Genomic DNA, 56,621 nt, shown 5'->3' with positions numbered 1-56,621 from the left:
TCAGCCGCGCCCACCGTGTCGTGGACCAGCTGGAAGCCGGTACGCTGTGGATCAACACCTACAATCTCTGCCCGGTGGAAATGCCCTTCGGCGGCTCCAAGCAATCCGGCTTCGGCCGCGAGAATTCGTTGGCCGCGCTGGAGCATTATTCGGAGTTGAAGACTGTTTATGTCGGCATGGGCAAGTGTGAAGCGCCGTATTGAACGGAGTTTAGTCCTTGCCAAGCCCCAACCGCCAAGAACGCCGGATACGCTGATGCTCAAAGAATTCCGACAACGGCAGATCCGAACTTTTCCTTTTTTGGGGATGCAGTGCCAAATGCTCAGCGATTGCAAGTTTGTTCATTTCGTCGACCGAGTCATCGTCAACGAGCGAGACGATAGCGACCTTGGCCGCGTGACGGCCCCGTCGATTGGATTGCGCTTTGAAAAGAGGAATGGCTTTGCGCTTGGACTTGTTGTTTTCGCCATAACCATCGCGGCAGTCGCGTTCGAGCGAATGCTTTTTATCTTCCGGCGGAGACCGTGTCTCCCGCGCTTTCTGATTACCCATGACATCATCTCCGGTCGACATCGGCACAAGTGGCAGTTGCTGGAATAACAAATGATTGATCAAGCAGATTTCGTCAACATCGGCTCCAACTCGGCTTCAAATGCCGATAGCCAATTTTTGCGCCCAAAGCCGTATAATCCGTCACACGACAATATCGTCGAGATCGACCTTGAGCGCGGTGGCGATGCGTTTCAGCACGTCGACGGAGCCGGTCTTCTTGCCGCTTTCGATTTCCGACAGATAGGGCTGGGAAATGCCGGCGGCCGCGGCAAGGTCAGAAACGGAGAGGTTGCGGTAAGTGCGGAAGGTGCGGATGCGGCTGTCGGTTTCCCACAATTCGTAGACGAGTTCAGATGGCCAGGTTTCTTCGCCCGCCCGGACACGGGCCATCACTCGCTCGGCCTTGATCGTATCGATCAGGTCTTCGTAGTCATCCTCGGGGATAAGAACATAGGTCTCGCCGTCGATGACCGTCTTGCGCAGTTCGCCCATGGTTCACTCCTTGTAGATACCGCCGCGCGGCCCGACTTCGACGACAATGACCAACATCGTTTGCTCATCGAGGATTACCCGGTCATCACCGACGCGAATTCTGAGCAGTGGGCTGCCCTTCAGCTTTTTCACATCGACACGCTCGCCCCGCGCGAAGGCATCGACTTTCAGCCGTATAGCATCCCGGCGCTTGGGCTGCATCCGGTCCATCACTTTGGTGGCAGCCTTGGTGTACTCCACTCTCTTCATGTTGCGAGTATAGCAAATAGCTATAGTTTTTCAACCTATCGGACCTGACACCATGCAAAATGCAGATTTCGTCATCATCGGTTCCGGCTCGGCAGGCTCGGCCATGGCTTACCGTCTGTCGGAGGATGGCAAGCACACGGTCATCGTGCTGGAATTCGGCGGCTCCGACATCGGCCCTTTCGTGCAGATGCCGGCGGCGCTGGCCTTTCCCATGAATATGGATCGCTATAACTGGGGCTACTTGTCGGAACCCGAGCCGCATCTCAACAATCGCCGGATGATTGCGCCACGCGGCAAGGTGGTGGGCGGGTCTTCGTCCATCAATGGCATGGTCTACGTGCGCGGCCATGCCGAGGATTTCAACCGTTGGGATGAGCTGGGCGCCACCGGCTGGGCCTATGCCGACGTGCTGCCCTATTTCAAGCGCATGGAACATTCCCACGGCGGCGAGGATGGCTGGCGTGGCACCGATGGCCCGCTGCATGTGCGGCGTGGAGAGGTGAAGAACCCGCTCTACAAGGCGTTTATCGACGCGGGGCGGCAGGCGGGTTTTCCGGTCACCGAGGACTATAACGGCCGCCAACAGGAAGGCTTCGGCCTGATGGAGCAGACGAGCTGGGCCGGCCGCCGCTGGTCTGCTGCCAATGCTTACCTCAAGCCCGCGCTGAAGCGTGAAAACTGCCGTCTGATCCGCTGCTATGCCAGGCGCGTGGTGTTCGAGGGGTTGAAGGCCGTCGGCGTTGAAGTGGAGATCGGCGGCAAGATCGAGGTGATCCGCGCCAACCGCGAAGTCATCGTCGCAGCCTCGACCTTCAACTCACCGAAAATCCTGATGCTGTCAGGCGTAGGCCCAGCGGCGCATCTGCGCGACATGGGCATCGACGTCGTGGCGGATCGGCCAGGCGTGGGCCAGAACATGCAGGACCATCTCGAATATTACCATCAGTTCAAATCGAAACTGCCGATCACCCTGCATTCCCGGAACAACTGGTTCTGGAAGGGCGTGGTGGGGGCGCAATGGCTATTCTTCAAGACGGGGCTTGGCACGTCCAACCAGTTCGAGGCGGCCGCCTTCATTCGCTCGGCACCGGGCGTAAAATGGCCTGACATCCAGTATCACTTCCTGCCGATTGCGGTGTCTTACGATGGCAAATCGGCAGCGGAGGGCCATGGGTTTCAGGCGCATGTCGGCTACAACATGTCGAAATCGCGCGGCTCCGTGACCCTACGCTCGCCTGACGTGAAAGACGCGCCGGTGCTGCGCTTCAACTATATGAGCGACCCTGAGGACTGGGTGAAATTCCGCCATGCGGTGAGGATCACCCGCGAGATTTTCGCTCAACCCGCCTTCACGCCTTACATGGGCGGCGAGATCGCGCCGGGACCGAAGGCGCAAACGGACGACGAAATCGACTCCTTCCTGCGCGAGCATCTGGAGGGGGCCTATCACCCCTGCGGCACCTGCAAAATGGGCCGCGCCGATGATCCGATGGCGGTTGTCGATCCCGCGACCAAAGTGATCGGCGTCGAAGGCCTGCGCGTGGCGGATAGCTCGATCTTCCCGCATGTGACCTATGGCAATCTCAACGGTCCCTCGATCATGACCGGCGAGAAGGCGTCAGACCATATTCTCGGCAAGCAGCCCCTGCCCCGCAGCAATCAGGAGCCTTGGATCAATCCGGATTGGCAGTTGAGTGATCGGTGAGCATCAAAGGCGATAGGGAAATACGGATGCCAGGTTGATCAGCCTGGATGCCCTTGGCATCGCGGGCGACCAGCAGTTGGTCATGTGCCATTGCCCTGGCCCAGATGATGGCATCGGGGAGTTTCAGCGGTTATGCGCGGCGCAGATCGCGCTGGTAGGCCACGCCATCACGCTCGTCGGTCCACAGACCGAAAGCGCGCTCCAGATCAGACCGTTTGCGCTCCTGCAACAACAGCGCAATACCCGTTAGGATAAGCACCGCCCGTAAAGTTTTTTCTGCCTTGGCGATACGGTCGAGTTCCAAGGCTACCGCGTCATCAAGATTTACCAGCGTTCGCATCACGCACCGACCCAATCACTTTCTATGCAATGTAGCGGATCAGTCGGATCAGAAAAAGTGGGCCTAACCCTACCGCCTCATCAACCGCCGTACACCGCCGCTGATCAGGAGTGCGGTGTCGACCACCGCGGGCAAGGCTTCGCTTTTGCGGCTGACGGCGAGATAGCGGGGTTGCCAGTCCGGGTCGAATTTGGCCTTGAAGGCGTGGACACCCTTGAAATTGTAGAGCCGTTCGCCGTTTTCATAGATGAGACGGCCGAGGCGGTGCCAAAGCGGGGCACTCTCCCGGCTGGAGAGGCCCGACAGGGGCGCCATGCCGAGATCGAGGCGGCTATAACCTTCGGCTTTCAGATGCAGCATGATTTTGACGAACAGCAGGTCCATCATACCGCGATGGGTGCCGGGCAGATGCCGCATCAGGTCGATGAAGGCCTCCTCACGGTCGTCAGTGGTCAGAATATTGGCAAAGGCCACGATGCGGCCATGCAGCCGGATCACCGCGACCGGATGCGCGGCAACATAGCTGCGCTGGAAAGTGCCGAGCGAAAAGCCCTTCTCGCCAGCCTGATGATGGGCAAGCCAGACATCGGAGACATAGCCCAGTTCATCGATCACATCAGGCACGGCCTCGGGTGCGATCACCGAAAATTCCAGCCCGTCGCGTTCGGCACGGTTGATCGAGCGGCGCAGTTTTAGCCAGTCGCCACCTTTGAGATCGAAGCGGGTGAGGTCAACGATTGCCTGATCACCGAGTTTGAACAGCCGCAGGCCGGCATCTGCCGCCACAGGCAGAAAGTCTGCAGAGACCTGGTAGAAAGCGACACGGCAGCCGGAGGCCTTCGCCTGTCGCAGCAAGGCCATGACCAGTCCCGGCCAGGCGGAACGCGGGCCGACCGGATCGAACAACACGATGAAGCGGCGGCCGCGGCGTGCATACATCAGGAAGGCATCGCCGGCCTGGGAAAACAGGATTTGCTTGTCACCGAGCGCCACAAGACCGGCAGCGGCGTGCGAGTGGGCATAGACTATTTGGCTGGCCTGCTGCAACGCGCAGGGTGTCGGCCCGGGACGCTGGGGTCGGATCTGGCGCTGCATCGCCCGTCCTGCCGCCATGGCTCCCAGCAATGACAGGCTCGCCAGACTGGCGCCGCCAAGACCGGTATGGAGCTTGTAGACAAGGCCGAGTTCCGCCAGCGGCTCAAACAGGAATTCGACAGAGATCAGCGAGAGGGCTGCAAGCCCCAGTCCCGCCGCCAGGCGCATCAGCTTCACGGATGCCGTCCCTGAGGCGCCAGCATCTCTGGGCAAGGGCACCACATCGCGCGCGACATCGAGGCCGGTCACTATCGCATCCGTCATCCGCCCTGCGTCTCCCAGCCGAATATTAGAGGTTTTTCACAGACCACTGCTTATGGCAGTGGCCGGTAAAAATGTTGTGAAGTCGGATCGTGAACAAGAAGTAAGCGACGAAAGCAAGGGCGCTGCCATCAGCCGCTCCTTCGTGCCGCATTTCGGATTCCTCGCGTGGCCCATATGCGACAGGCCTTGAATTTTCGCCCCTCTGCATTGGTATCTGCGGCATTATCCCGTAGACCCAAAGCTTCACCACCTGCCGGGAGATTGATCATGCCGCGTTCCACGCCCTCGAAAATGCTTCGGCGCTCAAAAGCGCTGGGCGGTTCCTGGCGGATGTGGAAGATGCGGCTGGTGTTCTGGGCCGGTGCCGGTGCCATCGGCGTGGTCAGCGTCGGCTTTGCCTGGCTGGCTGACCGGGCGCAGGCGCTGTTTCATGCCCTCACCCATGCCGGCAGCTGGAATTTCCTGATCCCACTACTGCTGACGCCTGCTGGTTTCGCCCTTTGCGCACTTCTGGCGGCGCGGGTGTTTCCGGCCTCGCAAGGTTCCGGCATTCCGCAGGCGATCGCCGCGCGTCATGTCGACAGTCCCGCCGGACGGTCTCGGCTGCTGTCGATGCGGATCGCGGTCGGCAAGATCCTGCTGACGGTCATCGGTCTGTTTTGCGGCGGTTCGATCGGCCGCGAAGGACCGACGGTCCAGGTCGGCGCCTCGATCATGCTGTTTTGCGCGCGGCTTGGCGGGATGGCGCGCGCCGATGGGCTGATCCTGGCGGGCTCGGCTGCCGGCATCGCCGCCGCCTTCAACACACCGCTGGCCGGGATCGTGTTTGCCATCGAGGAGATGAGCAAGACCTATCATTCCCGCGTCAACAGCCTCGTGCTGATCGCCGTCATCGTATCCGGTCTGGCAGCGCTCGGCATGGTCGGCAGCTATACCTATTTCGGCACCGCCAATCCTGTTCTGTCGGGCATGAAGGACTGGTTGCTGGTCGGCGTCTGCGGCATTGGCGGCGGCGCTTTCGGGGCGCTGTTCAGCGCCGGCGCCCTCTCTCTCGCGCGCCGCATTCGCCGCTGGACGCAAGTGTCGGCCAAGCCGTTGCTGCGTGCGGTCGTGCTGGCCGCTCTTTGCGGCCTCGGCGTGGCCCTGATCGGTATCAGCACCCACGGCGCCACCTACGGCACCGGCTATGAACAGGCGCGCGGCGCGGTCGAGGGGCAGGCCCTGCCGCTATTCTACTTCGTGGAAAAGCTGGCCGCATCGTTCCTGACGATGATCTCGGGCATTCCCGGCGGCATCTTTGCACCATCGCTGTCGGTCGGCGCCGGCCTTGGCAGCACCGCCGCCAGCCTGACCGGTTCCAGCATCGCGCTTGGCGCCATCCTCGGCATGGCCGGCTATTTCGCTGGCGTCGTGCAGGCCCCGATGACCGCCTTCGTCATCATCATGGAAATGACCGCCAGCCATGACAGCGCCATTGCCATCATGGCCACCGCCATGCTCGGCTATGCCACCTCGCGGCTCCTGGCCCGCGAGCCGCTTTATCACGGCCTATCGCGGCCCTTCCTGGCCGAAGCGATCCGCGCCGGCCGGGCCGCCGACCGCGAACAGGGGTGATAGGGCAGCCGGCGTTCTGCCTGCCCTCAACCCGCCTATTGCAAGAGCTGCGACAGGGATTGCACGCTGGTATTGACGATCGACAGAGAATTGACGTTCAGCTGCTCGCGGGTCTGCAGCGCTTTCAGCCGGCTGGATTCCAGGTCCATGTCGGCATCGACCATATTGCCGACGCCCTTGCTGAGCGAGCCCTGCAGGTCCTTGGAAAATTCGTATTGCATGTCGACCCGGTTTCCCATCGCACCGAGCGTGCTGGCCACGCCGTTCATACGCTCCGCCATGGCATCGACAACCTTGATCATGTCGTCGATATCGGCATTCGTCGACGATGAATCGAGCCGGATCACGTCATAGTTGGTAGACGCCTTCGCGCCGTTGAACATTACCCAGGTCTTGGCTGTGCCGAGGTCCTTGGCAAAGCCCGACCCAGTCAGAATACCACCCTCCCCGTCGACATCGTCAATCAGGTAATTGACCTCGGATGTCCCCGGCTTGCCACCGATATGGTAATCGATGGTGTTGACGCTCACCATGCCGGAACGGTCGCGCACGAAGGAGCCGACGAGATTGCGGTCGTCACGGTCGCTGGTCTCGGAGCGCAACAGCCAGTTTTCCTGGGAGAAAGTCGAGGACTCGGCAATCGAGCGAAACTGATCGCGGATTTCGTTGAGCTCCGTATTGATCTTGTCGCGCGAAACGCCGCTCTCGCGCGCCATCACAAGCCGCGCCTTGACCTGCATCATCAGATCCGTGGATGTGGTCATGCCACTCGAAGCCGTGTCGAGCACGCCAGCGGCCATGGAGAGCGAATCCTGTACCGCAGACAGCGACCGGTTGTCGGAGCGCATGGTCGTGGCGATCGACCAGTAGGCGGCGTCGTCTGCCGCGGTTGCCACCCGGTAACCCGAGGTGACCCGGCCCAAGCTGCTGTTACGGCTGGCCTCGGTATGGCGCAGGCTCTGAAGAGCCGTAAGAGCAGCAACATTAGTATTCTTACTCGTCATACACTTACTCACATGCTGAACATACACTGCATTCTTGCCTGTTCCGACAGGCAGTCGGCTTATGCCTTCCGTCAGCCAACGGATCACGGCACCGGGTCGCAAGCGGCACAGCACTCCCAACCCGGTAAAATCATCTGTCTCAGGCCCTTCATGGACGTGAGATCGGCGATAGACACAGCGTGGCCTCAGCCCCGCGCGACAATGACGCCCGCGATGCTTCAACCCATTAGATATATTGGATAATGTCTCGAACCCAGCCCAGCCTCGAGACCTTATACCGTCACTGCGCACGCCTGAGTCTCGGAGCCAAAGGCACGACAAAGGGTAGCCCTGGCGCGGTGGCGGCACCTGGCTGCTTTGTTCGATCCTGACAACGGTCCCCAGACGATCCGGAGCGGCTCCACAGCCCCCCAAATCCGCCTTTCGGCGCATGAGCAATTTATAGGGCCGTTAAGGTTAAGTCGCACCCAAGGAAGATGGTGAACGGAACATGAAATAGACATTTCCGGGATTAACTATAGCGACTCCTCGTCTGCCCGAAGATCATTTGCCCGGTCCTGCAATAAGAGCCCAAGTGGCATCCTTGACTTTTGCAGGTACCCGCGCTTAGTAATCGGCAACGGTAATGGATTCTGCCGGGCATTAAGCCGAACCGCTTCCCCGATGAAGCTGATGACTCCTACTCAACGCACACCACGCGAAGGAGTAGAGTCGTGCCAAGAATTCAGTTCCGATTTTTCCTGATAGCAGGCGAGTCAGCGGGAGTGTCCAAGTGATGGCGCGCTCGGCATTTTCAGGTCTTCACGTCATCCAGATCCGCAGCCTGACAAAGTGGATTTTGGTCACCGTGCCCATGGCTGCCACGGTCGGATCTTTCGTCGCCCTTTTCCTGTGGAGCCTCGATAAGGCAACGGCGCTGCGCTTTGATTTTCCCTGGCTGATCTACACCATGCCGGTCGCCGGCTTTGCGATGGTCTGGGCTTATCAGCGCTTTGGTAAATCGGCTGAAGGCGGCAACAATCTGATTGTCGATCAGATCCACGAGCCGGGCGGCGGTGTGCCGTTGCGCATGGCGCCGTTCATTGTCGTCACCACGGTACTGACCCATCTCGTCGGTGGCTCCGCGGGGCGCGAAGGCACGGCGGTGCAACTCGGCGGCAGTCTCGCCAGCGCCTTCGGGCGGCTGTTCAGATTGACAGCAGGTGACGTGCGCATTCTGCTGATGGCCGGGATTGCCGCAGGTTTTGGCGCCGTGTTCGGCACGCCGATTGCCGGCGCCGTCTTTGCGCTCGAAGTGCTCACCATCGGCCGGATGCAATACGAAGCGCTGCTCCCTGCCCTGCTCGCCGCCATCGTTGCCGACTGGACCTGCCATGCCTGGGGCGCAAGCCATGTCCATTACGTCATCGCCTATCTGCACGGGATCGATGAGGCCGGCGGTTTTCACCTCGATCTCGTCCTGCTGCTAAAGGTGGTGGTGGCGGGCGCAGTGTTCGGGTTGGCCGCCCACGCCTTTGCCGAGCTGTCGCATCTGGCATCCGCGACCTACAAGAAGGTGCTGCCGTATGCGCCGCTGCGCCCGGTTCTCGCCAGCGCCATCCTGCTCGGCCTCGTATACCTGCTTGGCACTCGCGACTATCTCGGCCTTGGTGTCTGGTCGCCCAATCCTGGCGACATCACCATTCTCAGCTTCTTCCGGCCCGATCATGTCGACTATGTCAGCTGGGCCTGGAAGGCGCTGTTTACCATCGTCACACTCAGCGCCGGCTTCAAGGGTGGCGAAGTCACGCCACTGTTTTACATCGGTGCCGGGCTTGGCGGCGCGCTGGCGGGTATTCTCGGCGCTCCCGTTGATCTGTTTGCCGGGTTGGGTTTCGTCGCGGTCTTTGCCGGGGCGACCAATACGCCGCTGGCCTGCATGATCATGGGGCTCGAACTGTTCGGCGCAACGCACGCGGTCTATCTCGCCACTGCCTGCTTCGTCGCCTATCTCTGCAGCGGCCATTCCAGCATCTATATCTCGCAGCGGCTCGGCGTGCCGAAGACGGCGGCCGCTAGGCATATTCCGGCCGGAGTATCGGTTCGCCATATGCGGGACCTTTCCCGCCAGAACCCTGGCACACAGGGCGGCAGCGTCCAGCTCCAGCCGCCGTCCCCATCCGCTGATCAAAACAGGAGGCCCATCACCGTGACCCAGCACAGCCTTCACGCCAAGGACATCGGCATGGTGCGGATCTATATGAAGCCTCGCGAGAAAATGGCGGGCAAAGGCGGCTGGTTCGGCACCAAGCCGCTCTACCGAGAACTTGTGCTGCAGGCCAAGGCCGCCGGTGTCATCAATGCCGTCGCCCACCATACCCATTTCGGCTATTCCAATAGTGGCAAGCTGCAGGACGAGGGCTTCGAAATTCCCAATCCCGACCTGACCATGTGCGTGGAAATGATCGCCGAGCGTGACGTTCTCGAAAGCTTCTGCCGCACCCATGGTGCGCTCCTCAAAAACAAGGTGATTGTTTACAAACACCTGGAACAGTGGGCCTTGGACCATGGGGATTTGGTCAACGAGGATGTCACGGCGCAGGACGCGTTGACGGACAGGGCATCCTGAAGGAGACGAACATGATCTATCTGGTGGTTTTTCTCGGCGCCGGGCTTGGCGGCGTGTTGCGCCAGGCCGTCAATGTCGGGGCGGCGCGCCTGCTCGGCTTCGGCTTCCCCTGGGGCACGCTTACCGTCAACATCGCAGGCTCGATTGCCATGGGTCTGCTCGCCGAGTTCTTCGTGGTGCGCTCCGGCCTGCCGCAAGAACTGCGGTTGTTTCTGACGACAGGCATCCTCGGCGGCTTCACCACGTTTTCAACCTTTACCCTGGACGCCGTCACCCTCTGGGACCGCGGCCAATGGGGCCTCGCCGTGGGCTATGTCAGTCTTTCGCTGATTCTGTCTTTGGTAGGCCTCGTCGCCGGGATTACCTTGATCAGGCTGATCGGTCAGGGACAGGCCGGGTAAGCGCTTCACACTCCGGGTGGAGGCGCGTGTTCCGGCAAAACGACCGGCTTGATCTCCATGATCAGCTTTTTCACGATCTCGCGCTTGACCTGTGTGCGCTTACCGCTGGCATCGATCAATTGCTTCAAATACTCGGAAAACAATGGGGCACGTTGCAGTACCATGGGATGGTTGCTGGAAGCCGCCATGAACACGTCGATGGAAGGCACCAGCGCAAGCTTTGCCATATGCAGGTGGTCCATCCAGAAGTAGCTGTAGCTCGGGTTGAGGTGTTCCGAAACCGAAAACAGTGCCGCCGCAAATCCGGTGCGGTACGAGTTATCATAGACGGCCTGCAGATCCAGCAGATAGTTTGGCGTCGACTGGACGTTGATCCAGGACGAAATATTCAAGCTTTTCTTGACGTCCGCATCCGAGAAGGCCTGCGGCGAACAGGCCAGCACATCATAATGCGGATTGAGCGCACCAACGGCAAGCGCTGCGTAACCGCCCGAGGACTGGCCGAAAGCCAGACAGTGGCGACTGCCGATCTGATGGTGCAGGAAAGTGGCAATGCCCTTGATATCCGGCAGCAATTCAGAGCCGCCATACCACCAGCTCTTGGTATCCTGGAAGTAAAACACCCGTGCATCGAGCCCGCGCGCCACCGACAGCATCGAAAACCGCTCTAGATTGCCGCCGAAAATCACCAGATCGGACTTGGAGCGGCCATTGGCCTCGAACACCACGCAGCCGAGCTGTTCGGATAGATTGTTCAAATCGCCGATAATATGGCGCAGCTCCTCAAGACTGAGGTCTGAAAGCGGGGTCGAGCAATGTTTGAAAGCTATTCCGTGCGTCACTAAATCCTGAAATTCTACCGGCACCGGAACAAACCTTCACATTCTATAGTCAGTGGCCATTGGTAATGGATCCCACCATGCTTGGCAAACCGGCCAAGCCTTTATCAACGTTAATTGAAGGCAAGGTGGATCCAAGCGCATCGATGAACATCGCGCCCGACCTGCTTGCTGAACAAAATAGACTTTTTGAAGAAAAACTGTGGCTGGGGCGCCTGGATTCGAACCAGGGATGGCGGTACCAAAAACCACTGCCTTACCGCTTGGCTACGCCCCAACACGACCATGCAGAGCCGGTGATCCAGCCCATTGGTCTTGCCGGTCATTAGCAAAAGCCGCGAGCCGCTGCAATCGCTGATTTGATATTTTTCGTGGATCGATAAACGTGTCTCGGAAAGGTTCCACAATCCTGGGGAGTAAAATTCGTTAAAATTTTCGGAACGATCCCCGGCTCCAGCTGTTGTCCCGCCGAGACCAACGAACAGGAAAGGACTGAGACTGATGACCAAGATCAATGACGCTAAGATCCTTATTCTGGCCACAGATGGCTATGAACGCTCTGAACTGCGGGTTCCGCTCGAGCAACTCAAGGCAAAGGGTGCCGATGTTTCGATCGCATCCCTGAAGAAGCAGCCGATCAAGAGCTGGGCCGAGAAGAACTGGGGCGACACTGTCGATGTCGACCTTACCGTGGAAGAAGCCTCGGCTAGCAACTATGATGCGCTGGTCATTCCAGGCGGTCAGATCAACCCTGATATCCTGCGTGCCGATGCGAAGGCTGTGCAACTGGTGCGCGATTTCGTCGCGTCCGGCAAGGTGGTCGCCGCCGTTTGCCACGGTCCGTGGCTGCTGGTCGAAGCCGATGCGCTGCGCGGCCGTCAGGCAACCTCCTATGCCTCAATTCGCACCGACGTGAAGAATGCAGGCGCCCGCTGGGTAGACCAGACCGTGGTCGCCGATCAGGGCATTATCACCTCGCGCAATCCCGGTGATCTCGATGCCTTCGTGGCCAAGATCGTCGAGGAAGTCGAAGAAGGTCGCCACGACCGCCAGGCTGCATAACGCCGTTTCCACGTCTGATGATCTCAACACCCTTTCCTCGCGAAAGGGTGTTTTCTTTTGTGCAGCGGCGGCTTTACCCGCTCCCGGTTTTGCCTATCATGCAGGCATTGTTATAGGAGTCATCATGCCCGGATATTCCGCCCGCCCGCCCGCCATTGCCACCGTGCTGATCGATGATGCCGTGGTGCGCGTGACTCGCTGGGACTTTGAGCCGGGAGCTGCGACCGGCCACCACGTGCACGGGCTCGGCTATGTCGTTATCCCCATGACCGATTGCCATTTCCTGATCGAAGACAGCGCCGGCGAGCGCCGCGTGACCAGCCGCACGGGCGAGGCCTATCGGCGTGATGCCGGTGTCGAGCACAACGTCATCAATGGCGGCAGCGAACCGATGAGCTTCATCGAAATCGAATACAAATGACCGCTTGCCGGACTTGAAGCGCCTACTCGACTCCCCCATGGCGCCCTGCCATCATCCCGAGATCTTCCCGCATGAGCGAAAACCTGTCTGTCAGTGCCGATTATCAGGCCGAATACGGCCGTCGCGTGCCCATCCTGCCCGGCGTCGAACGCATCACCGCCAACAATGCCTCCGTCATGACCTACAAGGGCACTAACAGCTATATTGTCGGCGAGCGCTCGGTCTGCGTGATAGATCCCGGTCCTGACAACGAGGCGCATTTCCACGCGCTGCAACTGGCGCTGCGTGGCCGCGAGCTCACCCATATCGTGCTCACCCATACCCACCGGGATCATTCGGGCCTGGCGCTCCGGCTGAAAGCGCTGACCGGGGCGCTGCTGGTGGCCGAAGGTCCTCACCGATTGGCGCGGGCGCTGCATCCGGGCGAAGCGGCGGCCTTTGGCGAAAGCAGCGACATCGACCTGCTGCCGGATGTCACGCTTGCCGATGGCGAGCTGCTTGAAGGCAACGGCTGGGCGCTGGAAACGGTGCTGACGCCGGGCCATGCCGCCAACCACGCGGCCTTTGCCCTGAAGGGGCCAGCTGCCGGCGACGGCGTGCTGTTTTCCGGAGATCACGTGATGGGCTGGGCTTCAACGGTAATTGCCCCGCCCGATGGCTCGATGCGCGATTACATGGCCTCGCTCGACCGGTTGCTCGCGCGGGTCGACCGCGTCTATCTGCCTGGCCATGGCGGCCCGGTTCTGTCACCGCTTGCGCATGTGGCGGTCCTGAAGCAGCACCGGTTGAACCGCGAGCAAGCGATCCTTGCCAGGGTGCAGGCCGGGGACCGAACCCTGGACGACCTCCTGGCCGCAATCTACCGCGATATCAGCCCGGATCTTTACAAGGCGGCAGCGCTGTCCCTGCTTGCGCATCTGGAAGATCTGGCAGAGCGTGGCGCGGTCAGAACCGATGGCCCGGTGCTGGCAGGTTCGCGGTTTCATCCCGGTTGAAGTAACCGCGTTACCGGCTGGCGATGCCAAGCAATTCACCGTCCAGCGCTGTCAGATAGGCATTTGCGATGGAAGCGGATACGCCGAGGTCGTGCGGCGTGTCCCGGCTGGCCACACGGATATCGACCAGAACAGTCTCTTCCTCTTCCCGCAGCCGGATCAGGATATCCCAGGGAAAACCAAGGATCCCATTACGGGCGGTGGCCTGAATGCGGATGATCCCCGGCGGCTCGTTGTCGGGACGCAGATCTTCCGGTTGCGGCTCCGGACGCGGCATAGGCACGGGGACAGGCGGCATGGCAGGCCCAACGGCAGGCCCTTGCGCCAGCCCGCCGGTTGCTGTCCCCGCCGCTGCAGGCGGCTGAAAATCCGGCCGGGCATAGGCGGCACCGCGCGTGCTGGTGACGGTAAACCGCTGATCTGCGGCCACCTTGCGCACGGCCTGATAAACACGGTCAAGGGCGCCGTCATAGCGGCGCACTGTCAATGTCGGGTAGGCGCCGGCCTGCAGATCGGCCTGCGTCGCGGCGTCAATGCCCGGGCGCGCCAGCCAGCTTCGCCGATGCGGCGGCGGCACGATCCAGGCGGGCGGATCACTGGGATCGCTGACGATTTCAAAAAGCGGCGGCAGCGAACGGTAACGTTCTGCGCCGAGCATCAGGACCGCAAGCGGCAGGATGGCGAGCACCAGCGCCCGGCTGGAAGCAAGGCCTCCCTTGGCGCCGATCTGCCAGAGCCGCCACAGACCCCAAAGGGAAAACAGGACAGACAAGGCCGCAAGCGCCCCTGAGACCAGCACGGCGAGCACGAAACTGGGCAGTTGCAAGGGACCGAACCGGGCGCCGAGCCACGCGCCGACCAGGAGCAGGAAGGCCAGCATGGACAATCGCCAGGCCCAGCGGGCGGCTGATGACACAGGGCGGATGAAGCGGATGGTCATGCGGACGCGCCGTCTCCAAAGTGATAGCCCGCCGTTGGTTCCAGACCCGACACCTGATCGGTTCCCATATGACCGACCCTTGAGAAGACGGCTTTGCCGGCAGGCAAAATTATGTGCCAGGACACGATGAGGCTGTGGCGCAAAGCGCGTGTCTTCACCATGCACCTGGGCATGTCTGCCTTCCATAGCTGATTACGTCGTCGCCCGGTATCGTCAGTGCAAAAAAATCCACGGAAGCAAAAACCAGTCGCGGCTATATTTCGTAAACTATGGTGAAAAAAGCAATTTCAAGTTGTCTTCTCCGTCTGCCTTTATTAGCATGAGAAAACTCTTAAGGAAGATAGTTTTCAACTATAGCGATAGGAAGGCAGAGTAAGACGGCATAGTTTTCTGTAGAAGTGGCTGCCGACCTTGGCAGCGGGAGCCAATGACCGGGGGAAGAGTGGGGAAGAAGAGCAGGACGGCAGGCAATCGCCTGACACTGAATGAAGTTGCGGAGAAGGTCGGCGTCAGTCCGATTACCATTTCCCGGGCGCTCAACAAGCCCGAAAAAGTGTCTCCGGGCTTGCGTGAAACCATCTTAAAAATTGTCGAGGAACTGGGCTACGTGCCCGATTACGCCGCGCGCGCGCTGGCCAGCCGCTCCGGCAACACGATCGGGGTTTTGTCTTCGCTGCTGGGCAGCAACATCTTTCCAAGGGTCATGAAGGGTATCGAGGATCGCGCATGGGGCTCTGGCCTGCGTATACAGTATGTCAACACCCGCTACGATCCTGCCGAGGAAGTGCATCAGCTCAAGCAGTTTTTCGGGCAAAAGCCATCCGGCATCATCATCGGCGGCGTGCAGATCGACCCGCGTGTGACCGACCTTCTGAAGGATGCACCCTGCCCCGTCGTGCAGCTACTCGATATCAGCTATCCGCCGGTCGACATGGCTGTGGGTATCAATAATCGAGCCGCAACCGAGGCGGCGCTGCGCCATCTGCTCGACGTAGGTTATCGGCGTATCGGTTTTTGCGCCAGCCGCTCGGACATTCCGGTACAGATGCGGCTGGAGGCCTATCGCAGGTTCATGACTGCGGAGGGGCTCTATAACCCTGCTCTCGAAGTCAGCGTCGACAGCACCGATACGATCGGCTCTGGCGGCAATACACTCGATCAGCTGTTTGCTGCAGACCCCGAGATCGACGCAATCCTCTGCGACCACGACGACCTGTCGCTCGGCCTGCTTTTCGAGTGTCAGCGGCGCGGTATTGCCGTGCCCGATCGGCTCGGGTTGTGCAGTTTTACCGATCTCGACTACTGCGCCCATACGGTACCGCCGCTGACCACGGTGCGCACGCCGCTCTATCAACTCGGCTACCGCGCCGTCGACATGATCATCCGCGGTCAGGACAAACGACGCCAGGAGCAGACGATCGATCTCGGCTTCGAACTGATCGCCCGCGGCTCCACCCGCCGCAGCGTCCAGATGGAGGTGTCCGACACTTGCCTTGGCGCCAAAACCCTGTAGAGAAGTCCCAGAACGCGACTGCCGTTATCTATAGAACGGGGTCGGGCGGCCGATTGACGTCACGCTGCTGCCACGAGATCACGTGGCCGTTCTTTAAGATGTCCTGAGGTTTCAGAATGTCTTGCAGGACCGAACCGCGCAGGCTTCGACGACTGAAATTTTCCTGCGCGGCATCATTTTTCGAACAAACGTGCGATCAGGGAATTCGGGAAACGGTTTTCGAGAAATCGAGATTGTTAGGCACCAACCAGTTCAACTCTCGCCGATTTGCGCCCGCCGGCTCTTTCGTCAGAGAAACGTCGCTATCAACGATCGAAACGCTGAAATCGGCGGCCCAGACGCTGCCTGAGCCTTTCAGGAAGAAGCCGAAGAAGAGCTCTCGGCTACCCTCGCCGGGCACGTCGATCACGATGCTGCGCCTCGTCCAGTCATTGTCGCCGAACAGCCATCCATTGGCATGATGCTGCAGATTGTCGAATGCCAGGACATGTCCAGGCGATTGATCGACGCGGACCCAAATGGTTGCGCCAAGCGAGACGGCCTGCGTGGCAAGATCCGCACTCACCCTCAGCCGTTTTCCGGCAAAGGGAACTGCCGACACAGTTTGCATGAGTGTCGCAAACACCCGCTGCGGCGTTCGATATCGACTGGATGCAGTTCTGGTGTAATGGATCAGGGCAGCATGACGACCGCAGCCAAACGGATTGACATCGCCACCGTAATCGAATTCTTCTGGATATTCCGCGAGAAAATACCAGGATTGAAGCTCCTGCAAACGGCGCTCGTCCGCCGCTTCCTGCCGCTTCAGACGGGCAGACAGAATATTCCAATCGGCCATCCCAAACTGTCTTGCGATCAGATCGAGGCTCTCGCCATGGGAGATAGTAAGATTCTTTTCGCGCAAAGAGTTTTCGAGGATTTTCGCCATGCGCTTGGCATCACGGTAGCTATGCATTGAGTTTTCCCTGTGATGGGTCAATCCCAAAAGCCAGTGCCCACATTGCTGACGGATCGACCCTTCGCAAGGACATTGATCGCCTCTGGATGCTTTCACCATTCCCTAGACGGCGTGAGCGGCAGGCAGCATCAGCCTTGCCGGAAAGATGATGGCTCGGTCGCGCCCTGTCAAGCTTTTCGAGCGAGCGGAGGCCTACCCATAGCGGCGCTTGCGGGGGATTGACGCCGCCCGCACCCGGTCTGTAGTACCACGCCTTGCTGGACTCAGAGGAAATAAGTCCATATAGTATTACCAGGTATCACCGGGTAATAAGAGGCTCCGCATTGGCGACATCTCTCAAGATCGATGATGGGCTGAAAGCGCGCGTCCAGCAGCTTGCCAACCAGCAGCGGCGGTCGTCGCACTGGATCATGCTGGAAGCCGTCAGGCAATATGTGGAACGCGAAGAGGCGCGCGAGAGTTTCAAGCAGGAAGCCATGGCATCCTGGGCAGAGCACCAGGAAACCGGTCGGCACCTGAGCGGCGCTGAAGTGCGTGGCTGGCTGAACGGCTGGGGAACGGATAACGAAACGGCAGCGCCCGAGTGCCACGAGTAATCGTCACCCGACCCGCTCTGGAAGGCATGGAGCGCTGCAGGCGTTTCCTCGCGACCAAGACACCGGACGCGGCGAAACGCGCCGGTCAAGCCATCGAACGACACTTTCTGCTCTTGGAACAGACACCCGATATCGGCCGCCCGCTTACTGATATGCCTGACATGCGGGTGTTGATTATCCCCTTTGGCGAAAGCGGCTATGTCGCATTATTTCGCTACGAACCTGCCGAGGATACGGTCTATGTTTTGGCATTCAAGCATCAGAGGGAAACGAAATTTTGATACTCAGACCAGTTCGAAACGAGAGGCTGTTAATTGCAACATAAATTTCAGAAATAATTTCTCAAAATACCAAAATCAACACGATGACTTTATATTATTAAACATCGCAGATATTCTTTAATAAAATTAAACAATTCATGTCTACTTACGGATAATTACGTTCCCTGTAATTTATTATTTTTTTTCATTTCCCGGAGACCCTACAATCACAACAGAGCGGTAACCAACACCAGGGCCGGTTTGTCTCACAACCAGTCCAACACCTGGACCTGATTGGACAACTCTGGTTCCAATAGCGCTTTGGCCAGCTTCGACATGAACGACTGATTCAGCTCCCACTGAGGGGACAGTACCATTACTGTGGGAATCGACCATCATGCCGACGCCTCCGCCCGAGTTATTGATATCAGTCCCGACAATTATCCCGTTGGATTTTGTCGGTCTGTCATCGCTCTGATCCATTTTGTGTGCTCCTGTTGAATCTTTTAGTATTGTTCTCGGCTTGATGTCATCTTCCAGATTGGAAAGCTGGGACACTAATGTCGCAACAAAAATCGCGACCGAAACCGCATAAGCAGAAACCTGAAACAGCGTGGGTTGCAACCTATCGGGTAAAAGGGCCGTCCCTATAATGACGACACCCAAAGCAACACCAGACATCGATATAGACGTGGGCATTGACTTCACCGCATATGGCAGCAAAAACGAAACGAGAGCAGTTCCTATACCGAAAAGGACGCTCTTATCCACGTCAACCTCCAAAGCAGCTTCATATTTTATATAGTTGGGATATATAAATGCCGCTTACAAGGTTTTCATTTTCTTTTCTGCAAATTTATCGACAAATTACGCGAACTAAACAAGGTCGAGCAAAGGTCGTTAAAGTTATCGTCTCTTGACTTCTAGATACCATCGAAACCGGGCAAACAAAAAGCCGCTACACGTTCCCCAACGCGCGGCGGCTTCGATGCATTTAGTTCATCAACCGATGAAATTTACCCCTCGATCCCATCCAGCAGATCCCTTGCCTGCCCCGTGGTCACGCGGCGCAGTTCGACTTCGTCGCGACGGGCGGCCATGAGTTCGGTGGCCATGATCTGGTCTGCGAGATCGGCGGGCAGCGACAGCAGCACGCGGGCTTCGCCCTTGTTGAGGTCATCGACATCGGCGCGCTTGGCAGTGATCATGCCGCCGGCCACCGTATTGTTGGTGTCGGGGTCGATCAGGATGAAGGCGCCGGTGGAGCGGTTCTGTTCATAGGGGTCGAAAACCGCCTTTTCGTCGAAGGCGAGCTGCACCTTGCCGATGGCGTTCATGGCCAGCGCATCGGCCGGGTTCCACTTGCCGTTCTTCAGGTCGAGCGCCAGCACCGGCTTGACCTGGACGCGCTGGCGGCGCGAACCGCTTTTCAGCCAATAGCGCTTGTTGGGCTGGATGCCGTCGGGCTGCAGTGCCACAAGCTGCGCGTCGAAAGCAAGACCAACCTGCGGCTCGGCGTCGAGCGAGACGATCATGTCGCCGCGCGACACATCCACCTGGCGGTCGAGCACCAGCGTGATAGCGTCGCCGGCAACAGCGGCATTGCGCACCAGATCGAAGGTGACGATCTGCTTGACATTGGCCACCGCGCCAGACGGCAGGATGGCGACGCTGTCGCCCGGCTTGACTGCGCCACCGGCAACCGTGCCCTGATAGCCGCGGAAGCTTTCGCCAGGGCGCGAGACGCGCTGCACCGGCAGGCGGAAACCTGTCGATTGGGCCGAGCGCGAGGTGGCGCGTTCCAGCGTTTCCACCAGCGTCGGGCCATCGTACCACGGCATGGCGTCCTTACCGGAATAGACGACGTTTTCGCCCTTCAGCGCCGACATCGGAATGGCAGTGACCTGGCGCACGCCAAGCGTCAGGGCGATTTCCTTGAAGGCATGGACGATGGCGTCGAAACCAGCCTTGTCATAGCCGGTAAGGTCGATCTTGTTGATCGCCAGCACGAACTGCTTGATGCCCATCAGCGACGCGATGGTGGCGTGGCGGCGGGTCTGTTCGAGAATGCCGGCGCGGGCATCGACCAGCAGCACGGCGAGATCAGCGGTCGAAGCGCCGGTTGCCATGTTGCGGGTATATTGCTCATGGCCGGGGGTGTCGGCGACGATGAAGGAGCGCTTGTCGGTGGCGAAATAGCGATAGGCGACATCGATGGTGATGCCCTGTTCGCGCTCGGCCTGCAGACCGTCGAGCAGCAGGGCGAAGTCCGGCAGGCCGAGGTCGTTCTGCTTGCCGCTGTCGCGGCGCAGCGTCGCGGCCTGATCTTCCTTCACGGCCTTGGTGTCCCAGAGCAGCCGACCGATCAGCGTCGACTTGCCGTCATCGACGGAGCCGCAGGTGATCAGCCGCAGCGGGCGAGAATCGCGGCCGGTATAGGCAGCTTCGGACTGGGGAACAGCGTTTGCCAAGGAGAGCCCTTCTGATGTCTGTGCGGAAGGCGCGTTTGCGGCGAGTGCGGTGGCGCTAGCGGTCATATCAGAAATATCCTTCGCGTTTTTTCTTTTCCATCGAGCCGGACTGGTCGCGGTCGATGGCGCGGCCCTGACGTTCGGAGACGGTGGCGATTTCAAGCTCGGCGATCACTTCGTCGAGCGTACGGGCTTCAGACCGCAGCGCACCGGTCAGCGGGAAGCAGCCGAGCGTGCGGAAGCGGATCGAGCCATGCTGGATCTTTTCGCCGGGCAACAGTTCCAGACGTTCGTCCTCGGCCAGGATCATCATGCCGTCACGTTCGATAAAGGGCCGGTTTTCGGCGAAATAGAGCGGCACCAGCGGAATGTTTTCCGCCTGGATGTAGCGCCAGATATCGACCTCGGTCCAGTTGGACAGTGGGAAGGCGCGCACGCTTTCGCCCCGCTTAATCATGCCGTTATAGACGTTCCACAGTTCCGGACGCTGGTTGCGCGGGTCCCATTTATGGTCGGGCGTGCGGAAGGAATAGATCCGCTCCTTGGCGCGCGAGGCTTCTTCGTCGCGCCGCGCACCGCCGAAGGCCGCGTCATACTTGCCAGCATCCAGCGCCTGGCGCAGGGCTTCGGTCTTCATGATATCGGTGTAGAGCGCCGAGCCGTGGGTGAAAGGCGTGACATTTTCAGCCTTGCCGCGCGGATTGGTATGAACGACCAGATCGAGATCGAAACGGCGAGCCATTTCATCACGAAAGGCGATCATTTCCCGGAATTTCCAGCCGGTATCGATATGCAGCAGCGGAAACGGCACCCGGCCCGGATAGAACGCCTTGCGCGCCAGATGCAGCAGCACGGACGAATCCTTGCCGATCGAATAGAGCATCACAGGGTTTTCGAATTCACCAGCCACTTCGCGGAAGATGTGGATCGCCTCGTTTTCCAGCGCCTTCAAATGCGGGTCGAGCGGCGCGCGCGTAACCGTCTCCTTGGAATGCGGGTCGAACTCGGACTGGTGCAGATGCATGATCTGGTTCCCGGATTGGGGCGCTGTCGGCTGAGTCTGTGCAGACATGAATTTCTTATCCTACTGGCCGAAGATGGTTTCTGGCTAGCCTTGCGCGGCAGATTGCAGCAAGGCGCAGACGGCGGCGGTTTAAAGAGAACTTGAATTGAGTGACGGGATGGCGGCTTCGGGCACATGCAAGCCGCATTCGCGCTTCTCGTCGTTTTCCCACCACCAGCGGCCGGCGCGTTCCGGCTCGCCGGGCTTGATGGCGCGGGTGCAGGGCTCGCAGCCGATGGAGGGATAACCGCGCGCATGCAGCGGATTGACCGGCACCGCTTCGCGCTCGACATAGGCGTCGATGGCATCCAGCGACCAATCGGCCAGCGGGTTGATCTTGATCAGATTGCGCTCGGCGTCATATTCGGCGAAGGGCGTGGCGGCCCGGTTGCCTGACTGGCTGCGGCGCAAACCGGTGACCCAGACCGAAGCGCCTTCCAGCGCCTTGGCCAGAGGCACCAGCTTGCGCACATGACAGCAAGCGTGGCGGGCTTCAACGCTCTCGTAAAAGCCATTAAGGCCGTATTTGGCGGCGTAAGCGTCGATATCGTCCTGCGCCGGGCGGTAGCGCTTGATGGCAATGCCGAAACGCTCTTCGGTTTCGGCGATCAGGTCCACCGTTTCCTTGAACAGGCGGCCAGTTTCCAGCGTCGCCACCTCAATGGAGAGGCCGGCAAGGCCGATGGCCGCCGTGATGACCTGATCCTCGATGCCGAGGCTGGTGGTGAAAACGGCGCGGCCGCCGAGTTCTTCAACCAGACGAAGGCGGGCCGTGAGATCGAGATCGACGAAGGCCGCATCAAGCGAGGCAGCAGCTTCAATATGGGGGAGCGATGTCATGAACTCTTTCCTATCAGTTGACGGCAGTATCGGGGTTTTTGCCGCCAAAGGACAGAAATCGCCTTTTAAGGCTCCATGGATGATGAGCAAAATTCACTAAAAGCCGGGGGGAATACGCAATTCCTGCCGGGCTTCGCCAGCGGTAGGCAAAGTGAACAGTCGATGCCAATGTAAAGAGACATCGAGGAGCACATATCAGACGGATTAAATCTATAATAATTGTAGATTTACTTGTCAAACTCCGTTCGCGCGATTTTTGTCGGTCCCGGCAGCCCCTTGCACCAACGAAAAGGCCGCACCCTTTCGGGCACGACCTTCTTTATAATATGCGCACCATAGAGGTGTGCACCATCGACCGGCTTAGTTGCCGCCGAGGAATTCCTCGCACCAGGTCTTGCCGCCTTCGACGGGCCTGTCGGAGATCGGCTTGATCGAGCGGATCACGTAATCGGAGGAGACGGTGATGCGGACTTCGCAGCGCAGGTATTCGGTGCGGCCGGCCTTGGAAACCTTGCCGCGCTTGCCATCGGGACCCTGGGCATAGGTCGGAGCGACCGTGCGGGTGCGGAAGCCGCCGCGCCAGCTATAGACAGTGCCGCCACCGGCCTGCTCGTCGTTGAAGGGCGGGCCGTATTTGGCAAAGAATGCACCGGCGGGCTGGTTGACCCAGCGCTCTTCCACCAGGTTCTTCTTCTCCATCGGCACGATGCCGGATGCCGTTGTACATCCAGCCAGCGCCAAGGCGAGAGAAGCCGTCAGCATGATCCGAAATTTCATATCCTATCCCTCAGTCATCCGCTTGCAGGGATTGCCGCACCGCGCGCCAGAAACCCTGCGTGTTTGAGAGCGGCCAGCCCCGGCAGAGCCCCTGCCAAGCACCCTGTTGCCACCTTATGTTCCGCCTTTATCGCCAAAACTTTCCATTGGAAATCACCAAGTTGCAGGATAACGCCAACTTGTCTCAAAACGGTGCTGGCTGCGGCTTTCCAGCCACTGTCGCGAGGCTGTCATTTTTTTAAGAACCCCCGCTTGTCTATCCCGAAAGCTTGGTCTATACGGGCGCCACTGGTCACGGAGTGTAGCGCAGTCTGGTAGCGCACCACGTTCGGGACGTGGGGGTCGGAGGTTCGAATCCTCTCACTCCGACCAGTTTGAAAAGGCCCGCAACAGCGGGCTTTTTTCGTTTTTGGCGCCGGCTTAAAAGGGCTGGTGCCGAACCTACACACTCGCACCTTATATCGCAGCGGCGGCAATTATTCCTGCCCTCTGGATTTCCCCCTCCCATCAGCGCATACTCCCATCATATCCGCCACGCTGTCGCGGCGGATCTCGTCTTTGACCGGTGTGGGGCCGGGGGCGAGAATGGATATGAAGTTAGCGATATTTAAAAATTAAACGGTCATGATGGCCGGGTAGGCTTCAGGGCGGCCCGGTTACAGGGTGGTCTTTGCCTACTGCATAATTCCTTAAGCCGGGTCGGATTTAAGGAGAAAATTATGCAGCAGATTTAAGGTGTTACAGCGTGCTTTGCGCGGTTTATAAAACGCGCGGCGCTGTAATGACATTTTGAAAACCGATTGATCAGGAAGCGTGGATGATCCGGAAACAGGGTGCGCCCAGCGGCGCGGATGAATTGCGGGCGGCGCTGGCGCGTAGCCGGGCTGGATTTTTGTCGATCGCGCTGTTCAGCTTCTTCGTCAACCTGCTTGTGCTGACCGGGCCCTTGTTCATGCTGCAGGTCTATGACCGGGTGCTGGCGGCGCGCTCGGAGGCGACACTGCTGGTGCTGTTCCTGCTGGTCGTGCTGCTTTATGCGATCATGGGCATTCTCGATCACGTCCGCTCGCGCATTGCCGCGCGCATCGGGGCGCGGTTCCAGAGCGAATTCGATCTCAGGGTGTTTCGCGCCCTGCTCGACCGCTCGGCGCTGGCATCGCGGGGCGTGGCCGGGCCGCGCGGCATGCGCGATCTCGACGCGCTGCAGAAGATGCTTGCCTCGCCGGCAGTGTTTGCCGTGTTCGACATTCCCTGGACGCCTGTGTTTCTGTTCGTGATCTTCGTCTTCCATCCCTGGATGGGTTATCTGGCGCTGGCCGGCGGGCTGGTGCTGATCGGGCTGACGCTGATGAACCAGCTCGGCACCAAGCGCTATCAGGCCAAGGCAACCGAGGCCGGCCGGGTGAGCGACGAGATGACCCTGGCACTCGCCCGCGACGCCGAGACCGTGCAGGCGCTGGGCATGCGCCGCAGTGCGGCCTCGCGCTGGCAGGCGGCGCGGTTCCAATCGCTATCGGCCAGCATCGCCTATTCCGATGCCAATGGGTTTTATACCGCCGCCTCGAAAACCTTCCGCATCTTTCTCCAATCGGCGATCCTTGCGCTCGGCGCCTGGCTGGTGCTGCGCGGCGAGATCAAGGCCGGTGCGATGATTGCAGGCTCGATCCTGATCGGTCGGGCGCTCGCGCCGATCGAAACCGCGATTGCCCAATGGGGCCTGATGCAGCGCGCGATGGAGGGTTGGCGCAATCTCGGCGCCCTGCTCGATCAGGTGCCTGATGCCGACACCCGCACCGCCCTGCCCCGGCCACGCGCGCTTTTGCAGGTGCAGCAGGTGACATCCGTCCCGCCTGGCGAAACGGTGGCGACGCTCAGGATGATGAGTTTCGAGCTCGCCCCCGGCCAGGCGCTGGGTGTGATCGGCGAAAGCGGTTCCGGCAAATCGACGCTGGCGCGGCTCCTGACCGGGGTCTGGCCACCGATGGCCGGGAAAATCCGGCTGGATGGGGCAACGCTCGACCAATATGGCACGGATGATCTCTCCGAGCATGTCGGCTATCTGCCGCAGGATGTGGTGCTGTTTGAGGGCACCATTGCCGAAAACATCGCCCGGCTGACCGCCGATCCCGACCCGGAGAAGGTGATTGCCGCCGCACGCAAGGCCGCCGCCCACGAGATGATCCTGAAACTGCCGAACGGTTACGACACCCGCCTGCCGGCCAGCGGTCAGCGGCTGTCCGGCGGGCAGAAGCAGCGGATTGGCCTGGCACGGGCGCTCTATGGCGATCCGGTGCTGCTGGTGCTGGACGAGCCGAATTCCAATCTCGACGCCGAGGGCTCGACAGCGCTCAACAGTGCGATCCGTAACCTGAAGGCTGCCGGTGGTGCCGCCGTGATCATGGCGCATCGCCCGGCGGCCATCGAAGAATGCGACCTGGTGCTGATCATGGACAACGGTGCGCGTGTGGCCTTCGGCCCGCGTGACGAAGTGCTGCGCGCGCATTTGCGCAATGCCGCTCAGGTGGTGGGCGCCGCTCAAGGGGGCCAGCAGGGTCCTGCTAAACCGGGCGTGACGCTGACCGGCTTTGGCCCCGGCGCGCCTCGTAAGCAATAGGAGAGCGACGATGAGCCTTGTCTCCCAACCCGTATCTTCCTCGACACCGGCAGCCCTTGCGCGCCCGCCACACCTGCCACCGAGCCAGATCTGGCAGAGCCGTGGCCATATGCTTGTCGGTTTCGGCGCGCTATCGGTGCTCGTGCTCGGGCTTGGTGCCTGGAGCACGCTCACCACGATCAAGGGTGCCGTGGTCGGCAGCGGCACGGTCGAGGTGGAAACCAACCGCCAGGTGGTGCAGCATCAGGCCGGCGGCATCGTTCAGGAATTGCTGGTCAAAGAAGGCGATGTGGTGCAGCCCGGCCAGGTGCTGCTGCGCATGGACGAAAAACTCGACCAGTCGGAACTGGCGATCATCGAGAACCAGCTGTTTTCTCTGCTCGGCAATGCCGGCCGGCTGCTGGCCGAGCAGAATGGCAAGAGCGAGATCGATTTTGATCCTGAACTCACCGAGCGGGCCAAGACCGATCCGCATGTGCGCGCCATCATGGAAGGCCAGCGCAATCTGTTGCAGGCACGCCAGGAAAACCGCGACAAGCAGGTCGGGCAATTGCAGGAGCGCAAACACCAGACGGCCCAGCAGATCGAGGGGCTGAATGCCAAGCTTGCGGCGCTGACCCAGCAGCGGCAACTTATCGGCGAGGAACTGGCCGTGCAGCAAAAGCTGCTGAAGGACGGCCTGACCCAGACCAGCAAGGTGATGACCCTCCAGCGCTCCGCGGTCGAGGCCGATGGCGAGATCGCCACCACACAATCGAGCATTGCCGAGGCCCGCGCCAAGATCGCCGAAATCGAGATCGCCATCCTCAATGTGAGCGGCCAGCTGCGCGAACAGGCGATCACCGATCTGCGCAATGCCGAGGCGCAGATTGCAGAACTGCGTCAGAAGCGGGTGTCCTCGCTGGAAACGCTCGGTCGCACCGAAGTGACGGCGCCGACCGGCGGTGTGGTCTTCGGGCTGACCGTGCACGCGCTGCGCACCGTGGTGAAGGCAGCCGAGCCGATCCTCTATATCATCCCGCAGGATGTCGGCCTGGTCATCACCACCAACCTGCCGCCCAATGAAATCGATCAGGTGCATGTCGGCCAGCCGGCCGATCTGGTGTTTGCCGCCTTCGACCGACGCCAGACGCCCGATATTCACGGGACGGTCATAGAAGTGTCGGCTGACGTCTTCAACGATGAGAAGACCGGCAACAGCTTCTACAAGGCAAAGATCCGGCCCGATAAGGACGAGATCGCCAAGCTGGGCGATATCAAGGTCCTGCCGGGCATGCCCGTCGAAACCTTCATCCAGACCGCCGAACGCTCGCCCTTTGCCTATCTCACCAAGCCGCTCGCCGGCTATTTCGCCAAGGCGTTTCGCGAGCGGTAACGGCTAGGGAAGATCTTGCGCCGGTTTGCGATCATTTGAGGGTTGCGAAAATGGGCCGGGATTATCGGACAGCAAAGCCGAAAGGATACGCGAAGCGAGCATCGCCGTGATGATTTCACCGCGATGCTATGGCCCACCCCTCCCTGGCAACGTCTTCGGGATCAACCGAAGGCGCTGCGCAGGAAGGTCTTCGCGGGGGCGGGAGACATCAGAGTGTCGGCTGCAGTGACCTCATCGAGATAGGCGAGGACCTCGGCATAAGAAGAGGTCGGCGGCAGGTCGGGAGCGGCCAGCAGGGTAGCCATCGACGGCTGGAACAGAACGCCGTGGGTGGCGGCGCGGATCATGGTGATGTCGTTCAGGGCATCGCCGATCGCGAAGGTGGCGGCCTCGCCGGTATCGACCGCGTCGAAGCAGAGGTGCTTGCCGGCAAGACCGTTCCAGAATTCGAAGCCGGTGATGATATCGCGCTCGTCGGTCTTGAAGCGGTGGCAGAAGACCTCGTCCGCACCGATCTTCTCCAGGAAATGCCGGTTCATCGGCAGGAACGAGTCCGACACCAGCACGACGCGGCCGCGTTCTTTCAGCGCCGCGATAAAGTCGACCGCACCATGAAACAGGTCGAGCGTGGCGATGGTGTCGCAGATCTGGGTGAGCGTAATGCCCTTACGGGCAAGATGGCCGATGCGCTCGTCGAGCAACTGGCGATAATCGGGGATTTCCCGCGTGGTCGCCTGCAACTCGGGAACGCCGAAGACGTCAGCCAGATGCGGCCACATTTCCGGCGCCAGCACGCCTTCCAGATCGACGAAGGAAAAGATGGATGCGGTCATTATGCGCCACTCCCCAATGTGCCCGCGGTGAACAGGACGGCGCCCAATGAGGCGAGCACGACCCCAATCAGGATATTGAACAGGCGCTGACGGCGCAGCACGACCGTTCGAATGGCCGGGTTGGACAGGAATGTCGAGACGGCAGCAAACCACAGAAGGTGTGACAGGGAGATGAAAAGCCCCCATGCAAGCTGATGAGACAGCGGCGTGTCCTTGCCGATAAACTGCGTGTAGAGGCTGATGACGAAGATCGAGGTCTTCGGGTTGAGGCCATTGGTAAGAATGCCCGTCATCATCTCGCGGCCGACCGAGCGGTCGTTCGGCACCAGGCTGCCTTCGATATCGCGCACCTTGCTGAGGGCGGTGGAAATCCCAGCATAGACGAGGTAGGCGGCACCGATGATCTTGATGACGTCGAGGATGTTGGGAAAGATGTGCTGGACAATGGCGATCCCGAACATCGCGTAGATCACATGAAACCAGCAGGCAATGGCGATGCCGGCGGAAGCCGCCAGGCCCGAGCGGCGGCCATAGAGGAAGCTGTTGCGCGATACCATGGCAAAATCCGCGCCCGGGCTGAGCACGGCGAGCCAGGTGATCGAGGCGATGAGAAGCGTTTGTTCCATCAAGGCAGGGGTTCCATCAAAGCGTTTGGGCCATCATGCAGGCAAGCGGGGGCGAGCATCGGCCGCGCAAGGCGCGCGGCTGTTGCGGAATGTGAGGTTCAGGCCGCACTTAACTTGCGGCAGTCGGTTATTTGTGACGGAAGGTGATGACCAGCACGTCACGCAGGCCCCGATCCTCGGGGTCGACAGGCAGGATCGGCGTCACCCCGTGGGCGACACGCTCGTCATTGACCAGGGCGGCATCGAAGGGATCGGCGAGCGTGAACTCAGCCAGCGTGCGGCCATCACGGTCGAGGATCGAGGTTTGTCCGCCTTCGATATTGTGGCGCTTGACCAGCACCATCAGCACATAGTCGACACCATCGCGATGCACGCCCTCAGGCGTGGGCTTGCCGCCGGTCTGGACGGCTTCGATGCGGAACTGGTGCATTTCGATATGCCAGGTCGAAAACGGCGACAGCGACCCAAACGTGTTCGAGGCAAAATCCAAAATGGCCTTCATCACGGGATTGTCGTGGGTCGCGGGCAAGACCGGCTCGAAATGGCGCTCAATGCCGCCGTTCAAGTGGTTGTAATGGGTCGTCTGGTAATGCGGCTGGTGCTTTTCCAGGTGGACAGGCCCGCCCTGGGGCGCGCCCGTCAGCGTTGCGTGCCGGCGCAGGCGATATTTGCCGCCGTCGGCCATATATGTATCCGGCTTGAGATCGTCCCAGGATGCCTGGAAATCGGCAATGTCCTGGCTGCTAAAATGGCTTTGGTCGATAACGTCGAGGAAAGTCTTGCCGTCGAGAAACAAGAAATCGAAGTCATGCAACTGGCGGCAGACATCGATAGTGGTCGTGGTGGCCGGATCGCTGTGCTTTAAAACTGAAATATTGCCTTGCATTGAAAATTGCTCCGATTTTCCCGGCGGATCCCGCCGGTTAGAAATATCAATCATATGTTGTGTTTCGTGAAAATCGATATATTTTCGACCAAATCCGTGAGGAAAATTCACATATCATGGTCGAAGGTTTCGATTACAAAACGAAGATGTCCCGGCTACCGCAATTGGGGTCTCTCAAGGCCTTTGCGGCGGCGGCGCGCCACGAGAGTTTTGTGCTTGCGGCGCAGGAATTGCACGTTACCCACGGCGCGATAAGCAAGCAGATCAAAAACCTTGAAGAAAATCTCGGCGAATCTTTGTTTTCCCGGCGTAACCGAGCCGTTTTCCTCACCGATCGCGGTCGTCAGCTTGCCGAGCGGCTGGCGCTGGTCTTCGAGGACCTGGATCAGGTCCTTTCCGATTTCCGCAGCAGGACGCAAGCACAACCCTTGATCGTATCCTGCGAACCGACGCTCTGCCTGAAATTTTTGATCCACAATCTGAGTGACCTCAAGAATTGCACGGGTCTCGACGTCAAGGTTCTGGCCGCCGGCGGCAAGGTCGACTTTCGCCGCGATCATGTGGATCTCGCGGTGCGGCGCAATGATTTCGCTATCGATCCTCGTCTATACGTGCGCGATCTGGCGCCCGAAGCCATGGTGATGGTTTCGACGCCGGAGGTGGCCGCAGTGCTGAGGCAGGCCGGCCAGGATGACGCGCGCGATGCGAAACGTCGGGCCGCAGCCATTCCGGCCCTGCACACGCGCTCGCGGCCGGATGCCTGGCTGACCTGGCGCAAGGGGCAGGTTCAAAACCAGGCCCAGCATCTGACCCAGCCCCTGCCCTACCACTTTGGCTCCGATATATTCTACGAACATTTCTACCTGGCGATCGAAGCAGCGACAGCCGGCCAGGGCGTGGCGCTTGCTTCCATCCACATGGTGGCCTCGGATCTCGCCGCCGGACGGCTGGTGACACTGAGCCCGGTCCAGCAGGACGGAACGCAGTATCTGGCGGTCTCCAATAGCGATTTTGCCAGCGATCCCCGCCGGACACTGTTTGCCGACTGGCTGTCGCGGCGCATGCAGGCGCATCTTAGCGCGGCGCCAGAGCCGCCCGCCATGCAGACCGCAGGCGCTCGTCCGCGGTTTTATCCATAATCGCCGGTTCTACTTGCCGATCTTCGGCGTCTTCAGCCCTTCGAAAACCGAAGGTGCGTTGGGATCGGGCTTCGGCTCTTCCTGCAGGAAGTCAGGCACTTCAGTGCCATCGCTCTGCATAGACCCATAGGCGCCCTTGTCCTGAAGGGCGGGGTCTTGAAGGGCGGGGTCTTGAAGGGCCGGCGATGTACCGTCAGGCAGCGGCGCCGTGCCCGGATCCTCGCCATCGACCGAAAGGTCCGGCTGGCCGAGATTGATCTGCGGCTGGGTCCTGATCGGCAGCGGCACATAAAGCGAGACCGTGACAATGACGGCAATTACCAGCAGCCAACTGCCGAGAATGCGCGAGGGAATGGCAAGCCACGCTCCCTTGAAACAGCGCAACAGGAAGGCCGGCGCCAGAACGATCCACAACGCCGACAGCACCGAGGCGACGGCGAAGGACGGAATGCCGACGCCGAAATCGTCGAGCCCTACAAACAGCGAAAAGGAAAAGCCGAGCACGGCGGCGGCCACCGGAAGCGCCCGGTCGCGCCAACGGTCGGGCAGCCAGAGGCTGGCACCTGTCAGCGCCACCGCGATGGGAGCGATCAGGTACAGAACCTGACCGAGCGCGCTGTCGCGGATCGTAACGAAGATCGGATCGAAGAATAGCAACATGACCGAGACGACGGCAAAGAACACGCCGACCGTCAGTGCGAATTGCCGGCGTGTCTTCATCATGGCGCAAGCGACCGCCATGCCCAGCATGGCAAGAACCAAGTCATAGACGGAGAAGGTGAAGAGCGCGCCAAGCTCGGTGAAGCCATATTCATGCGGCAGGCTCTGGGAGACCGCCAGCAGAAACAGGCCGAAGCCGGCCAGCAGCGCGCTGGCGCGAAACCGGTCAGTCTTGGTGACCGCTCTCAGCCGCTCCCGGCGCGTCTCGGTCGCAACCTCGGCCGGCCTGCGCTTTGCCGGCGCGGTGCCCGCACCAGGTACGACTTTGCCGGCAGCGTCTTCAGGTCTGGAGACGTCCTGGCCCTTGCGGCGGCGCTTGCGGGACGGAGTTGCCGTCGATTGGGTCCGGCGGGGGTCGCTCATCGGCATTGGCCTCTCGAGCAGGTCCGCTGAAGCGCCAAGCGCCCCTGTGGACCCGCGTCAAAAATAGAGCATTTCCAGGGAAAGTGGGAACGGATTTCCCGTCCGAAAATGCGCAACACAGAAGGCTAGAGCGGCCGATCGACCTGGTGATCGCGACGCGCTACAAGCGTTTCTGATCCCGGCCTATCTCACAATCTGGGCGATTTGTCACCCGCAGGACAGCGAAAGCCGCCGCCCTGTTGTCTTCAGTGCCTTTTCGGCTGCGGCCCCATCACTGGGTCAGCCGCACCGTACTGCCGATGATGTTCTTGGAAATCGCGCTGTAGACGTCCTTGATGTTGGTGGTCGAGGCGCTGAAATAATATTTGGCGCCACTCGAGCAGGTCTGCAGGTTCTGGACATCGGCTTCCGAGCTATAGGAAATCGCGTAGATATCGATGCCGTTGGATTTCATCGAGCCGCAGGTGGTCAGCAGCGCATCCGTGGCGATGTCGTTGCAGTCCTTGGTGCGCGTCTTGTTGCAGATCCAGTCGAGCTTATCGTCATTTGCCGGTCCGAATTTGACGTTCATCTCGCCATCGGTCATGAAGACAACGACCTTCTTGACCTTTTCGGAATAGTCGGCCGGCGCCACGCCGCCAAGCACCCCGCGCCATTTCGGCGACAGCGTATACCAGCCGGCGACCATGCCTGCATCGAGGCGGGTCGAGCCTTCAGACGTCATGTTGGTGATGGCGCTCTGCAAGGTGGAGAAATTCGAGGTGAGCGGCACGATCGGCGGCGGGCAGAAGCTGGTCGATGAGCCGGAGTTGGAATCCTGCGCCACGAAGGCTTCGGTGGTCGGCGGCGCGTCATTCAGGCCATTGGTGCCGATGGCGCCGTTGTCCTTCATTTCCACGTCGGCGCGCGGCTCGACGCAGCCCATCCAGTAATAGTTCTTGGAGTTATAGGCGAGCGGCGTGACGTTATCGACCCAGTTTGTGAAACTGTAGCTTGACGACGAGTAATAGGACTTCGGATCGGTCCAGCGGCTTGGCACGGCGCCATTGCCGCCATAGGCTTTCAGCCAGTCCTTGTGGGTCAGGCCGATGTTGAAGCGGCTGGAAAACGGCACGATGGCGATCTTGGTGCGCTTGGCGACATCGGCATTGTTGGCAAAGGCGGTCAGGAAGGTCTTCACCGCCGTCTGCATCGGCGCGAAGCGGCCCTCTTCGATCATCGAGCTGGAGACGTCGAGCACAAGCGAGACTTCCAGATTGATATCGCCCGGCAGAGCTGCGCAGGAGGTGACGGCAACATCGACCGTCTTATAGCCAGCCAATTGCATGAAACTCGTCGGCACGCCCTCGCCGACGGTAACGCAGATTTCCTTGCCGTCGGCAGACAGCGTCGGGCCGCTCAGCCGCCGCAGCACGTTGGCGCTGTCGATATTCTGCATGTCGGTCTGCTTGGATGCGTCTGCGGCAAGATAGCTGTCTATGCCCGACTCCAGCGCCGACGTGCCCGACGACGTGGAATAGGTCGAGGCCGCCGCCAGGATCGCCGCATCGGCAATGGACTGGATATCGTTGCGGTGATCACGGGCATTGCTGTAATCAATGGCTGCGCCGATCGCCAGCAAGAGCGGCATGAGCAAGATGGCCGACATGATGGCAAAATTGCCTTGGCGATCATCGACAAAGGTCGACAGCAGAGCTTTCAGACGCATAATAACCAACCCTTTGCTGAAACGTTTCGGCCTCACGCCGCCGCTTCAATCCTGTTGGTTTGAACACTTACCAAATTGTTAGTAACAGCCCGCAAACGAAATTGATAAAATTCAAAATATCGAGCATATCTGTATCGAACTGAGCAACTTGCGCAGTATATTTTGTTGATCTACTTCAACCATGACTGATGAGCAGTCCCCGCCAATGCTTTAGCCGAGATTTGTGCGTCGCTGCTTGATCGTCGCCTGGGCTGCCGACAGACGGGCAATCGGCACGCGGAAGGGCGAGCAGGAGACGTAATCCAGCCCGACATCCTCGCAGAAATGGATCGAGGCCGGGTCGCCGCCATGTTCGCCGCAGATGCCAAGCTTCATGTCCGGCCGGGTCTGGCGGCCGCGCTCGGCGGCGATGCGGATCAGCTCGCCCACACCATCGAAATCGAGCGAGATGAACGGATCGCGCTCGATAATGCCCTTACGCTGATAGGTCGGCAGGAAGGCCGAGGCATCGTCGCGCGACATGCCGAAGGTGGTCTGGGTCAGGTCGTTGGTGCCGAAGGAGAAGAATTCGGCAGCCTCGGCAATCACGTGGGCGCGGATGGCAGCGCGCGGCAGCTCGATCATGGTGCCGACCAGATAGGAAATTTCCAGAGCGCCCTCGCGCATGACCTCGGAGGCAACGCGGTCGATGACGCCCTTGACGTAATCGAGCTCGGAGCGCAGCCCGACCAGCGGCACCATGATCTCGGGCACGACGGGCGCACCGGTCTCAAGCCCCGCCGCCACCGCCGCCTCGAAGATCGCCCGCGCCTGCATCTCGGCGATTTCAGGGTACGAGATCGCCAGCCGGCAGCCGCGATGGCCAAGCATGGGGTTGAACTCGTGCAGCGCCTCGATGCGTTGCGCCAGCGCCCGCGGCTCCAGGCCCATGGCGGTCGCGACCTCGGCGATTTCCTTGGCCGTCTTCGGCAGGAATTCGTGCAGCGGCGGATCGAGCAAGCGGATCGTCACCGGCAGGCCGTGCATGATGGTGAAAAGCTCGGTGAAGTCGGAGCGCTGCATCGGCAGCAGCTTGTCGAGCGCGGCACGGCGCCCGGCCTCGTCTTCGGCCAAAATCATCTCGCGCATCACATGGATGCGCTCGCCTTCAAAGAACATGTGCTCGGTACGGCACAGCCCGATGCCCTCCGCCCCAAAGGAGCGGGCGGCGCGGGCATCGCCCGGCGTGTCGGCATTGGTGCGCACCGTCATGCGGCGGGTGCGGTCGGCCCATTGCATCAGCTTTGCGAAATCGCCCGACAGTTCCGGCTGCAGCATCGGCACCGCGCCCTGCAAAACCTGGCCGGAAGAGCCGTCGATGGTGATGATGTCGCCCTTCTTCAGCTTGACGCCGATGCCGAGCAGCACGCCATTGCGCAGATCGACCCGCATGCTGCCAGCCCCTGTCACGCAGGGAATGCCCATGCCGCGCGCCACGACAGCCGCATGGCTGGTCATGCCGCCGCGCGTGGTCAATATGGCTTCGGCCGCGTGCATGCCGTGAATGTCTTCCGGGCTCGTCTCCATCCTGACCAGGATGACCTTGCGGCCTTCTTCACGGGCCGTCACCGCATCTTCGGCGGTAAACACGATTTCGCCCGTGGCCGCTCCCGGCGACGCCGGCAGGCCGGAGCCGATCACCTCTCGGGCCATGCGGGGATCGATGGTCGGATGCAGCAGCTGGTCGAGCGACGACGGCTCGATGCGCGACACCGCGTCATCCTCGTCGATCAGCCCTTCGGCCACCATGTCGACTGCAATCTTCATGGCAGCCTTGGTGGTGCGCTTGCCCGAGCGGGTCTGCAGCATCCACAGCTTGCCGCGCTCGATGGTGAATTCCACATCCTGCATGTCGCGGTAATGGGTTTCCAGCCTGTCGCAGATCGCCGTAAACTCGGCAAAGGCCTTCGGCATCAGCTTTTCCATCGACGGCTTGTCGGAGCCGCTTTCCAGACGCGCCTTTTCACTTAAGGACTGCGGCGTGCGAATGCCCGCCACCACGTCCTCGCCTTGCGCATTGACCAGGAATTCGCCGTAAAGCGCGCGCTCACCCGTCGAGGGGTTGCGGGTGAAGGCAACGCCGGTCGCAGAACTGGAGCCGAGATTGCCGAACACCATGGCCTGGATATTGACCGCCGTGCCCCAGTGGCCGGGAATATTGTGTAGCTGACGATAGGTGATGGCGCGGGCATTCATCCAGCTGGCAAACACCGCCGCCACCGCGCCCCAGAGCTGCACTTCCGGCTCCTGCGGAAATGGTTCGCCGAGTTCGTCCTCGATCAGCTGCTTGTAGAGTGCTGTCACATGCTTCCACTCGTCTGCCGTCAGTTCGGTATCGAGTTCGTGACCGAAACGGCCTTTTTCGTGGTCGAGGATTTCCTCGAACATTTCATGCTCGATCCCCAGCACCACATCGCCATACATCTGGATGAAGCGGCGATAGCTGTCCCAGGCAAAGCGGGCGTCACCGGCGCTATGGGCAAGGCCGACCACCGTTTCGTCGTTGAGACCGAGATTGAGAACCGTGTCCATCATGCCCGGCATGGAGGTGCGCGCACCGGAGCGCACCGACAGCAGCAGCGGGTTTTTGGCACTGCCGAAATAACGGCCGGTTTCGGACTCGATCCTGTTGAGGCCGGCGAGAACCTCGCCCTTCATTTCCTCGGGCAGCGTGCGGCCATGGGCGTAGAAATGGGTGCAGGCGTCGGTAACGATCGTCAATCCCGGCGGAACCGGCAGACCAAGGCCTGCCATCTCAGCAAGATTGGCCCCTTTGCCGCCGAGATGCTCGACATCGCCAGCGCCCCCCTCCGCCTTGCCGGCGCCGAAGCTGTAGACCCACTTCCCCATTGCGTCGTCTCTCTCCACCGACATCACATTCGCTGATCGATCAAGCGCCTCTCACGATCAGCCGATCACATTTTTGCGCATCAGATGATCCGAAAACCGCTTCGCACTTTTCGGTCCGATGCTGTGCCTCAGCAAAAGGTTTAGCGCATTCCCGCGCCGTTGAAAATCTCATAATATCAAACGTATCCCGCATTGCAGCATAATTGCGGCACAAGCCCGCTAAGATCGTCTTGCAGCGCAATTTCCCTGAGAGGACGCATAAGCGCCCGCTGGAGGCGCCATCCTCGTTTTCACGACCCAAGCCTTTGAATCTTCGAAGATTTGCGACGTCCTGTCGCAAATTGGCTCAACCAATTGTGAAGAGAAATTAACGCTTGGGTAACCTCCATGGCTGCCGATTGGGGTAGAAGACCGCTTCGACCAATACAACCAAAGGAGATTGCAAGACATGACGTCGTTACAAACCGTTGCATTGATGCTCGCCATTATCGGCTTTTCAGCAAGCTTTGCATCGGCAGCACCTCGGATGATCAAGCAGTTCGATCATTGGGGCCTGTTTTCCTACAAGGATGGCGGCAAGACCGTCTGTTACGTTCTATCGGTCCCCTCGAAGGAAGATCCTGTCGGTATCGACCACGGCAAGAATTTCTTCCTTGTCGCCCCGAAGAAGACCGGCGGTGCCAATTACTATCCGCAGGCGGTGATGGGCTATGAGGTCGCCAAGGGCTCGACGATAGACGTCGGTGTCGACGGCACGACCTTCCAGATGGTGCCGAAGGGTAACGTCGGCTGGACCCGTCTGGAATCCCAGGATGCCCAAGTGATTTCAGCGATGAAACAGGGGCATAACATGACGGTGAAGGCCACATCGAAGCGCGGCACCCACACGACCTATACCTATTCGCTGCAGGGTATTTCGGCTGCGCTGAAACAGGCGATGGCCTGCCGGTAAGGGCGCGCGCCATGCCCGGCCCCGCCCCTCGCAAACCCAATCCCGCATCGGCCGAAGACACACGTCCCTATACCCGCTCATCTCGGGTCCTGGCTCTTCTTGCCATCCCGGCCCTGCTGATCCTCACCGGATCGGCAGCGGCCACCCCCGCTGCTGCAAGCCTGGCAAACTCGAGCGCTGCGGTGCCGTCCGCATCGGATGCGCCATCTTCTAACCTCTCACATCTGGCCAAAGAGGTTGCTTCCGCATCCGATATGGCAACGCCATCAGGCATGCCGCTGCTGAGGCAGAAAGGGCGGGTGACCGGCTACCCCTTGCCACGCTTTGCCTCGCTGAAATCCGACAAGGTGCGGATGCGGGCCGGCCCTTCGACCGATTACCCTATCCGCTACGTCTACGAGGCGCGGGGGCTGCCGGTGGAAATCATCGAGGAGTATGACAGCTGGCGCCAGGTGCGTGACAGCGACGGCACCAGCGGCTGGATGTCGGCGGTGATGCTGAGCGGCACCCGCACCGGGCTGGCCGCGCCGTGGCACGGCACCAAAGGTGATCTGGTGGTCCTGCATGACCGGCCGATTGGCACATCAGGGGTCCGAGCCCAGCTGCAACCCCGAGTGCGCCTGCAAATCAACAGCTGCGACGGCCACTGGTGTTCCGTTGCCGTGCAACATGGCGGCCCATCCGGCTACATCAAGCAGGGTCTGATCTGGGGCGTCTATCCCGGCGAGATCATCGGGCGCTAAAGGTTTTCAGGGAAAAGTAGAAACGGTCTTCCAGAAAAGACAATTGATATCAGGCAAAGCGAGTGCCTGTCAGGTTCAATCTGAACCCTGACAGACTCCAGAGCTTCATCCAACCGCTTCAACGGCAATGGGCCCGGCTCGATTGAACCAGGCCCATTCCGTGCTTTTATTGCGTTTGCCTGTCGCCGTTACGGCTTCACCATCGAAGCTGCGGCAGGCATGGGCTTATCTTGCGGCAGGCCGCGCAGCCGGGCCAGCAACATTACCGTCGCCACACCGCCGATCAAGGCGATCGGCACGATGGCCATCAGCACTTCGCTTGGCGAGCGCCCTGCAGCCACCAGACCACCAGCCATCAGCGGGCCGACGACCGAGCCGGCTCGACCAACTGCAACAGCCAGACCGACACCAGTGCCGCGCACATCGGCAAGGTAGCACTGTGGGGCAATGCCGTAGAGCAGCGCCTGTGCCGCCATGATGCTCACGCCAACCAGACCGCCAGCCACAGCATTGACCAGGAAGCTTGCCGGCGCGATGCCCAGCAGAACCAGTGCCGCCGCCAGCAGGCCGAAGCAAATCGCGCCATTCATCACCTTGCGCTCGCCATCGAGCAACCAGCCGCCAAGCAGACTGCCGGCCGCGCCTGCGACGTTGAAGATCAGCTGGATGATGCCTGCCTGGCTGCGGTCGAGACCGCGGGTCACGAGCAGGGTCGGCAGCCAGTTCAAGAGCAGGTACAGCACGAGAATGCTGAAGAAGAAGCCCGACCAGAGGAGGACGCTGCGCAATGCAGTATCGGCCGACAGAACCTGGCGCCAGGCGCCTTCCTTCGCGGTCTTCTGAGTTTTTTCGATCTTCAACTGCGGCAGCAGCAGGAACAGCGGCACGACCAGCACCATCGGCATGACACCGCCGGCAATGAAGATCGTGCGCCAGTCGTCATGCAGCCCGGCCATGGCCACAAGGCTGGCGACGGCGCCGCCGAGCGGCACCCCGGCATACATGATCGACACAGCCCGACCGCGGCGATCCGGCGTGGTCGCTTCGGCAGCGATCGCCACCAGATTGGGCAGCGCGCCGCCGAGACCAACGCCGGTCATGAAGCGCATGGCAATCAGCCCTTCGACCGAGCCGACACCGGCCGTGGCCAGCGAAAACACGCCGAAGACGAACAGGGATACGCAGAGGCCAAGCCGCCGCCCGTATCGGTCTGAAATGATGCCGCCGACGATGGCGCCGAAAATCAGGCCGAAGGTCGCCGATGAAAAGAACAGGCCCATCTGGGCGGGCGTCAGTCCGAAGACGGGCACCAGTTTCGGTGCAGCCACGCCTGCGGCCTGAAGGTCGAAGCCTTCAATGATCGCCGCCAGAAAAATAAGAAAGAAAATCCGGGCCGAGCCCGAGCGCGTTGTTGTCGACAGCATAATGCCTCCCATTCATGCCGATAACCATCCCCCGTCCGCCTCCTCGCGTCCGGTCTAAGTGCCGCAGCGCCGCGCGTTTTACAAAACACGCAAGCCATGCACGAACACTTGAAGTATGCAGTGCAGTCTCGCCTAAGACCGAATCCTTGGTTCAAGGACACCGCACCGACATGACGGGGCGCAGCACCTAAAATCCGATCCCGGCTTTCGGGCAACCGTAAAGTATGTGCAGCATACTATTTGATTTGCGTTTTAGCAATCTGCCGGGTTGGGGAAAACAAGATTCCTTTGTTTTGCGTTCCTGCAAAGCGGGAATGACATGACCGCGCCTGTCAAGGAATGGACGCGGCACGGGTTGGACCCTGCCTCAACCCGGATCGCGAGCGAGTGCCGCCGTCTCGGCTTCACTGGGTGTGCCGAGAAAAACCTGGCCTTGCTGCTTGTCGTTCACCCGCATCACCACATGCTTGCCGTCGGCGGAAAACAGCACCCGCACGGCACTCTCGGCGCAACGCTTTGGCTGGCAGGCGTAAAACAGCTGCATCGGCTTGCCCTCGACCGGCACTTCTACCGAGGCCAGCCCGACATAATCGTTCTTGGTGACCATGTTGAGCACCCAGACTGGAATGCCTTGCCGCCCCCGCACCAGCGCCGCCAAGGCATCGCGATGCGGCTTCGACGTCTTGACGGTCATGGCCAGAAAATTGCCCGACAGATTTTCGGCCGCCGCCGCGCCCGCCAGGGAAAGGCACAGGAGAGCAACAAAACCGGCGAAGAAGGAGCGGAGGAACATGACGATCCTTGCGAAATCAAAGGAGGGGTGCAGACGCAGATGGCGATAACTCATAAACTTTCCAAGGCCTATATTGAAGCCATCGAACGCCGTCCTCTGTTGCCGGCTTCGGCCCCGTTGTCGTCAGTTGTCTTCAGTGCGGATCTGATAGTCCCTTGCGATCCCCTGCGTTGCCGCAAACCAGGCTGAGGCTTTGGTGCGGGCTTGGTGGGCCTCGAAACTCGTCTGATCGGCAAAGCTTTCGGCAACGAGAAACCGCCCGGGAACGTCCGGGCATGGCGTGACCTGGAAGGACAGACAGCCAGGCTCGGCCCGGGTCAGCTCGATATGCAGCGGCAGGGCGGCCTCGACCTCAGCCAGCCGCTCTTGCGGCACATCGATATGGCCGTTCAAAAATACCTATCGATATGGCCGTTCAAAAATACCTTGGGCATCACAATATTTCCAGGGAAAGTGGGAACCGGTTTCCCGTTCGAAACTGCGTAAAAACACCCATCAGAGCACGCCGAGGCTTTTGAGATCGGCTTTCAGCTTTTCGGGATTTTCGAAATGCACCGCCTGCCAGCCGGCGGCCTTGGCACCTTCGACATTGGCCGGGGCATCGTCGATGAAAATCGTATGGGCCGGGTCGAGGCCGAAATCAGCAGCATGGCGCTGATAGATAGCGATGTCGGGCTTGATCAGCCCGATTTCGCCCGAAACAGTGACGCCGCGCGGCAGGGTGAGGAATGGGAAGATCTGCTGCGCCTGTTTGAACGTGTCGGCGGCGAAATTGGTCAGCATGGTCACGTCGCGGCCCTCGTCGATCAGGCCTTTGAAGATCTCCACCGTGCCCTCATAGGCATGGGAGACCATTTCGTGCCAGTGGATACGGAAGGCGCGGATCTGCGCTTCCCGCTCGGGATAGTCGGCAATCAGCAGTGCCTCGGCATCCGTCCAGGTCCGGCCACGGTCTTGTTCGAGGTTCCAGTCATGGGTGCAGACATTGGCAAAAAACCAGGCGCGCTCCTCGGCATCCGGAATGATCCGGCTGAAGGGAATATTGGGATCGTAATGGATCAGCACCTTGCCGATGTCGAAAACGATATGCCTGATCTCAGTCATGCTGGTCTTATCTCCTTGCTGCGAAGGCCTCGGGTATAGCTTGGGTGATGACCTTTTTCATCACCGTCGGCAGCGCCTGGGCTTCAAGATTGATGAGCGGTTCCCACCATCCGTGATCAGCACCTGACGGCTGCACCTTGATACTCTGCGCAAGAAACACCGTGAGCCGCAGTTCGAAATGCGTGAAGACATGGGTGATGACACCCTTCGGCTGCCAGTGTGCCGAGAGTGGCGCGCTCGCCTCGGTGTCGTCGCCGTCGATCCTTGCTGTCCACTCCGTCGTCGGGACCTCGGTCATGCCGCCGAGCAGGCCCTTGTCGCCGCGCTTGCGCAGCAGAATGCGGTTTTGTTGATCGAGCGCCACGAAGGCAGCACCGAGCCGCACCGGCTTGGCCTTCTTCGCGGCCTTGACCGGAAACTGCTCCGGATCATGGTCACGCAGCGCCAGACAATGGCCGTTGAACGGACAGAGCGCGCAGGCCGGCCGTTTCGGCGTGCAGATCGTCGCGCCGAGATCCATCATGGCTTGAGCAAAGTCGCCAGGCCGGCCGGCGGGCGTCAGATCGGCGACCCTCGCCTTAATGAGAGGCTTGGCGCCCGGCAGCGGCTCGTCGATGGCGTAAAGCCTTGAGACAACCCGCTCGACATTGCCGTCCATCACGGCGGCCTGCCGGTTGAAGGCGATGGCGGCAATTGCAGCCGAAGTATAATCGCCGATGCCGGGCAGAGATTGCAGCCCTTCCTGGGTATCGGGAAAGATGCCACCGTGCAGATCGGCCACCGCTTCCGCGCATTTCTTCAGGTTGCGCGCCCGCGCATAATAGCCAAGACCGGCCCAGGCGGCCATGACGTCTTCGGTCGGGGCGCGGGCGAGATCGATAACTGTGGGCCAGCGCTCGAGGAATTTGAGGAAATACGGTTTGACCGCCTGCACCGTCGTCTGCTGCAGCATCACTTCCGACAGCCAGACGTGATAGGGATTGGCTCGCAGGCCCTTTGCCGCCATCGGCGGCGAGGTCCGCCAAGGCAGATCGCGGTGATGGCGATCGTACCAGGCCAGCAGTTCGCCAGCGCTGGGCTGAGGCTCGGCATATATTCGGGATTTTACATTCATCCTGTATATATGGTGGCGAATCAGGGCGTGTAGCAAGCAGACCCTGTTGCAATCATGAGGCAGCAGCACGCCATGGCCTTCAAGAAACGCGGTGAAGCGCAGATTGCCGAATTGGCCAATGGCCTGATCGACCCTGTCATCGCGCGGCGCGCCGGTATTTCCACATCGCTTCTGTCGTCCTGGGACGAGATCGTCGGCGCAGACTTTGCCGATTGCACGCGGCCGGAAAAGATTGCCTGGCCAAGGCGCGATTATGCCGGCCAGGATGCGGGCGGGCCCAGGACCGGCAAAGGCAACGGGTCCAGTGCCGGTGTGCTGACCATTGCCTGCGAGGGCGCGCGCGCGCTGTTCCTCAATCATGCCCAGGGCGAGCTGATCGCCCGCATCAACGGCTTCTTCGGCTATCCCGCCATCGGCCAGATCCGCATCGTGCAAAAGCCGGTCTCCAATACCGCCAGACACAAGCGCGGCCCCGGCCCGCTGGATGCGGTGCAGGCGAAACGGCTGGCGGAGATGACCGAGGGCCTCGAAAGCGATAACCTGAAAAAAGCGGTCGAGCGGCTGGGCCGGGCGGTCTTGTCGCGGAAAAAGCCGAAATGACAGTATTGTAATTTGTATTAAGCGCGAAAATCCTCACATAGAACAAGCAATGTGCGGAAGCCGATCTCCGGTCGAACTGCCCTGATCGGCTTGCCAGACCGGGAGGGAGCGCTATAACCGGGGCGAACTTCAGCCTGATCGTTACTCTATGTGGGTGAAACAATGTCGAATTTTGAACTGACCAAGCGCCATCTCCTGGCCGGTATCGCCACCGCTGCCACCGGCCTTGCCCTCACCGGTGTTGCCAGCCCGGCCTTTGCCGCAGCCGCCGAGATTCCGAAGTCCGACCGCGATGTCGACATGGCCGAAGTGCTCAAGCCCGGCGCGCTGCCGGATATGGCATTGGGCAAGGCCGATGCGCCGGTCAAGATCGTCGAATATTTCTCGATGACCTGCCCGCATTGCGCCCATTTCCACGCCACGACCTTCGATACGATCAAGCAGAAATACATCGATACCGGCAAGGTCTACTTCGTCTTCCGCGAATTCCCTTTCGACCCCGCCGCGACCGCCGCCTTCATGCTGGCCCGTTGCGCACCGCCGGAACAGTATTATCCCTTCATCACCATGTTCCTGAAGCAGCAGCGCTCCTGGGCCGCGCCTGACAATGGCGATGTGCGCGGCGCCATGCTGCAAATGTCGAAAATGGCCGGTTTCACACAGGAAAGCTTCCAGGCCTGCTTGACGAACACGAAGCTTGCCGGTGATGTGACCGCAATACGGGACCGCGGCGCCAAGGAATTCGGCGTCAACGCCACCCCGACCTTCCTGATCAACGGCAAGAGCTATTCTGGAGATATGTCGGTTGAAACCATGTCGGCCCTCATCGACAGCCTTCTCTGACACTGCATTTCCGATGAAGACGGGCGGTGGCGAAAGCCATGCGCCCGTTTTTTTGTGGCTGCGAGATGGGGTTGAGGTTGCTGGGAGCCGGATATATTTGGCTACGGCCCCGAAAAAGAGCCCCTCCCCAACCCCTCCCCACAAGGGGGAGGGGCTAAACCGGCCGCGTCGTCCCTGCCCTGATTGTCGCGGGGCGGTGCCGCTGGTCTTCTCCCCCCTTGTGGGGGAGATGCCCGGCAGGGCAGAGGGGGTAGTTCTGGCTAAAACGGCGCTGCCATACCCTTGCCAAGCCCCTGCCCCCGAGGCCCACCCATGAAGTTCACCAAGCTTCGGGTCGTCGGCTTCAAGTCCTTCGTCGAGCCCACCGAATTCATCATCGAGCGCGGATTGACCGGTGTCGTCGGGCCGAACGGCTGCGGCAAGTCCAATCTGGTCGAGGCGCTGCGCTGGGTGATGGGGGAAAACTCCTATAAGAACATGCGCGCGTCGGGCATGGACGACGTGATCTTTTCCGGCTCCGGCAACCGCCCCGCCCGCAATTCGGCGGAAGTTGGGCTTTATCTCGATAATTCAGACCGCACCGCGCCCGCCGCCTTCAATGACGCGGACGAAATCCAGGTCAGCCGCCGCATCGAGCGGGAAAACGGCTCGGTCTATCGCATCAATGGCAAGGAAGCCCGCGCCAAGGATGTGCAATTGCTGTTTGCCGACGCCTCGACGGGCGCGCGCTCACCCTCCATGGTCGGCCAGGGCCGCATCGGCGAGCTGATCCAGGCAAAGCCGCAGGCCCGCCGGCAATTGCTGGAAGAGGCCGCCGGCATTTCCGGCCTGCATTCGCGCCGCCATGAGGCGGAACTGAGGCTGCGTGCCGCCGAAACCAATCTGGAGCGGCTGGAGGATATCGTCGCCCAGCTGGAAAGCCAGATCGAAAGCCTGAAGCGCCAGGCCAGGCAGGCCAACCGCTTCAAAATGCTGTCGGCCGATATCCGCTCTCGCGATGCCATGCTGCTGCATATTCGCTGGACGGAAGCGCGCAGCGCCGAGGCCGAGGCCGAGGCGGCACTGACCGAGACGACATCGCTGGTGGCCGAGCGTGCCCAGGAACAGATGGAAGCCGCCAAGGCGCAAGCCATCGCCAGCCTGCAACTGCCTGAATTGCGTGACGAGGAAGTCAAGGCGGCCGCCTCGCTGCAACGGCTGCAGATTGCCCGCAGCCAGCTGGAAGAGGACGCCGGACGGCTGTTCAAGCGCCGCGACGAGCTGACCCGGCGGCTGATGCAATTGGCGGAAGACATTGCCCGAGAACAGCGGCTGGTCGATGACAATGCCGAGATCCTCGAGCGGCTGGCGAGCGAAGAAGCCGAGCTGGAAGAGGTTCTTTCCGAAAGCGGCGAGCAGGCCGAGGAGCTGCGCATCGCCTTCGAGGACGCCTCGGCCACCCTTGCCGACAGCGAAGCCCGCTTCACATCCGTCACCGCCGAGCGTGCCGAAGCCGCTGCCGGTCGCAACCAGCTGGAACGGGCACTGCGCGACCTCGCCGACAAGCGGCTGCGGCTGGAGCGTCAGGCCGAGGATGCCAGCCGCGATCTAGCCGCCGTTGCCGAAAAGCTGGCGGCTTTGCCGGATCCGGAGGAAAAGCGCGAGGCGGTCGAAGCCGGTGAATATGCCGTGGAAGAGGCCGAAACCGCCGTTGCCGAGGCTGAGGATGGGTTGGCGCAGGCGCGCCGGGCCGAGACGCTGGCGCGCGGCCCGGTTGACACTGCTCGCTCTGCTTTGGCCGCGCTTGAAACCGAGGCCAAGACCATTGCCCGGATGCTGGCGGCCTCAGCCAGCGGCAGCGCGTTTTCGCCTGTTGCCGAGGCGCTGACGGTGGCGCGTGGCTTTGAGACGGCGCTGGGTGCAGCACTTGGCGACGATCTGGAAAGCCCTCTCGACCCCGATGCGCCTGCCCATTGGGCCATGCCCGGTCCCGACGGCGGTGATCCTGATCTGCCTGAGGGTATCGAGCCGCTGTCCGCCCATGTCTCCACCCCGGCAGCCCTTGCCCGGCGGCTGAAGCAGATCGGCGTCACCGATGCCGACACGGCCAAGGCGCTGCAAGCATCACTGAAGCCCGGCCAGCGGCTGGTGACCACAGATGGCGCGGTCTATCGCTGGGATGGCCATGTCACCGGCTCGGAAGCGCCGAGTGCGGCGGCGCTGCGGCTTGCCCAGAAGAACCGGCTAAAGGCGCTGGAAGACCAGACTGAGGACGCGCGGATCACGCTCGAAGACGCCGAAGAGCAGCTCTCGGCGGTCCGTGAGGCACTGGCCCGGGCGGAAGCGCGCCTGACCGAAGCCCGCGAGCGCCAAAGGCTGGTGCTGCGCCAATTGACTGACGCCCGCGATGCCCTGACATCAGCCGAACGCGCCAGCGGCGAGCTGTTGCGCCGACGCGCCGTGGTGGAAGAGGCCGTCAGTGGCCTTCGCGCCCAGATCGAAGAAGCCGAAAGCCTGATGGAGGAAGCGCAGATTGCGCTTTCCGACCAGGCGGACCTGACCGCGCTCGACGAACAGTTGCGGCAGTTGCAGATGGAGGTCGCGACCGGTCGCGGACTGGTGGCCGAGGCCCGCGCCCGCCACGAAGGCTTTGCCCGCGAAAACGACCAGCGCCGCCGCCGGATCATGGCGATCCGCCAGGAGCGGCAGAGCTGGGAAGAGCGCGCTGCCAGCGCCGGCGCCCATATCGCCACGCTGCAGGCGCGCGAGGAAGAAGCCCGTGACGAAATGGCCGAGCTTGAGGCCGCACCCGATGAATTCGACGAGAAGCGGCGCCTGCTGATCGCCGAACTCGACAAGGCCGAGGCGACCCGCAAGGCCGCCGCCGACCGGCTGGTGGAGGCGGAAGCCCGCCAGCGCCAGGCCGACCAGGCCGCCGCCGCCGCCCTCTCTGCACTGGCCGAAGCGCGCGAGCGCCGTGGCCGGGCGGAAGAGCGGGTCTTGTCCGGCCGCGAGCGGCGCAAGGATGCCGAGGCGCGCATTCAGGAGGCACTGAATGTCGGCCCGCACGAGGCCTTCCGCCTGACTGGCTTGAAGCCCGACGATGCGCTGCCGGACCTGCGCGAGGTCGAGCGCGAGCTGGACCGGCTGAAGATGGAGCGCGAACGGCTCGGCGCCGTCAACCTGCGCGCCGATGAGGAGCAGAAGGAACTGTCCGACAAACTCGCCGCCCTGATCAAGGAGCGCGACGACGTGATCGATGCGATCCGCAAGCTGCGCGGCGCCATCCAGAGCCTCAACCGCGAAGGCCGCGAGCGCCTGATTGCCGCCTTCGACGTGGTCAATGCCCAGTTCCAGCGGCTGTTCACCCATCTGTTCAACGGCGGCACGGCGGAATTGCAGCTGATCGAAAGCGACGATCCGCTGGATGCGGGCCTCGAAATCCTTGCCCGCCCGCCGGGCAAGAAGCCGCAGACCATGACGCTTTTGTCGGGCGGCGAGCAGGCGCTGACGGCCATGGCGCTGATCTTCGCCGTCTTCCTCACCAATCCCGCGCCGATCTGCGTTCTCGACGAAGTGGACGCGCCGCTCGACGACCACAATGTCGAGCGCTATTGCAATCTGATGGATGAAATGGCGGCCTCGACCCAGACCCGTTTCGTGATCATCACCCACAACCCCATCACCATGGCCCGCATGAACCGTCTCTTCGGTGTCACCATGGCCGAACAGGGCGTTAGCCAGCTGGTCTCCGTGGATCTGCAAACGGCGGAGCAACTGCGCGAGGCGGTGTGAAGGATCTGCCCAGCACCCTGTCGAAGAATGATGTTGCAGATAGGCGTAAAATCATTTTATTGCGAAAATGAACCGTATACGGTACAAGGCTTTTCGATGAAGCGTATCATTGCCAAATTCTTCATGACTGAAGAGGGCGCGGAACCCGTGAAGGACTGGCTGAAATCGCTAGAGAAAGTGGATCGGCATCGCGTTGGAGCCGATATTGCGACCGTCGAATACGGTTGGCCGGTCGGAATGCCGATTAGCAGGGCGATCAGGGACGGCGTGCGCGAAGTGCGGTCGACCATAAAAAATGGTAGAGTCGAAGCCAGAACCTATTTCGGAATTGATAATGGCCTGATGCTCCTTCTGCATGGCGAAGAAGGCAAGGATTGTCAGCAGGAGGCGATCAACCTCGCTGTTCGGCGTTGGAAGGACTACCTCGAGAGGTCCAAGCGGTTGAAGAAGAGCGAAAAGAGGAAGAAAACATGACTGAACATCAGTCCTGTGTTGGCGGTAGCCTTGAAGATTTCCTCGATGAGATCGGTGAGAGGCAAGAAGTTTACGGCGAAGCGATCAAGAGAGTTTTGAGCTGGCAGATCGAGGAGGCGCGCAAAGAGCAATCCATCAGCAAGTCAGACATGGCCTCGAAAATGGGCACCAGTCGAACGCAGGTTAAACGGGTTCTCGATCCGCACAACGTGGCGGTGTCGCTCGATACGCTCGACAGAGCTGCCCGTTCCGTGGGAAAACGGCTGAAGATTGAGTTGATCGATATATGATTGGCGTCAGATGCAGGGGAAAGCGCTGGGTATAATTTCAATCAGCTGGAGCTGTGTGCCAAGGAGCTCATCAAGGCGGGCCGGAGCGCGGATGCGATCAAGATCTATCTGTTCATGGCCGATGGCGATCAGTCTCTCGATGCTGGATATCTTGGGGAGCGGCTCGGAGCCTGTTACGAGACGATCGGTGACCTGCATGCTGCCAAATACTGGTATGGGCGTGCGGTTGAAGAAAATCCCGAAGTGAGGCTGGCCTCTGCAAGCGCGTTGCAGCGGCTTGCCTGCGTCGATATCCGTGATCTCGTTGATGCGTCATTCTAGATCGTTTTTGTTGTCGTTTGTCTTTTCGGGAAAACCGGATTCCGCTTTTCCCTGACAAATTCGAGCTTGTGAGAAGACATTGCTCTGACGACGCAGGGTGACGTTACATCTAAACCCGGGCCGGAACATCGATATGGTCAGGCTCCAGCCCTGCCCGCGCCCGCTCGACCATCATCGCATAGGCGTCTTCGAGATGCCGGGTAAAGCGGTCGGTATCGAAGAGCGGCGTCGTGTGCCTGTTCGCGGCAATCCGCGCGCGCAGAGCCGCGAGGCGGGATCGGTCACGGGCAAGATCCAGCGCCTGGGAAATATAGTCCTCGACGGTCGGCGCTACGAGTTCGGGAATGTCGAGCGCCCTCAGCAGACTTTCCGACACTCTGGATGCGAAACTGCGGCCTCTCAACGCCAGCACCGGCACGCCGGCCCAGAGGCAGTCGGATGTGGTGGTGTGGCCGCAATAGGGAAAGCTGTCGAGCACGAGGTCAACGGCCTGCACGCGGCCCAGATGTTGAGCGTAATTGAGCGGCGGCACGAAGATCAGCCGGTCGGCGGCAATCCCCTGCCGCCCGAAATAGCCGCGTAGATTGTCGCGGGCACGCTCGGGCTCGCACAGCAGACACATCACGCTGTCTGGCTGCGCTTGCATGATGGTTGCCCAAGCCTCGGCGGTCTGCGGGCTGAGCTTCCTGATATTGTTGAACGAGGCAAAGACGAATTTATCGTCCGGCAGCCCCAGCGCCGTTCGCGGCGCAGGCGGCGGCAAGGGCCGGTTGATGTTGTCGTTGGGCTCGTAAGTCTCTGGCAGGCGGCAGAATTTTTCGTGATAGAAGGGCTTGCTGCTGTCTGGCGTCACGACCCTGTCGCCGATGATGTAATCGCAGTCGATGCCCGTACCGCTGCCGGGAAAGCCCAGCCAGTTCACCTGGATCGGCGCCAGACCCGAATTGATCAAATCGATCCTGGCATCCTGGGTATGCCCTTGCAGATCGATAAGGATGTCGACACCGTCGCCCCTGATCAGTTCGGCGGCTGCGTGGGTTGAGAGGTCGGCGATCCGCTTGATCGTGCCCATCCGCGCCCGCGCGCCATTGTCCCGGTCGATCTTCGCCTGCGTGGTGTTGCAATAGAGGATGATCTCGAAGCGATCCCGATCATGGCGCTCAAGGACACCCTGCAGATTGACTATAACGGCGTGATTGCTGGTAAAATCGCCGGAGAGATAGCCGACCCGGATCTTCTCGCCATAGATATGCGGCCGGGTGCGGCGCGCCTGCCTGACCTCTGGAGAAATGGTCGATTTTTCCTGGTCCGATAGTCGGGCAAGCAGGCTCTCGTCATCGCACCAGTACAGCGCGTTCAGCGGAATTTCGCAGGAAATGGCAAAGTCGTCGCCCGCAGCAATCCCTTTCGCTGCGGCCTCATTGTCCCGTTTGAGTTCGTCGAGCATCGCGAACTCGAAAAGCCGACTGCGACACAAAAGCGCTGCCTCGAGATGGCGGGGATTATCCTTCAGGATCGGCTCGGCGAGCGCCACGGCTTTTTCCCGCCGCCCGTTGTTCTTGTAGAGGTCGTAGGCCAACAAGCGCAATTGTGCACCATTGCCGCCAAGATGCTCCGCCGCCCGCACGTAATGGTCTGCGGCCGCTTCGGCATGGCCGAGCTTGTAAAGGCATTGACCGGCAATCACCACCATGACGGGATCATCGGCAAGCTCCGGCGGCAGAGCCTTCGCTTCGTCAAGCGCCAACTGGAATTGCCCCTGCGAATAGAGCGATCGGATCCGTCCGGTCACATCAACAGTCATGATGTCTAAAATGTCCTACCATTCAATAGAGGCTCTTCCTCGCCCGCTCCGGCAATTCCTGGTCATAGGCCTCGCCGTCGAAACCGTTGACGATGTTTTTCAGGATCTGGCCCGCCGAGGGCAGGCTGGAGCGCTCGACATGGCCCGCCGGATCCCACAGCTTGGAGCGCATGATCGACTTGGCGCAGTGGAAATAGACGCTGTCGATGGCCAGCAGAATGACGGTCTTCGGCAGTTTGCCGTCGACGGCAAAGCGCGCCAGGAGGTCAGGCTCAGCGCTGATCCTGGCGCGGCCATTGACACGCAGCGTCTCGCCGACACCGGGAATGAGAAACAGCACCGAGGCGCGGCCGTCGTTGATGATATTCTTCAGATTGTCGATGCGGTTATTGCCCGGGCGGTCGGGGATGGCGAGCGTGCGGTCGTCGAGGATGTCGACGAAGCCGGGGGCATCGCCCTTGGGCGAGCAATCTGTGCCGTCAGGGCCGATAGTCGCCAACAAGATGAAGGGCGAGGCTTTGACAAAGGCGGCATAGTCGGCGTTGAGGTGGTCGATTTCCTTGGCAAGCGAGGTTTCCCGAGGGGAGCCATAGAGCTCCACCAGTTGCTGCACCGTCGTGATCTCCATTCTATCCTCCCGAAACGCCTGAGCTTCCCTATGCTTCTCCAGAAAAAGCCGTTTTCACTTTTCCTGGAAGCGCCAGAGGCTCCGTCAACCCAGAGTTAAAATCAAGCCCTTTCGGCATCAGAACAGATTGCCTCGAGCGCAGTCTCGAAATCGCGGGTAAAGCGTGGCGTGTCGAACAGCGGCGCGGTGTCGCGCGCGCGAATGAGATGCTGGCGCAGGTGAGATTGGCGGACCTCATCCTGCGCCAGTTCGACCGCCAGGCAGCCGAATTCGTCGAGACCGTCTGCCACCAATTCTTGGAGGCCAACGGCATTCAAAAGACTTTCGCTGACACGGCTGGCAAAACTAGAGCCTTTCCAGGTCAGAACGGGCACAGCGGCCCAAAGCGCGTCGGCCGTCGTCGTATGGCCATTACACGGCGACGTGTCGAGCGCGATATCGACATGCGCCAGCCGGCGAAGATGATCTGCCACCACAATCCTCGGGGCAAAAATCAAACGATCCGGTTCCACCCCAAGTCGGGCAGCGGCGTCACGCAAGTTGTTCCGTGCCACCGGCGGCATATCAAGCAGCCAAAGCACCGAGCGATCAACCGATTTCAGGATCTGCATCCAGGTTGTGAACACCTGATCGCGTATCTTCACGGCCTGATTGAAGGATGAGAAGACTACACCCTCTTCCGGCAAGCCATAACGGCTACGCGAGCCTTCCCGCGCCACCCGTTCACGGTTGTTGTCGTTGCACTGATAGCTGTTTGGCAGCCGGATGATTCTTTCGGCGTAGAACTGCTCGGACGACGGCGGAGCGACGAAGGCATCTGCGATGGCGTAATCGATACCCACCCCGGCGACGCTGCCGGGAAAGCCGAGATAGCTCACCTGCACCGGTGCCGGTCTGCGGCAGAAGATTCCCAGCCTGTTGTCGAATGTAAATCCCTTGAGGTCGACCAATATGTCGAGATCCAGCCGCCGTATGGCGGCAGCGGCCTGATCGTCGGTGAGATCGAGGATGTCGACATAATGTTCGATAGCCTCAAGGAAACGGTGACGCAGCGGACCTTTTCGGTTTACTGCTGCGGTATGGCAGATGCCAAAGACCTCGAACCGGTCACGGTCGTGATGCTCCAGCATGCCAGTCAAAAGAACCAGCGTCGCCTGCTGATAGAAATCGGAAGAGACGTAACCGACCCGCAGCCGGCGCCCGGGCTGGCGGCGATAAGCCTGCCTCGGCACTACCCTGCCCATGTGCTGCTCGGCCGTCTTCAAAGCGCTCAACACATGATAAGCCTCGTCGCCGGACCAGTGCAGCGAACGAAACACGTTTTCGCGGATATCCAGCTGCATGCCGTCAGCCTCATAGGCGGCTTCCAGCTTCGCCTGCAGCTCGCGGCTCAAATCGAAATCACACAGAGCGGTGGCACACCAGAACAGTTCTGTCAGCGCCAAGCGCTCATCCGGGCGGGCGGCGTGTGCGGCCTTCAGCACCGGCAGCGCCTTGTCCGGATGCCCCGTTCCAACCATGATCATCCCGGCATTCAGCCAGTGATCGAAATCGCGGCCAAGCGTGAGCAGCTTTTCGGCGTAGGGAACCGCATCTGGATATCGCCCGGCATCGCGGTAGAGGCTGCAGATGGAATGATTGATCTCGACATCATCTGGGCAATGCGGATAGAGCGCCAGCAGCGCGCGCAGCGCGAGATCCGCCCGACCGCCCTCCAGGTAATGGGAGCAGGCGCGAAAACCGAGCTCGCGGCGGCGCACCGGATCGAGAGCGATCGCCCGCTCAAACAGATCAGCGGCTTCCAACCGACTGCCGAGCCGCTCATGCACCGAGGCCGCCAGGATCAGCGCATCGGCATTCTCGCCACCATCCTGCAGCAGACGCGAAGCGGTCGAAAGGGCCGCGTCATAGGCGCCTTCCCTAAACTGCTCCAGTGCCTGTCTGTAAAGAATGGTCAATGCTTGCCCTCGATAAATGTCGAAGACAGCAAATAAAGCGGCAGACTTGTCCGAACCTGTTTAGCACCGATAAAAAAGGCGGCTAAGTGACTATTAATAAATATCTAATTTAAAGAATGAATAGAATTCGCAACCCAGGCGATAGACTTGGAGAAACATGTATTGTTGTACAACACAGCAGCCAAACCATAGCGGCGCAAGATGTCGATGATCGGATCAACAAGCCCGTCAGGCGATGCCCGGTCTGTGGTCCGGGCATCGCCATGCTCATCGGGACTGAATACAAACACCGATGAATTCGGTTGAACGGGTCGCCGGCCAGTGGCAACTGCGAATTATTCGGCAAGCTTGCCCATGCTGGCGCGCACGCGGCTGCGCAATTCGTCGATCGGCTTTAAAGCGCCGCGCTCCTCGTAGTGCCAGAAGGTCCAGCCGTTGCAGGCGTCAAGGCCGCGCACGCGGGCACCGACCCGGTGGATGGAGCCGGCTTCCGTGCCTGAGACCAGTGTGCCATCGGCGCGGACCACCGCCTGGTGACGGCGCTTTTCGCAGGACAGAACCTGGCCGGGTTGCAGCAGACCGGCATCCAGCAGCGTGTTGAAGGCGACGCGCGGTTCGGCCTTCTTGCCGGTCAGCACGGTCAGTTCCACTTTGCCCAGTGGCTCGACGGCGTCGATCCGGGCCGATGCCGCATCGATATAGTCCTGCTCGCGCTCGATACCGACGAAGTTTCGGCCAAGCCGCTTGGCGACGGCGCCTGTGGTGCCGGAACCGAAGAAGGGATCGAGCACGACATCGCCGGGCTTGGTCGAGGCAAGTATGACGCGCGCCAGCAGGGCTTCCGGCTTCTGGGTTGGATGGATCTTTTTGCCGTCCTCACCCTTCAGGCGTTCGCCGCCCGAGCAGATTGGGAACAGCCAGTCGGAGCGCATCTGCACGTCGTCGTTAGACGCCTTCAGCGCATCGTAGTTGAAAGTGTAGCCCTTGGCCTTGGCGTCACGCGAAGCCCAGATCATGGTTTCATGGGCGTTCTGGAAACGGCGACCCTTGAAATTGGGCATGGGATTGGTCTTGCGCCAGACGATGTCGTTCAAGATCCAGAAATTCAGATCCTGCAGCGTCGCGCCGACCCGGAAGATATTATGGTAAGAGCCGATCACCCAGATCGTGCCATGCGGCTTCAACACGCGCCGGCAAGCAAGCAGCCAGGCGCGTGTGAAGGCATCATAGACCTCGAAAGAGGCGAACTGGTCCCAGGCATCGTCCACGGCGTCGACAACAGACTGATCCGGCCGGTGGAGCATGCCTCCCAACTGCAGGTTATACGGCGGATCCGCAAAAATCGCATCCACCGATTGGTCCGGCAGTGCCTCCAAGGCCGCAACACAATCGCCCTTGATGATACTGTTCATCCAGGCGAAGGGATCGTTGGAGCGACGAAGGTCGGCGAGCGGGAAAACAGAGGCCATGAAATACTCACTGGTTACGCTGACGCAGCACTGAATTAACAGTGCCTATGGTTACCGAACTTGGTTACCAAATGCTGAACGGTGAGCGTAAATTTCCATGCAATTTCAGGCGGTCGCTTGCGGGAACCGAGAAACGTCATGGATACGGCGCCTGCTTGGCGGGCTGAACCAGCACGCCGCCATAGCCGTCGGCTGCAATTTTGTCGCAAAGCGGTACCCATTCGCAGGCCACGCAGGCATCGCGCACGACCCCTGATGCAAAGGCTGCTCTCATCTGCTCCAGGAAAGCCGCATCCGGCACGATCACCGTACCTGTCGCAACCGGGCGCGCCAGCAGGGCAGACACGGCAGCGAGCGCCTTGGCGTCGCGCTCAAGCACGCTGTCTTGTCGACAATGGGCCGTCGGCTCAGTCAGAAGCGGCTGACAGATATCGTCGGGACCATCGACGATCTCGATCGCCTCACCGTCACTCAGGCGGGCGGCAATCAGCCGATATTTGGCGGTAAAATCAGCCGTATAGCCCTTGCCGACAAAGGTCAGCATGCAGAGAAGATGATGGCCGCGCAGCCTGATCGTCATGACCGGTCCTCCTGAATTGGCCGGGTCCGACTGGGACCCGGTGCGGCCCGAGTTTTACCGCGTTTCGTCTCCAGCAGAACCCGGAACTTATCCGACGATCGCAAACCGATCCGGTTGCGGCTCGCCACGGCGGGCGGCAGGCGCGCGGCCGATCCATTGCACATGGCGCTCGAGAATGGTGGCGGCCTCGGCAACGGCGTGACGACGCAGGGCATCGAGAATGGCGCGGTGATCGTGATCGGTACGGCGCTCCCAGCCACTTTGCCAACCGGCGAGCAGGAAATGCGCGCTGACGGCATGCAGGTCGTCGATGGCAGCCAAAAGCCTTGGCATGTCGCAGGTGGAGACGATCAGCCGGTGAAACCGGCGATTGGCTGCCTCCCAGTCCTCGACATTATCAGCGCTGTCGCAGGCGACGGTGGCGGCTTCCGCTTCATCTAAAATGGCGGATGTCAGATGAGGTGCTGCGTGTTTCAGGGCGAGCACCTCAAGAGCCGCCCGCATTTCGGCGACTTCGCGCACCTGCTTCAGGTCGAAACTCGCCACCCGCACGCCCCGGCGCGGCAGGCTGATCACCAGGCCCTGCGCCTCCAGCCGGCGAAAGGCCTCGCGCACCGGCACCTGGCTTACCGAAAATTCCTCGGCGATATGGTCCTGCGCCAGACGCATGCCGGGCTGCAATTGACCATGCACGATGCGTGTGGCCAACGCGCGGGCAATTCTTGCAGCGATCGTGTCATCCTTGGCTTTGCTCATGCCCACTTGATTAGAGCATCGGACAAAAAAGTGGAAACCGGTTTTCGGATAATCCGATGCAAAAACGAAAAGGCCGGTGCGGTCATTTGTCGAGAGCGGCGCAAGGCAGCCATGAGCATTCAACAGCGCTTGCGCGATTGTTCTTTGCGGCCGCATCGTGTAGGCAGGGCGCGTTTCCCACGACAGGACAGGATCATGGCTGGTTTCGACCTTACCCTTTTCGATTGCGACGGCGTGCTCGTCGATTCCGAGATTATCGCCGCCAAGGTGGAATCGAAGCTTCTGACCGAGGCCGGCTATCCGATTTCCGTCGAGGAAATGGGCGAGCGTTTCGCCGGCATGACCTGGAAGAACATCCTGCTGTCGATCGAAAAGGAAGTCGATATTCCGCTTTCGGCCAGCCTGCTCGACAAATCGGAAACGCTGCTCGACCAGAAACTCACCCGCGAAGTCAAGCTGGTGGAAGGCGTGATCTATGCGCTGTCACGGCTTGCCGGGCCGCGCTGCATCTGCTCGAACTCCTCCTTGCCCCGGCTGGAGATGATGCTGACCAAGGTCGGGCTGAAAGACCATTTCGCGCCGCATATCTATTCGGCCAAGGATCTGGGTGCAGACCGGGTGAAGCCGAAGCCGGATATCTATCTGCATGGCGCTGCCCAGTTCAACGTCCAGCCAAGGAATTGCGTCGTTGTCGAAGACAGCGTGCACGGCGTGCATGCTGCGCGTGAGGCCGGCATGCGGGTGATCGGCTTTACCGGGGCATCCCACACCTATCCCTCCCA

54 protein-coding genes, 2 tRNA genes and 1 riboswitch (2 of these 57 only partly in view) are annotated in these 56,621 nt (G+C 60.6%); of the genes, 24 read left to right on the top strand and 32 right to left on the bottom strand.

The genetic code is table 11. From position 1 onward, the window contains the following. Positions 1–203, top strand: partial view of a betaine-aldehyde dehydrogenase gene (betB, locus tag BJF91_RS03370; RefSeq protein ID WP_075613112.1) — the end only. 1,261 nt of this gene lie to the left of the window's left edge; the window shows 203 of its 1,464 coding nt (coding positions 1,262–1,464); its start codon lies beyond the left edge, outside the window; the stop codon is at positions 201–203. 7 nt (positions 204–210) lie between these two features. Here the strand turns inward: betB and BJF91_RS03365 are convergent, their stop codons facing one another. The 3 genes from BJF91_RS03365 to BJF91_RS03355 all read right to left on the bottom strand — a co-directional run bounded on the left by BJF91_RS03365 (position 211) and on the right by BJF91_RS03355 (position 1,293). Further along, positions 211–615, bottom strand: coding sequence for a hypothetical protein (locus BJF91_RS03365; protein ID WP_139310567.1), 405 nt, complete (start codon positions 613–615; stop codon positions 211–213). A 78-nt stretch (positions 616–693) separates the two neighbouring features. Next, positions 694–1,044 carry a helix-turn-helix domain-containing protein gene (locus tag BJF91_RS03360; protein WP_075613049.1) on the bottom strand — a complete coding sequence of 117 codons (351 nt, stop codon included), beginning with the start codon at positions 1,042–1,044 and terminating at the stop codon, positions 694–696. Between the two features lie 3 nt (positions 1,045–1,047). Beyond that, the gene (locus tag BJF91_RS03355) at positions 1,048–1,293 is read right to left on the bottom strand and encodes a type II toxin-antitoxin system RelE family toxin (protein ID WP_075613048.1); all 246 of its coding nucleotides are present in this window, start codon (positions 1,291–1,293) and stop codon (positions 1,048–1,050) included. Between the two features lie 52 nt (positions 1,294–1,345). Between BJF91_RS03355 and betA the strand changes: the two genes are divergently transcribed. After that, a complete protein-coding gene (gene betA / locus BJF91_RS03350; RefSeq protein ID WP_075613047.1) occupies positions 1,346–2,998 on the top strand; it encodes a choline dehydrogenase in 1,653 nt (550 codons plus the stop codon). A 130-nt stretch (positions 2,999–3,128) separates the two neighbouring features. Here the strand turns inward: betA and BJF91_RS03345 are convergent, their stop codons facing one another. Both BJF91_RS03345 and BJF91_RS03340 read right to left on the bottom strand, forming a co-directional pair. Continuing rightward, a complete protein-coding gene (locus BJF91_RS03345) occupies positions 3,129–3,338 on the bottom strand; it encodes a hypothetical protein (protein WP_075613046.1) in 210 nt (69 codons plus the stop codon). A 69-nt stretch (positions 3,339–3,407) separates the two neighbouring features. Further along, positions 3,408–4,697 carry a phosphatidylglycerol lysyltransferase domain-containing protein gene (locus tag BJF91_RS03340; RefSeq protein ID WP_083943087.1) on the bottom strand — a complete coding sequence of 430 codons (1,290 nt, stop codon included), beginning with the start codon at positions 4,695–4,697 and terminating at the stop codon, positions 3,408–3,410. Between the two features lie 267 nt (positions 4,698–4,964). On the opposite strand from BJF91_RS03340, the gene BJF91_RS03330 reads away from it, so the two are divergent. Beyond that, the gene (locus BJF91_RS03330) at positions 4,965–6,311 is read left to right on the top strand and encodes a chloride channel protein (protein ID WP_075613044.1); all 1,347 of its coding nucleotides are present in this window, start codon (positions 4,965–4,967) and stop codon (positions 6,309–6,311) included. Positions 6,312–6,346: 35 nt separating this feature from the next. Here the strand turns inward: BJF91_RS03330 and BJF91_RS03325 are convergent, their stop codons facing one another. Next, a complete protein-coding gene (locus tag BJF91_RS03325) occupies positions 6,347–7,315 on the bottom strand; it encodes a flagellin N-terminal helical domain-containing protein (RefSeq protein WP_075613043.1) in 969 nt (322 codons plus the stop codon). Positions 7,316–7,927: 612 nt separating this feature from the next. Beyond that, a riboswitch (Fluoride riboswitch) is annotated at positions 7,928–8,004 on the top strand. Positions 8,005–8,090: 86 nt separating this feature from the next. Here BJF91_RS03325 and BJF91_RS03320 point away from each other — a divergent pair. Then, the gene (locus tag BJF91_RS03320; RefSeq protein ID WP_075613042.1) at positions 8,091–9,923 is read left to right on the top strand and encodes a voltage-gated chloride channel family protein; all 1,833 of its coding nucleotides are present in this window, start codon (positions 8,091–8,093) and stop codon (positions 9,921–9,923) included. Positions 9,924–9,934: 11 nt separating this feature from the next. Beyond that, positions 9,935–10,324, top strand: coding sequence for a fluoride efflux transporter CrcB (crcB, locus tag BJF91_RS03315; RefSeq protein ID WP_075613041.1), 390 nt, complete (start codon positions 9,935–9,937; stop codon positions 10,322–10,324). Positions 10,325–10,329: 5 nt separating this feature from the next. Here crcB and BJF91_RS03310 read toward each other — a convergent pair whose 3' ends face one another. Beyond that, on the bottom strand, positions 10,330–11,166 hold the full coding sequence (locus tag BJF91_RS03310; protein WP_075613040.1) for a hypothetical protein: 837 nt from the start codon (positions 11,164–11,166) through the stop codon (positions 10,330–10,332). A gap of 200 nt (positions 11,167–11,366) precedes the next feature. Beyond that, positions 11,367–11,440 (bottom strand) — tRNA-Gln (locus BJF91_RS03305). A 224-nt stretch (positions 11,441–11,664) separates the two neighbouring features. Between BJF91_RS03305 and BJF91_RS03300 the strand changes: the two genes are divergently transcribed. From BJF91_RS03300 to BJF91_RS03290, 3 genes are all read left to right on the top strand, one after another. Further along, positions 11,665–12,225, top strand: coding sequence for a type 1 glutamine amidotransferase domain-containing protein (locus tag BJF91_RS03300; protein WP_075613039.1), 561 nt, complete (start codon positions 11,665–11,667; stop codon positions 12,223–12,225). A gap of 124 nt (positions 12,226–12,349) precedes the next feature. After that, the gene (locus tag BJF91_RS03295; protein ID WP_075613038.1) at positions 12,350–12,646 is read left to right on the top strand and encodes a cupin domain-containing protein; all 297 of its coding nucleotides are present in this window, start codon (positions 12,350–12,352) and stop codon (positions 12,644–12,646) included. 71 nt (positions 12,647–12,717) lie between these two features. Beyond that, positions 12,718–13,641: an MBL fold metallo-hydrolase gene (locus BJF91_RS03290; protein WP_075613037.1), complete on the top strand. Its 924-nt coding sequence runs from the start codon at positions 12,718–12,720 to the stop codon at positions 13,639–13,641. 10 nt (positions 13,642–13,651) lie between these two features. Here the strand turns inward: BJF91_RS03290 and BJF91_RS03285 are convergent, their stop codons facing one another. Further along, positions 13,652–14,581: a DUF1499 domain-containing protein gene (locus tag BJF91_RS03285; protein WP_075613036.1), complete on the bottom strand. Its 930-nt coding sequence runs from the start codon at positions 14,579–14,581 to the stop codon at positions 13,652–13,654. A 427-nt stretch (positions 14,582–15,008) separates the two neighbouring features. Here BJF91_RS03285 and BJF91_RS03280 point away from each other — a divergent pair, with 427 nt between their 5' ends. Beyond that, positions 15,009–16,094, top strand: a complete 1,086-nt coding sequence (locus tag BJF91_RS03280) for a LacI family DNA-binding transcriptional regulator (protein ID WP_075613035.1) — start codon at positions 15,009–15,011, stop codon at positions 16,092–16,094. 196 nt (positions 16,095–16,290) lie between these two features. On the opposite strand, the gene BJF91_RS03275 is transcribed toward BJF91_RS03280, so the two are convergent. Then, the gene (locus tag BJF91_RS03275) at positions 16,291–17,049 is read right to left on the bottom strand and encodes a glyoxalase superfamily protein (protein ID WP_075613034.1); all 759 of its coding nucleotides are present in this window, start codon (positions 17,047–17,049) and stop codon (positions 16,291–16,293) included. A 326-nt stretch (positions 17,050–17,375) separates the two neighbouring features. Between BJF91_RS03275 and BJF91_RS03270 the strand changes: the two genes are divergently transcribed. Together BJF91_RS03270 and BJF91_RS03265 are read left to right on the top strand one after the other, a co-directional pair. After that, on the top strand, positions 17,376–17,648 hold the full coding sequence (locus tag BJF91_RS03270; protein ID WP_075613033.1) for a CopG family ribbon-helix-helix protein: 273 nt from the start codon (positions 17,376–17,378) through the stop codon (positions 17,646–17,648). Positions 17,649–17,674: 26 nt separating this feature from the next. Then, positions 17,675–17,929: a type II toxin-antitoxin system RelE/ParE family toxin gene (locus BJF91_RS03265; protein ID WP_210288993.1), complete on the top strand. Its 255-nt coding sequence runs from the start codon at positions 17,675–17,677 to the stop codon at positions 17,927–17,929. Between the two features lie 174 nt (positions 17,930–18,103). Here the strand turns inward: BJF91_RS03265 and BJF91_RS24700 are convergent, their stop codons facing one another. The 5 genes from BJF91_RS24700 to BJF91_RS03245 form a co-directional block, all read right to left on the bottom strand. Beyond that, positions 18,104–18,679 (bottom strand): hypothetical protein, encoded by a 576-nt coding sequence (locus tag BJF91_RS24700; RefSeq protein WP_139310566.1) that lies wholly within the window; start codon positions 18,677–18,679, stop codon positions 18,104–18,106. A 245-nt stretch (positions 18,680–18,924) separates the two neighbouring features. Further along, entirely contained in the window at positions 18,925–20,445 is a 1,521-nt protein-coding gene (cysN, locus tag BJF91_RS03260; RefSeq protein ID WP_075613031.1) for a sulfate adenylyltransferase subunit CysN, read from the bottom strand. Between the two features lies 1 nt (position 20,446). Next, positions 20,447–21,403 (bottom strand): sulfate adenylyltransferase subunit CysD, encoded by a 957-nt coding sequence (cysD, locus tag BJF91_RS03255; protein WP_075613110.1) that lies wholly within the window; start codon positions 21,401–21,403, stop codon positions 20,447–20,449. A gap of 129 nt (positions 21,404–21,532) precedes the next feature. Beyond that, positions 21,533–22,282, bottom strand: coding sequence for a phosphoadenylyl-sulfate reductase (locus tag BJF91_RS03250; RefSeq protein ID WP_075613030.1), 750 nt, complete (start codon positions 22,280–22,282; stop codon positions 21,533–21,535). Between the two features lie 360 nt (positions 22,283–22,642). Continuing rightward, on the bottom strand, positions 22,643–23,059 hold the full coding sequence (locus tag BJF91_RS03245) for a hypothetical protein (protein ID WP_075613029.1): 417 nt from the start codon (positions 23,057–23,059) through the stop codon (positions 22,643–22,645). A 295-nt stretch (positions 23,060–23,354) separates the two neighbouring features. Here BJF91_RS03245 and BJF91_RS03240 point away from each other — a divergent pair. The 3 genes from BJF91_RS03240 (at position 23,355) to BJF91_RS03230 (ending at position 27,048) form a co-directional block, all read left to right on the top strand. After that, positions 23,355–23,431, top strand: a tRNA-Pro gene (locus BJF91_RS03240). A 445-nt stretch (positions 23,432–23,876) separates the two neighbouring features. After that, on the top strand, positions 23,877–25,673 hold the full coding sequence (locus BJF91_RS03235) for a type I secretion system permease/ATPase (protein ID WP_075613028.1): 1,797 nt from the start codon (positions 23,877–23,879) through the stop codon (positions 25,671–25,673). Between the two features lie 10 nt (positions 25,674–25,683). Further along, positions 25,684–27,048: an HlyD family type I secretion periplasmic adaptor subunit gene (locus tag BJF91_RS03230; RefSeq protein WP_083943081.1), complete on the top strand. Its 1,365-nt coding sequence runs from the start codon at positions 25,684–25,686 to the stop codon at positions 27,046–27,048. Positions 27,049–27,209: 161 nt separating this feature from the next. On the opposite strand, the gene thrH is transcribed toward BJF91_RS03230, so the two are convergent. The 3 genes from thrH to BJF91_RS03215 form a co-directional block, all read right to left on the bottom strand. After that, positions 27,210–27,881, bottom strand: a complete 672-nt coding sequence (gene thrH / locus BJF91_RS03225) for a bifunctional phosphoserine phosphatase/homoserine phosphotransferase ThrH (protein WP_075613027.1) — start codon at positions 27,879–27,881, stop codon at positions 27,210–27,212. After that, the gene (locus BJF91_RS03220) at positions 27,881–28,507 is read right to left on the bottom strand and encodes a LysE family translocator (RefSeq protein ID WP_075613026.1); all 627 of its coding nucleotides are present in this window, start codon (positions 28,505–28,507) and stop codon (positions 27,881–27,883) included. The genes thrH and BJF91_RS03220 overlap by 1 nt, the downstream gene beginning before the upstream one ends. Before the next feature lie 127 nt (positions 28,508–28,634). Next, positions 28,635–29,393, bottom strand: a complete 759-nt coding sequence (locus BJF91_RS03215; RefSeq protein ID WP_075613025.1) for a 2OG-Fe dioxygenase family protein — start codon at positions 29,391–29,393, stop codon at positions 28,635–28,637. A gap of 116 nt (positions 29,394–29,509) precedes the next feature. On the opposite strand from BJF91_RS03215, the gene BJF91_RS03210 reads away from it, so the two are divergent. Continuing rightward, positions 29,510–30,532 (top strand): LysR family transcriptional regulator, encoded by a 1,023-nt coding sequence (locus BJF91_RS03210; RefSeq protein WP_234801530.1) that lies wholly within the window; start codon positions 29,510–29,512, stop codon positions 30,530–30,532. A gap of 9 nt (positions 30,533–30,541) precedes the next feature. On the opposite strand, the gene BJF91_RS03205 is transcribed toward BJF91_RS03210, so the two are convergent. The 3 genes from BJF91_RS03205 to ppdK form a co-directional block, all read right to left on the bottom strand. Continuing rightward, positions 30,542–31,615, bottom strand: coding sequence for a hypothetical protein (locus BJF91_RS03205; RefSeq protein WP_139310565.1), 1,074 nt, complete (start codon positions 31,613–31,615; stop codon positions 30,542–30,544). 271 nt (positions 31,616–31,886) lie between these two features. Continuing rightward, on the bottom strand, positions 31,887–33,323 hold the full coding sequence (locus BJF91_RS03200) for a pilus assembly protein TadG-related protein (protein WP_075613023.1): 1,437 nt from the start codon (positions 33,321–33,323) through the stop codon (positions 31,887–31,889). A 210-nt stretch (positions 33,324–33,533) separates the two neighbouring features. After that, positions 33,534–36,212, bottom strand: a complete 2,679-nt coding sequence (ppdK, locus tag BJF91_RS03195) for a pyruvate, phosphate dikinase (RefSeq protein ID WP_075613022.1) — start codon at positions 36,210–36,212, stop codon at positions 33,534–33,536. A gap of 448 nt (positions 36,213–36,660) precedes the next feature. Here ppdK and BJF91_RS03190 point away from each other — a divergent pair, with 448 nt between their 5' ends. Further along, positions 36,661–37,164 (top strand): invasion associated locus B family protein, encoded by a 504-nt coding sequence (locus BJF91_RS03190; RefSeq protein ID WP_075613021.1) that lies wholly within the window; start codon positions 36,661–36,663, stop codon positions 37,162–37,164. 11 nt (positions 37,165–37,175) lie between these two features. Further along, positions 37,176–37,907 carry an SH3 domain-containing protein gene (locus BJF91_RS03185; RefSeq protein WP_139310564.1) on the top strand — a complete coding sequence of 244 codons (732 nt, stop codon included), beginning with the start codon at positions 37,176–37,178 and terminating at the stop codon, positions 37,905–37,907. 188 nt (positions 37,908–38,095) lie between these two features. On the opposite strand, the gene mhpT is transcribed toward BJF91_RS03185, so the two are convergent. The 5 genes from mhpT to mutY all read right to left on the bottom strand — a co-directional run bounded on the left by mhpT (position 38,096) and on the right by mutY (position 42,342). Beyond that, the gene (mhpT, locus tag BJF91_RS03180; RefSeq protein ID WP_234801529.1) at positions 38,096–39,331 is read right to left on the bottom strand and encodes a 3-(3-hydroxy-phenyl)propionate transporter MhpT; all 1,236 of its coding nucleotides are present in this window, start codon (positions 39,329–39,331) and stop codon (positions 38,096–38,098) included. Between the two features lie 367 nt (positions 39,332–39,698). Continuing rightward, positions 39,699–40,178: an Ivy family c-type lysozyme inhibitor gene (locus BJF91_RS03175; protein ID WP_083943079.1), complete on the bottom strand. Its 480-nt coding sequence runs from the start codon at positions 40,176–40,178 to the stop codon at positions 39,699–39,701. 69 nt (positions 40,179–40,247) lie between these two features. Next, on the bottom strand, positions 40,248–40,517 hold the full coding sequence (locus BJF91_RS03170; protein WP_075613019.1) for a putative quinol monooxygenase: 270 nt from the start codon (positions 40,515–40,517) through the stop codon (positions 40,248–40,250). Positions 40,518–40,619: 102 nt separating this feature from the next. Next, positions 40,620–41,228 (bottom strand): HAD family hydrolase, encoded by a 609-nt coding sequence (locus BJF91_RS03165; RefSeq protein ID WP_075613018.1) that lies wholly within the window; start codon positions 41,226–41,228, stop codon positions 40,620–40,622. A gap of 7 nt (positions 41,229–41,235) precedes the next feature. Next, positions 41,236–42,342 (bottom strand): A/G-specific adenine glycosylase, encoded by a 1,107-nt coding sequence (mutY, locus tag BJF91_RS03160; RefSeq protein WP_075613017.1) that lies wholly within the window; start codon positions 42,340–42,342, stop codon positions 41,236–41,238. Positions 42,343–42,414: 72 nt separating this feature from the next. Between mutY and BJF91_RS03155 the strand changes: the two genes are divergently transcribed. From BJF91_RS03155 to BJF91_RS03130, 6 genes are all read left to right on the top strand, one after another. Continuing rightward, positions 42,415–42,942 (top strand): DUF721 domain-containing protein, encoded by a 528-nt coding sequence (locus tag BJF91_RS03155; RefSeq protein ID WP_075613016.1) that lies wholly within the window; start codon positions 42,415–42,417, stop codon positions 42,940–42,942. Between the two features lie 162 nt (positions 42,943–43,104). Beyond that, on the top strand, positions 43,105–43,785 hold the full coding sequence (locus BJF91_RS03150; RefSeq protein WP_075613015.1) for a DsbA family protein: 681 nt from the start codon (positions 43,105–43,107) through the stop codon (positions 43,783–43,785). Between the two features lie 312 nt (positions 43,786–44,097). Beyond that, positions 44,098–47,559 (top strand): chromosome segregation SMC family protein, encoded by a 3,462-nt coding sequence (locus BJF91_RS03145; protein WP_075613014.1) that lies wholly within the window; start codon positions 44,098–44,100, stop codon positions 47,557–47,559. A 96-nt stretch (positions 47,560–47,655) separates the two neighbouring features. Then, positions 47,656–48,033, top strand: coding sequence for a type II toxin-antitoxin system RelE/ParE family toxin (locus BJF91_RS03140; RefSeq protein WP_075613013.1), 378 nt, complete (start codon positions 47,656–47,658; stop codon positions 48,031–48,033). Beyond that, positions 48,030–48,323: an XRE family transcriptional regulator gene (locus BJF91_RS03135; protein WP_075613012.1), complete on the top strand. Its 294-nt coding sequence runs from the start codon at positions 48,030–48,032 to the stop codon at positions 48,321–48,323. The genes BJF91_RS03140 and BJF91_RS03135 overlap by 4 nt, the downstream gene beginning before the upstream one ends. Continuing rightward, a complete protein-coding gene (locus BJF91_RS03130; RefSeq protein WP_075613011.1) occupies positions 48,324–48,644 on the top strand; it encodes a hypothetical protein in 321 nt (106 codons plus the stop codon). Between the two features lie 109 nt (positions 48,645–48,753). Here BJF91_RS03130 and BJF91_RS03125 read toward each other — a convergent pair whose 3' ends face one another. From BJF91_RS03125 to BJF91_RS03100, 6 genes are all read right to left on the bottom strand, one after another. Next, positions 48,754–50,448 carry an O-linked N-acetylglucosamine transferase, SPINDLY family protein gene (locus BJF91_RS03125; protein WP_075613010.1) on the bottom strand — a complete coding sequence of 565 codons (1,695 nt, stop codon included), beginning with the start codon at positions 50,446–50,448 and terminating at the stop codon, positions 48,754–48,756. Between the two features lie 22 nt (positions 50,449–50,470). Then, a complete protein-coding gene (locus BJF91_RS03120) occupies positions 50,471–51,076 on the bottom strand; it encodes a pyridoxamine 5'-phosphate oxidase family protein (protein WP_075613009.1) in 606 nt (201 codons plus the stop codon). A gap of 101 nt (positions 51,077–51,177) precedes the next feature. Further along, a complete protein-coding gene (locus tag BJF91_RS03115) occupies positions 51,178–53,034 on the bottom strand; it encodes an O-linked N-acetylglucosamine transferase, SPINDLY family protein (protein ID WP_075613008.1) in 1,857 nt (618 codons plus the stop codon). Positions 53,035–53,369: 335 nt separating this feature from the next. Next, complete coding sequence (locus tag BJF91_RS03110) at positions 53,370–54,503, bottom strand: site-specific DNA-methyltransferase (RefSeq protein WP_075613007.1); 1,134 nt, start codon at positions 54,501–54,503, stop codon at positions 53,370–53,372. 136 nt (positions 54,504–54,639) lie between these two features. Then, the gene (locus tag BJF91_RS03105) at positions 54,640–55,083 is read right to left on the bottom strand and encodes a DUF1284 domain-containing protein (RefSeq protein ID WP_075613006.1); all 444 of its coding nucleotides are present in this window, start codon (positions 55,081–55,083) and stop codon (positions 54,640–54,642) included. An 87-nt stretch (positions 55,084–55,170) separates the two neighbouring features. Beyond that, the gene (locus BJF91_RS03100; protein ID WP_075613105.1) at positions 55,171–55,839 is read right to left on the bottom strand and encodes a GntR family transcriptional regulator; all 669 of its coding nucleotides are present in this window, start codon (positions 55,837–55,839) and stop codon (positions 55,171–55,173) included. Positions 55,840–56,034: 195 nt separating this feature from the next. On the opposite strand from BJF91_RS03100, the gene BJF91_RS03095 reads away from it, so the two are divergent. After that, positions 56,035–56,621, top strand: partial view of an HAD family hydrolase gene (locus BJF91_RS03095; protein ID WP_075613005.1) — the 5' portion only. The gene runs 103 nt beyond the window's last position; 587 of the gene's 690 nt are visible here — the first part of the coding sequence; the start codon lies at positions 56,035–56,037; its stop codon lies beyond the right edge, outside the window.

This window comes from Gillisella taibaishanensis (assembly GCF_001938985.1).
GTDB classification, from domain to species: Bacteria; Pseudomonadota; Alphaproteobacteria; order Rhizobiales; family Rhizobiaceae; genus Allorhizobium; species Allorhizobium taibaishanense.
This window is presented reverse-complemented; position numbering and strand designations above follow the sequence as displayed.

Bases quoted from the DNA above. Each gene is read 5' to 3' on its own strand.
- BJF91_RS03360 (WP_075613049.1), bottom strand. From the start codon at position 1,044: ATGGGCGAACTGCGCAAGACGGTCATCGACGGCGAGACCTATGTTCTT.
- BJF91_RS03355 (WP_075613048.1), bottom strand. From the start codon at position 1,293: ATGAAGAGAGTGGAGTACACCAAGGCTGCCACCAAAGTGATGGACCGG.
- betA (WP_075613047.1), top strand. From the start codon at position 1,346: ATGCAAAATGCAGATTTCGTCATCATCGGTTCCGGCTCGGCAGGCTCG.
- BJF91_RS03345 (WP_075613046.1), bottom strand. From the start codon at position 3,338: ATGCGAACGCTGGTAAATCTTGATGACGCGGTAGCCTTGGAACTCGAC.
- BJF91_RS03340 (WP_083943087.1), bottom strand. From the start codon at position 4,697: ATGACGGATGCGATAGTGACCGGCCTCGATGTCGCGCGCGATGTGGTG.
- BJF91_RS03330 (WP_075613044.1), top strand. From the start codon at position 4,965: ATGCCGCGTTCCACGCCCTCGAAAATGCTTCGGCGCTCAAAAGCGCTG.
- BJF91_RS03325 (WP_075613043.1), bottom strand. From the start codon at position 7,315: ATGACGAGTAAGAATACTAATGTTGCTGCTCTTACGGCTCTTCAGAGC.
- BJF91_RS03320 (WP_075613042.1), top strand. From the start codon at position 8,091: ATGGCGCGCTCGGCATTTTCAGGTCTTCACGTCATCCAGATCCGCAGC.
- crcB (WP_075613041.1), top strand. From the start codon at position 9,935: ATGATCTATCTGGTGGTTTTTCTCGGCGCCGGGCTTGGCGGCGTGTTG.
- BJF91_RS03300 (WP_075613039.1), top strand. From the start codon at position 11,665: ATGACCAAGATCAATGACGCTAAGATCCTTATTCTGGCCACAGATGGC.
- BJF91_RS03295 (WP_075613038.1), top strand. From the start codon at position 12,350: ATGCCCGGATATTCCGCCCGCCCGCCCGCCATTGCCACCGTGCTGATC.
- BJF91_RS03290 (WP_075613037.1), top strand. From the start codon at position 12,718: ATGAGCGAAAACCTGTCTGTCAGTGCCGATTATCAGGCCGAATACGGC.
- BJF91_RS03285 (WP_075613036.1), bottom strand. From the start codon at position 14,581: ATGACCATCCGCTTCATCCGCCCTGTGTCATCAGCCGCCCGCTGGGCC.
- BJF91_RS03280 (WP_075613035.1), top strand. From the start codon at position 15,009: ATGACCGGGGGAAGAGTGGGGAAGAAGAGCAGGACGGCAGGCAATCGC.
- BJF91_RS03275 (WP_075613034.1), bottom strand. From the start codon at position 17,049: ATGCATAGCTACCGTGATGCCAAGCGCATGGCGAAAATCCTCGAAAAC.
- BJF91_RS03265 (WP_210288993.1), top strand. From the start codon at position 17,675: ATGGAGCGCTGCAGGCGTTTCCTCGCGACCAAGACACCGGACGCGGCG.
- cysN (WP_075613031.1), bottom strand. From the start codon at position 20,445: ATGACCGCTAGCGCCACCGCACTCGCCGCAAACGCGCCTTCCGCACAG.
- cysD (WP_075613110.1), bottom strand. From the start codon at position 21,403: ATGCATCTGCACCAGTCCGAGTTCGACCCGCATTCCAAGGAGACGGTT.
- BJF91_RS03250 (WP_075613030.1), bottom strand. From the start codon at position 22,282: ATGACATCGCTCCCCCATATTGAAGCTGCTGCCTCGCTTGATGCGGCC.
- BJF91_RS03245 (WP_075613029.1), bottom strand. From the start codon at position 23,059: ATGAAATTTCGGATCATGCTGACGGCTTCTCTCGCCTTGGCGCTGGCT.
- BJF91_RS03235 (WP_075613028.1), top strand. From the start codon at position 23,877: ATGATCCGGAAACAGGGTGCGCCCAGCGGCGCGGATGAATTGCGGGCG.
- BJF91_RS03230 (WP_083943081.1), top strand. From the start codon at position 25,684: ATGAGCCTTGTCTCCCAACCCGTATCTTCCTCGACACCGGCAGCCCTT.
- thrH (WP_075613027.1), bottom strand. From the start codon at position 27,881: ATGACCGCATCCATCTTTTCCTTCGTCGATCTGGAAGGCGTGCTGGCG.
- BJF91_RS03220 (WP_075613026.1), bottom strand. From the start codon at position 28,507: ATGGAACAAACGCTTCTCATCGCCTCGATCACCTGGCTCGCCGTGCTC.
- BJF91_RS03215 (WP_075613025.1), bottom strand. From the start codon at position 29,393: ATGCAAGGCAATATTTCAGTTTTAAAGCACAGCGATCCGGCCACCACG.
- BJF91_RS03210 (WP_234801530.1), top strand. From the start codon at position 29,510: ATGGTCGAAGGTTTCGATTACAAAACGAAGATGTCCCGGCTACCGCAA.
- BJF91_RS03205 (WP_139310565.1), bottom strand. From the start codon at position 31,615: ATGAGCGACCCCCGCCGGACCCAATCGACGGCAACTCCGTCCCGCAAG.
- BJF91_RS03200 (WP_075613023.1), bottom strand. From the start codon at position 33,323: ATGCGTCTGAAAGCTCTGCTGTCGACCTTTGTCGATGATCGCCAAGGC.
- ppdK (WP_075613022.1), bottom strand. From the start codon at position 36,212: ATGGGGAAGTGGGTCTACAGCTTCGGCGCCGGCAAGGCGGAGGGGGGC.
- BJF91_RS03190 (WP_075613021.1), top strand. From the start codon at position 36,661: ATGACGTCGTTACAAACCGTTGCATTGATGCTCGCCATTATCGGCTTT.
- BJF91_RS03185 (WP_139310564.1), top strand. From the start codon at position 37,176: ATGCCCGGCCCCGCCCCTCGCAAACCCAATCCCGCATCGGCCGAAGAC.
- mhpT (WP_234801529.1), bottom strand. From the start codon at position 39,331: ATGCTGTCGACAACAACGCGCTCGGGCTCGGCCCGGATTTTCTTTCTT.
- BJF91_RS03175 (WP_083943079.1), bottom strand. From the start codon at position 40,178: ATGAGTTATCGCCATCTGCGTCTGCACCCCTCCTTTGATTTCGCAAGG.
- BJF91_RS03165 (WP_075613018.1), bottom strand. From the start codon at position 41,228: ATGACTGAGATCAGGCATATCGTTTTCGACATCGGCAAGGTGCTGATC.
- mutY (WP_075613017.1), bottom strand. From the start codon at position 42,342: ATGAATGTAAAATCCCGAATATATGCCGAGCCTCAGCCCAGCGCTGGC.
- BJF91_RS03155 (WP_075613016.1), top strand. From the start codon at position 42,415: ATGGCCTTCAAGAAACGCGGTGAAGCGCAGATTGCCGAATTGGCCAAT.
- BJF91_RS03150 (WP_075613015.1), top strand. From the start codon at position 43,105: ATGTCGAATTTTGAACTGACCAAGCGCCATCTCCTGGCCGGTATCGCC.
- BJF91_RS03145 (WP_075613014.1), top strand. From the start codon at position 44,098: ATGAAGTTCACCAAGCTTCGGGTCGTCGGCTTCAAGTCCTTCGTCGAG.
- BJF91_RS03140 (WP_075613013.1), top strand. From the start codon at position 47,656: ATGAAGCGTATCATTGCCAAATTCTTCATGACTGAAGAGGGCGCGGAA.
- BJF91_RS03135 (WP_075613012.1), top strand. From the start codon at position 48,030: ATGACTGAACATCAGTCCTGTGTTGGCGGTAGCCTTGAAGATTTCCTC.
- BJF91_RS03125 (WP_075613010.1), bottom strand. From the start codon at position 50,448: ATGACTGTTGATGTGACCGGACGGATCCGATCGCTCTATTCGCAGGGG.
- BJF91_RS03120 (WP_075613009.1), bottom strand. From the start codon at position 51,076: ATGGAGATCACGACGGTGCAGCAACTGGTGGAGCTCTATGGCTCCCCT.
- BJF91_RS03110 (WP_075613007.1), bottom strand. From the start codon at position 54,503: ATGGCCTCTGTTTTCCCGCTCGCCGACCTTCGTCGCTCCAACGATCCC.
- BJF91_RS03105 (WP_075613006.1), bottom strand. From the start codon at position 55,083: ATGACGATCAGGCTGCGCGGCCATCATCTTCTCTGCATGCTGACCTTT.
- BJF91_RS03100 (WP_075613105.1), bottom strand. From the start codon at position 55,839: ATGAGCAAAGCCAAGGATGACACGATCGCTGCAAGAATTGCCCGCGCG.